Origin of the sequence: Paenibacillus marchantiophytorum, assembly GCF_014640555.1 — a bacterium.
Taxonomy (GTDB): Bacteria; Bacillota; Bacilli; order Paenibacillales; family NBRC-103111; genus Paenibacillus_E; species Paenibacillus_E marchantiophytorum.
On record NZ_BMHE01000008.1, the window covers coordinates 120,581 to 178,251 of the forward strand.

35 protein-coding genes and 5 pseudogenes (2 of these 40 running past the window's edge) are annotated in these 57,671 nt (G+C 48.4%); 4 read left to right on the top strand and 36 right to left on the bottom strand.

Going from position 1 to position 57,671, the window contains the following annotated elements; translation table 11 throughout:
- The 10 genes and pseudogenes from IEY34_RS10615 to IEY34_RS10655 all read right to left on the bottom strand — a co-directional run.
- A protein-coding gene (locus IEY34_RS10615; RefSeq protein WP_189011166.1) for an S-layer homology domain-containing protein crosses the window boundary here: on the bottom strand, nt 1-1,507 show its 5' portion. The gene continues 116 nt to the left of window position 1, outside the view; only the first 1,507 of its 1,623 coding nucleotides appear in the window; the start codon lies at nt 1,505-1,507; its stop codon lies beyond the left edge, outside the window.
- Nucleotides 1,508-1,573: 66 nt separating this feature from the next.
- Nucleotides 1,574-2,209 (bottom strand): annotated as a pseudogene (locus IEY34_RS37785) (immunoglobulin-like domain-containing protein); the annotation flags it as partial.
- 32 nt (nt 2,210-2,241) lie between these two features.
- Nucleotides 2,242-11,028, bottom strand: coding sequence for an Ig-like domain-containing protein (locus IEY34_RS10620; protein ID WP_189011168.1), 8,787 nt, complete (start codon nt 11,026-11,028; stop codon nt 2,242-2,244).
- 329 nt (nt 11,029-11,357) lie between these two features.
- A pseudogene (locus IEY34_RS37790) lies at nt 11,358-11,612 on the bottom strand (DDE-type integrase/transposase/recombinase); the annotation flags it as partial.
- An 18-nt stretch (nt 11,613-11,630) separates the two neighbouring features.
- Nucleotides 11,631-11,786: a DeoR family transcriptional regulator gene (locus IEY34_RS37520; RefSeq protein WP_189011172.1), complete on the bottom strand. Its 156-nt coding sequence runs from the start codon at nt 11,784-11,786 to the stop codon at nt 11,631-11,633.
- On the bottom strand, nt 11,743-12,279 hold the full coding sequence (locus IEY34_RS10635; RefSeq protein WP_189011174.1) for a D-lyxose/D-mannose family sugar isomerase: 537 nt from the start codon (nt 12,277-12,279) through the stop codon (nt 11,743-11,745). The genes IEY34_RS37520 and IEY34_RS10635 overlap by 44 nt, the downstream gene beginning before the upstream one ends.
- 100 nt (nt 12,280-12,379) lie before the next feature.
- Nucleotides 12,380-13,456, bottom strand: coding sequence for a Gfo/Idh/MocA family oxidoreductase (locus tag IEY34_RS10640; protein WP_189011176.1), 1,077 nt, complete (start codon nt 13,454-13,456; stop codon nt 12,380-12,382).
- 60 nt (nt 13,457-13,516) lie between these two features.
- Nucleotides 13,517-20,005: an OmpL47-type beta-barrel domain-containing protein gene (locus tag IEY34_RS10645; RefSeq protein ID WP_189011178.1), complete on the bottom strand. Its 6,489-nt coding sequence runs from the start codon at nt 20,003-20,005 to the stop codon at nt 13,517-13,519.
- A 59-nt stretch (nt 20,006-20,064) separates the two neighbouring features.
- Nucleotides 20,065-20,346: a DUF3502 domain-containing protein gene (locus tag IEY34_RS10650; protein WP_189011180.1), complete on the bottom strand. Its 282-nt coding sequence runs from the start codon at nt 20,344-20,346 to the stop codon at nt 20,065-20,067.
- 349 nt (nt 20,347-20,695) lie between these two features.
- A pseudogene (locus IEY34_RS10655) lies at nt 20,696-20,791 on the bottom strand (sugar ABC transporter permease); the annotation flags it as partial.
- A gap of 399 nt (nt 20,792-21,190) precedes the next feature.
- On the opposite strand from IEY34_RS10655, the gene IEY34_RS10660 reads away from it, so the two are divergent.
- Nucleotides 21,191-21,355: a hypothetical protein gene (locus IEY34_RS10660; RefSeq protein WP_189011182.1), complete on the top strand. Its 165-nt coding sequence runs from the start codon at nt 21,191-21,193 to the stop codon at nt 21,353-21,355.
- A 741-nt stretch (nt 21,356-22,096) separates the two neighbouring features.
- On the opposite strand, the pseudogene IEY34_RS38115 reads toward IEY34_RS10660, so the two are convergent.
- The 25 genes and pseudogenes from IEY34_RS38115 to isdC all read right to left on the bottom strand — a co-directional run.
- Nucleotides 22,097-22,314 (bottom strand): annotated as a pseudogene (locus IEY34_RS38115) (IS5/IS1182 family transposase); the annotation flags it as partial.
- Between the two features lie 64 nt (nt 22,315-22,378).
- Nucleotides 22,379-24,529, bottom strand: coding sequence for a hypothetical protein (locus tag IEY34_RS10665; protein ID WP_189011184.1), 2,151 nt, complete (start codon nt 24,527-24,529; stop codon nt 22,379-22,381).
- A gap of 31 nt (nt 24,530-24,560) precedes the next feature.
- Entirely contained in the window at nt 24,561-25,730 is a 1,170-nt protein-coding gene (locus IEY34_RS10670; protein WP_189011186.1) for an ABC transporter permease, read from the bottom strand.
- On the bottom strand, nt 25,727-26,428 hold the full coding sequence (locus tag IEY34_RS10675) for an ABC transporter ATP-binding protein (RefSeq protein ID WP_189011188.1): 702 nt from the start codon (nt 26,426-26,428) through the stop codon (nt 25,727-25,729). The genes IEY34_RS10670 and IEY34_RS10675 overlap by 4 nt, the downstream gene beginning before the upstream one ends.
- A gap of 4 nt (nt 26,429-26,432) precedes the next feature.
- Nucleotides 26,433-27,527: an efflux RND transporter periplasmic adaptor subunit gene (locus tag IEY34_RS10680; protein WP_189011190.1), complete on the bottom strand. Its 1,095-nt coding sequence runs from the start codon at nt 27,525-27,527 to the stop codon at nt 26,433-26,435.
- A 240-nt stretch (nt 27,528-27,767) separates the two neighbouring features.
- The gene (locus IEY34_RS10685; protein WP_229757570.1) at nt 27,768-28,673 is read right to left on the bottom strand and encodes a sensor histidine kinase; all 906 of its coding nucleotides are present in this window, start codon (nt 28,671-28,673) and stop codon (nt 27,768-27,770) included.
- 23 nt (nt 28,674-28,696) lie between these two features.
- Nucleotides 28,697-29,461: an ABC transporter permease gene (locus tag IEY34_RS10690; RefSeq protein WP_189011192.1), complete on the bottom strand. Its 765-nt coding sequence runs from the start codon at nt 29,459-29,461 to the stop codon at nt 28,697-28,699.
- Nucleotides 29,454-30,374 carry an ABC transporter ATP-binding protein gene (locus IEY34_RS10695; protein ID WP_189011194.1) on the bottom strand — a complete coding sequence of 307 codons (921 nt, stop codon included), beginning with the start codon at nt 30,372-30,374 and terminating at the stop codon, nt 29,454-29,456. Before IEY34_RS10695 ends, IEY34_RS10690 begins: the two co-directional genes overlap by 8 nt.
- Nucleotides 30,375-30,467: 93 nt before the next feature.
- Nucleotides 30,468-31,157 (bottom strand): response regulator transcription factor, encoded by a 690-nt coding sequence (locus IEY34_RS10700; protein ID WP_189011336.1) that lies wholly within the window; start codon nt 31,155-31,157, stop codon nt 30,468-30,470.
- Nucleotides 31,158-31,956: 799 nt separating this feature from the next.
- Nucleotides 31,957-33,159 carry an alpha/beta fold hydrolase gene (locus IEY34_RS10705; RefSeq protein WP_189011196.1) on the bottom strand — a complete coding sequence of 401 codons (1,203 nt, stop codon included), beginning with the start codon at nt 33,157-33,159 and terminating at the stop codon, nt 31,957-31,959.
- A 415-nt stretch (nt 33,160-33,574) separates the two neighbouring features.
- Nucleotides 33,575-34,126 (bottom strand): 2'-5' RNA ligase family protein, encoded by a 552-nt coding sequence (locus tag IEY34_RS10710; protein WP_189011198.1) that lies wholly within the window; start codon nt 34,124-34,126, stop codon nt 33,575-33,577.
- A gap of 301 nt (nt 34,127-34,427) precedes the next feature.
- Entirely contained in the window at nt 34,428-35,111 is a 684-nt protein-coding gene (locus IEY34_RS10715; RefSeq protein WP_308422997.1) for an ABC transporter ATP-binding protein, read from the bottom strand.
- A 27-nt stretch (nt 35,112-35,138) separates the two neighbouring features.
- On the bottom strand, nt 35,139-36,641 hold the full coding sequence (locus IEY34_RS10720; protein WP_189011200.1) for a sulfatase-like hydrolase/transferase: 1,503 nt from the start codon (nt 36,639-36,641) through the stop codon (nt 35,139-35,141).
- A 49-nt stretch (nt 36,642-36,690) separates the two neighbouring features.
- Nucleotides 36,691-37,554 (bottom strand): carbohydrate ABC transporter permease, encoded by an 864-nt coding sequence (locus IEY34_RS10725; protein WP_189011202.1) that lies wholly within the window; start codon nt 37,552-37,554, stop codon nt 36,691-36,693.
- The gene (locus IEY34_RS10730; RefSeq protein WP_229757571.1) at nt 37,554-38,459 is read right to left on the bottom strand and encodes an ABC transporter permease; all 906 of its coding nucleotides are present in this window, start codon (nt 38,457-38,459) and stop codon (nt 37,554-37,556) included. Before IEY34_RS10730 ends, IEY34_RS10725 begins: the two co-directional genes overlap by 1 nt.
- A gap of 81 nt (nt 38,460-38,540) precedes the next feature.
- A complete protein-coding gene (locus IEY34_RS10735) occupies nt 38,541-40,067 on the bottom strand; it encodes an extracellular solute-binding protein (protein ID WP_189011213.1) in 1,527 nt (508 codons plus the stop codon).
- Between the two features lie 132 nt (nt 40,068-40,199).
- Nucleotides 40,200-41,993: a sensor histidine kinase gene (locus tag IEY34_RS10740; RefSeq protein WP_189011215.1), complete on the bottom strand. Its 1,794-nt coding sequence runs from the start codon at nt 41,991-41,993 to the stop codon at nt 40,200-40,202.
- 1 nt (nt 41,994) lies between these two features.
- Complete coding sequence (locus tag IEY34_RS10745) at nt 41,995-43,017, bottom strand: response regulator transcription factor (protein ID WP_189011217.1); 1,023 nt, start codon at nt 43,015-43,017, stop codon at nt 41,995-41,997.
- Between the two features lie 117 nt (nt 43,018-43,134).
- Complete coding sequence (locus IEY34_RS10750; protein ID WP_189011219.1) at nt 43,135-43,809, bottom strand: IS6 family transposase; 675 nt, start codon at nt 43,807-43,809, stop codon at nt 43,135-43,137.
- Between the two features lie 136 nt (nt 43,810-43,945).
- The gene (gene srtB, locus IEY34_RS10755; RefSeq protein ID WP_189011221.1) at nt 43,946-44,728 is read right to left on the bottom strand and encodes a class B sortase; all 783 of its coding nucleotides are present in this window, start codon (nt 44,726-44,728) and stop codon (nt 43,946-43,948) included.
- Nucleotides 44,729-44,813: 85 nt separating this feature from the next.
- Nucleotides 44,814-49,331: an NEAT domain-containing protein gene (locus IEY34_RS10760; protein WP_189011223.1), complete on the bottom strand. Its 4,518-nt coding sequence runs from the start codon at nt 49,329-49,331 to the stop codon at nt 44,814-44,816.
- Nucleotides 49,332-49,452: 121 nt separating this feature from the next.
- Nucleotides 49,453-49,854 (bottom strand): hypothetical protein, encoded by a 402-nt coding sequence (locus IEY34_RS10765; RefSeq protein WP_189011225.1) that lies wholly within the window; start codon nt 49,852-49,854, stop codon nt 49,453-49,455.
- A gap of 364 nt (nt 49,855-50,218) precedes the next feature.
- Nucleotides 50,219-51,202: a FecCD family ABC transporter permease gene (locus IEY34_RS10770; protein ID WP_189011227.1), complete on the bottom strand. Its 984-nt coding sequence runs from the start codon at nt 51,200-51,202 to the stop codon at nt 50,219-50,221.
- A gap of 47 nt (nt 51,203-51,249) precedes the next feature.
- Entirely contained in the window at nt 51,250-52,170 is a 921-nt protein-coding gene (gene isdE, locus IEY34_RS10775) for a heme ABC transporter substrate-binding protein IsdE (RefSeq protein WP_229757572.1), read from the bottom strand.
- 10 nt (nt 52,171-52,180) lie between these two features.
- Nucleotides 52,181-53,998: a heme uptake protein IsdC gene (gene isdC, locus IEY34_RS10780; RefSeq protein WP_189011229.1), complete on the bottom strand. Its 1,818-nt coding sequence runs from the start codon at nt 53,996-53,998 to the stop codon at nt 52,181-52,183.
- Nucleotides 53,999-54,431: 433 nt separating this feature from the next.
- On the opposite strand from isdC, the gene IEY34_RS10785 reads away from it, so the two are divergent.
- The 3 genes from IEY34_RS10785 to isdG are packed head-to-tail and all read left to right on the top strand — an operon-like array spanning nt 54,432 to nt 57,502.
- Nucleotides 54,432-55,370: an ABC transporter substrate-binding protein gene (locus tag IEY34_RS10785; RefSeq protein ID WP_189011349.1), complete on the top strand. Its 939-nt coding sequence runs from the start codon at nt 54,432-54,434 to the stop codon at nt 55,368-55,370.
- A 3-nt stretch (nt 55,371-55,373) separates the two neighbouring features.
- Nucleotides 55,374-56,372, top strand: coding sequence for a FecCD family ABC transporter permease (locus IEY34_RS10790; RefSeq protein WP_189011231.1), 999 nt, complete (start codon nt 55,374-55,376; stop codon nt 56,370-56,372).
- Nucleotides 56,369-57,502, top strand: coding sequence for a heme oxygenase (gene isdG / locus IEY34_RS37525; protein ID WP_189011232.1), 1,134 nt, complete (start codon nt 56,369-56,371; stop codon nt 57,500-57,502). The genes IEY34_RS10790 and isdG overlap by 4 nt, the downstream gene beginning before the upstream one ends.
- 139 nt (nt 57,503-57,641) lie before the next feature.
- On the opposite strand, the pseudogene IEY34_RS10800 reads toward isdG, so the two are convergent.
- A pseudogene (locus IEY34_RS10800) lies at nt 57,642-57,671 on the bottom strand (IS6 family transposase); its annotated part runs 303 nt beyond the window's last position; the annotation flags it as partial.

Genomic DNA, 57,671 nt, shown 5'->3' on the forward strand with positions numbered 1-57,671 from the left:
ACGATACGCCGGATAGCGGTCCCCGCTGAAGCAGACGATCGATGATCGTAACAGCTTCGGCTCTGGACAGCTCCCGATCCGGCTGGAACGTTCTATCCGGATAGCCGTTCATCACGCCTGCCGCCATGACCCGGGCGATCGTCTGCACGCCCCAGTGGCCTTGCGTATCCGAAGCGCTTGCCGCCGCTGTTTCGTTCAGCCCTTTCCAGACAGCGATAATTGATGCCATTTCGGCTCTCGTTATCGACTGTGAAGGCCGGAACGTTCCGTCCGGGTACCCCCTCATGAGGCCGGTTCGTGCCGCATCGGCAATATATTCATTCGCCCAATGATCCTGCTTCATGTCAGAATAGACGGTCCCGGTTCCTTTCGGTCCTTCATAAACACGCGAGAGGAGGGCAGCCATCTCGGCTCGGCTGATCGCGTTCTCCGGTTTGAAGGTACCGTCCGGGTAACCGAATACGAATCCGGAATGCTTACCGCGCTGCGCCGCCAGCCCGCTGAACAGCTTTTTGCGCATGGCGCCGTCGCTTGTTGCATCCCCAGCATACGTCACCTCTACACGCTGGCCTTCCTTAGCGGGGGGTTCAAGGATAAGCTTGATCCGCCCTTGGTCGAGGACGACCTCAACGATCCGAACCGGCTTGCCGTCTACCGTCACCTTGAAGCCGTCTTTGTCGAGTCCTTCGTTCCCGCCGTCATGATCAATGACGATGTGGCCTTCATCGACCGACAGTTCCGCTTTGGTCAAAGCAGGCGTGACCTTCACCGGTTTCGATCCGTCAGACGACGTCCCGGTCGAAGACCCGTCTCCCGAAGGCGTACCCAGCTTAACAAGGGTGAACGTACTGAACTTGTCGATCTCGATTTGGATCCCGTAAGGCGCTCCGTCCCTGTTGACGATCGTTCCCGTCACCAGCTTTTTCTCGCCGTCGCTATGTTCGATGAATACCCTCAAGGAATTGAGGAAATCAGCCTGATTCGTCGGCGGTACAATGCCGTTGAAAGGAATCGTCAGCTTCGTTCGGAAGCTGCTGTAGTTCGTTTCGATCTTTTGCGGCGTGCCGACGATTGTTGCTTGTGCGCCCCCCGGCGCCTGCCGCACTGCCTGCTCCTGCAACACCCGATTAGCCAGTGTCTGCCGCTTCAGCTCGTCGCGAACCGGCACGATGCGGAAGTACACATCCATCGCCTGATTCATCATTTGACGCAAAATGGCGTTATCCAGCGTCAAATTCGCCGTTTCGCTTTCAACGCGCAGGGTAAGTCCGCGGCCGGCCAGCGCTGAAACACCACCTGCCACGATCTCTACAGCAAATTCATCGGGAACATCGCCAGCCGGCGCATCCATCAGGATGCGGGCGGTCTGTTCCCCCGTCTCTCGGCTGCGATCTAGAATTCGGTCAGCCGAAGCCTCATCCAAAATCGTTTTGTCGATCCGGGTCAGATCGGACAAAACCGTTCGCGTAATGTCAAGAGGACTGGAGTAGCCCCCGTTCTCACCCACAACCTTGATGGTGCGCGTGCGCTCCGTAACGGATTGCTTGGAGATCGTGCCGCTCTTGACGATCAGGAGGAACGGCCGCGTTGCGGATCGTCCGTTCTTCGAGACGGTGGCCGTCACGATGACGCTCTGCTCCTCCGGTTGGCGGTTAACCCGGCCCATAATTTCATTCCCCTGAAGCTCTCCAATAGCGATCACCCCAGGCTTGTTTGACATCCAGACGACGTTCGTTTCGTGCTTACCTACGGCAAGCAAGTAAAGCAACGAGGTGACGCTCTCCCATGTATCGCCATTGCTAAAACCGATACTCAGATGCTTGAGCGCGTCCTCCAACTCGGAATCCGTATTGTCGCCTCCGTTCCGCTTCAACACAAGGAACGAAGAACGCGCCACATCGGAGCCGTATCCGGCCAGTACCATGTACCGGCCGAGCGCGGCGTCCGCCGCTAGATGGAACGAGGTCTCAAAATGCCCGTTCCGAACCGGCAGCGACCGAAAATAATAAACATCGTCCTGCGGATCAAAAACTTTTAAAATAACCTCCTGGGTGTCGGCAGCGCCGCCGATCGTAACGCTGTCACCCTGATACTTGTCGGCGATTCCCGCAATGACCGGAGCCGCCTGAGCGGCCGTTACGGGTACGCCTTGGCCGATCAGTAGCGATAAAAGCATGACAAGCTGTAGGACAATTCTTGTTGATTTCATAATTTTCAAGCGAACCTGCCTCCCGAAATTCGTTATTCGCCTCTTGCCGTCACAACATCCGTCCGCTCTTCGGACAAGCTGTGTCCGACATCGCTGCGGTTGTATTCCGGACGGGTGACGACGACCGCATACACCAGATCGCCGATTTCCGCGCGGTCGATATGCAGCGTGAACGGCTGCGGAGCGCGGCCGTCAATCGATTGCCCGACCACGAAGACAGGCGTGTCGTTCCGCATTCCTTGCAACACGACGTACGCCTTGCCCGCGTAGGGCTCTGCTCCCGGCTTCAGCGTAACCGTGACGGTGACATCCTTATCTTTCCATGCCGTTATCACATCGTATTTCGGCTTGTTCGGAATAATCACGTTTGTCGGATTGCTCTCCTTGTGTCCCGGCTCCTTGGCTGTCACACGGATGATGTCCCCGTTATCCAGCCCCGGGATATCGATTTCGACCGGCCCTTCGCCCGGGCCCGGATTTTCGCCTTCGCCCAGCTTATTGCCATCCTCGTCATAGATCGTGATCTTCGTGCCAGGCGGTACTTTATCCACTTTAACCTTGTTCCGATCCGGATCGACAGTGACATTGCGCGGATCAATCGGCTTGCTTGGTTCCTTGGTCACCGTATTGTCCGTCTTCGTACTTTCTTTCTTGCCCGGCTCGGTGTTTGTTAATTTAATGACGTCGCCTTCCTTCAGGCCAGGTATCGTGATCACAACAGGTCCTTTGCCAGGGCCCGGATTTGTACCGGTCCCGATGACCTTGCCGTCCTTGTCGTACACGTTGACCGTCGCTCCCGGCTCCACATCTTTCACGGTCACTTTACCTGTATCCGGATCGGCAGCGACATTGCTTGGATCAATCGGCTTGCTCGGCTCCTTGGTCACCGTCTTGTCCGTCTTCGTACTTTCTTTCTTGCCCGGATCGGTGTTTGTTAATTTAATGACGTCGCCTTCCTTCAGGCCAGGTATCGTGATCACAACAGGTCCTTTGCCAGGGCCCGGATTTGTACCGGTGCCGATGACGTTGCCTTCCTTGTCGTATACGTTGACCGTCGCTCCAGGCTCCACATCTTTCACGGTCACTTTACCCGTATCCGGATCGGCAGCGACATTGCTCGGATTAATCGGCTTGCTCGGCTCCTTGGTCACCGTCTTGTCCGTCTTCGTACTTTCTTTCTTGCCCGGCTCGCTGTTTGTTAGCTTGATCACGTCGCCTTCCTTCAGGCCAGGTATCGTGATAATGACCGGTCCTTTGCCAGGGCCCGGATTTGTCCCCGTGCCGATCACATTGCCGTCCTTGTCGTAGATTTTAACCGTCGCTCCAGGCTCCACATCTTTCACGGTCACTTTCCCCGTGTCCGGATCGGTGGTGACATTGTTCGGATCGATCGGCTTGCTGATTTCACCGGGCGACTGGAATGTCACCTCGGCGCGCTGACCGATTTTGACATTCCCTGTAACTTCCTTGGCTTCATACGAGACTTTCTCCACAATTTTATCTGTTACCGTAAAGATCGCATTTCCATCGGTATCGCTTATTTTTTGTACCGGCTTGATTACCGAGGAACCGCCGAGGGCTGTCAGATTCACGGTTTTACCGCTTAGAGGCTGGCCACTCACATTCTTCAGCGTCACGGTAATCGTAGAAAATGCCGTGCCGTCAGCATCGACCGTCGTCGGAGAAGCGATAACCGTGGACCGGGCCACGCTGGTCGTTTGATCACCTGTTCCCGGTGTGGTCTGGAACGTAACGTCCGCCTTTGCCGCAATGTTGACCTGATCCGTTTCGTCTTTGGCGCTGTAGAAAATTTTCTCCGCATAGCTGTTTGTTACGGTGAATACTGCTTGGCCTTGCATATCGCTCACACCTTGCACTGTTGTGATGACCGATTGGCCGCTGTCGGCTTTCAGGCTAACCGTTTTGCCGCTCACTGCTTGACCGTTCTTGTCTAAGAGCGTCACGGTGATCGTGGACATCGTCTTACCGTTCGCCGCTACCGCTACCGGTGCTGCTGTAATCGTAGAACGCGCTACACTGGCCGGCAAAGCGCCTGTCCCACGGGGCACTTGAAACGTCACCGTTGCTTGCTCGGCAATGGTGACACCGCTCGTCAAATCCGTGGCGCGGTATATTACTTGTTCCGCAACGCTGTTAGTAACGGTGAAAATCGCTTGACCTTGCCCATTGCTCGTTCCATGCACGGCGGTAATGGCGGAACTGCTGCCCCCTGCCGTCAAGATCACCGTCTTCCCGCTGACGGGATCGTTATTCGCATCCTTCAGCGTCACGGTGATCGTCGATTTGTCCGTTCCGTCCGCTGCCACCGTGGACGGCGTTGCCTTCACCGTAGAGTTCACGACGCTAGACTTCTTTGTGCCCATGCCAGGGGCAGATTGGAACGTTACTGTCGCTTGTTCGGCGATGCTCACCTGACTCGTTTCATCTTTGGCGGTGTAAGTCACTTGTTCGGCAGCTATGTCCGTGACCGTGAATATCGCTTCGCCTTGCGCATTGCTTGTTCCGGTTCCGTCAACAGCGGTAATGACCGAGCTACCGCCGGTAGCCTTCAAACTGACCTTCTTGCCGCTGACCGGCTGGTTATTTGCATCCTTCAAAGTCACCGTTACCATAGACGTATCTATGCCGTTCGCCGCTACTTGTGCCGGGGTTGCCTTCACCGTGGAAAGCTCGACACTGGATTTTGGCGTTCCCGGTCCTGACGCTTTAAAGAACGTCACGACCGCTAGTTCGGCGATGCTTACATGATCCGTTTCGTCTTTGGCGCTGTAAGTTATTTCTTCCGCGACCGTATTCGTTACGGTAAATGTCACTTCTCCTTGCGGATTGCTCGTACCATAAACAGAGTTAATGACCGAACTACCGCCGCTGGCCGACAGGCTCACCAACTTATTGCTCACCGGCTGGTTGTTCGCATCCCTCAGCGTCACGATGATCGTCGATTTGTCCGTTCCGTTCGCTTCAACGATCACTGGCGTTGCCGTGACGATCGATGCTGACACGCTCGATTTCGAGCCGGGTCCTCCGGCCGACAGGGTTTCAAAAGTTACGACCGCTTGTTGCGCTAGCGTTACGCCGTCGGTCAAATCCTTGGCCGTATATGTCACTTGCTCTTCCTTCGAATTCGTTACGTTAAAAGTCGCCTGCCCTTGGGCATCGCTCGTTCCATAAACCAGATCAATGACCGTAGTACCGCTGTTTGGTGTCAGGTGCACCTGTTTGCCGCTAACCGGCTGGCCGCCTGCGGTTTTCAGCGTCACCGTGATCGTCGATACCCCGCCGTTCGCTTGTACCTTCACCGGGGACGCGACAACTGTTGATTGTGTCACACTGGACTTCGATCCGCCGCCCGCCGTTTTTTCAAAGATCACCGTCGGACGCTGCGCCAAGATGATGCCGCTCGTTTCATCTTTGGCTGTATACGTTACTTTCTCCGCTGATGCATTCGTTACCTTGAACACCGCGGTGCCATCCGTTCCGACCGCTTGCGTATCGCTTGCCCCATAAAGGGATTTGATGACGGAGCTGCCGCTGTTTACGGTTAACCGCACCGTCTTGCCGCTGACCGGTTGACCGTCAGCCGCCTTCAGTGTCACCGTGATCGTTGACGGCGTTATGCCGTCCGCTTCCACTTGCAGAGGGGAAGCCGTGACCGTTGAAACCGTCATGCTCGTTGCCGGTCCCCCCGAACCCCCTGCCGGAGCTTCGAAGGTGACCTTGGCACGCTGCGCAATCGTTACGTTATCGCTCTCATCTTTGGCCGTGTACGTCACTTGCTCCGCCACCGTGTTCGTCACCGTGAAAACGGCCGTACCATCGGGCCCGCTGTCGACTTGTGCCGGCGTAATTACCGAGCTGCCGCCGGCTGCCGTCAGGCGCACCGTTTTACCTGCAATCGGCTGTTTGTTCACATCGTTCAACGTTACCGTAATCGTTGAAGCTGCCACCCCGTTGGCTTCTACTTTCGCAGGGGACGCCACCACTTTCGACTCCGCCACGCTGGACTTCGGAGCACCCGCTCCGCCAGCCGTTTTTTCAAAGGTTACGGTTGCACGCTCCGCGACCGACACCCCATCTGTCTCGTCTTTGGCCGTATACGTCACTTGTTCCGCTGTCCTGTTCGTGACCGTGAACACCGCTGTGCCATCCGCTCCGCTAAAGACATAGGACGGTGCCATTTGCGAACTGCCGCCATCGGCTGTCAATCGCACCATTTTGCCACTTACCGGCTGGCCGCCTGTCGCCTTGAGCGTTACCGTAATGGTCGAGGCTGCTATTCCATTAGCATCTACTTTCTCCGGAGAAGCAACGACGGTTGAATCAATAACGCTCGTTACCGGACCCGCCGTACCGACAGCCGGAGCTTCGAAGGTCACTTTCGTGCGCTGCGCAAGCGTCACGCCGTCTGTTTCATCTTTCGCCGTATACGTGACCTGCTCGGCCTTCAAATTCGTTACCGTAAATACTGCGGTGCCCTCGGGTCCGCTTTTGACTTGCTGCGCCGGCGAAATCACCGAACTGCCGCCTAACGCTGTCAAGCTCACCATTTTATCGCTGACCGCTTGACCGCCGGCCGTTTTCAACGTCACCGTAATCGTCGAGGCCGCACTGCCATTCGCTTCTACTTTCTCTGGGGATGCGTTCACCGTCGACTCCGTCACGCTCGACTTCGGCTCACCCGCTCCGCCAGCTGGAGCTTCAAAAGTAATGGTTGCACGCTGCGACAAAATCACGCCATCGGCCGCATCTTTGGCCGTATACGTCACTTGTTCCGCAGCCGTATCCGTTACCGTAAACACGGCGGTACCATCCGCACCGCTGACGACTTGCTGCGACGGCAAAATTTTCGAACTGCCGCCGTCGGCCGTCAAGCTCACCGGTTTACCGCTAATCGCTTGGCCCCCGGCCGTCTTCAGCGTCACCGTGATCTTTGATGCCGTACTGCCGTTTGCTTCTACTTTCTCTGGGGAGGCAACGACCGTCGATTTCCCATCGCTTGTTGCCGGCCCACCGGAACTTACGGCAGGGGCTTCAAAGGTCACCACTGCGCGCTGCGCCACCGTCACGCCGTCCGTCTCGTCCTTCGCCGCATAGGTCACCTGTTCTGCCACCGTATTCGTTACCGTAAACACCGCCGTACCGTCGGGCCCGCTGCTGACGGGTTCCCCCGGCGTTATCACCGAGCTGCCGCCATCGGCTGTCAGACGCACCTTGTTGCCGCTGACTGGCTGACCGCCGGCTGTTTTCAACGTGACAGTAATCGTCGAGGCCGCGCTGCCGTTCGCGTCAACCGTTGACGGGGAAGCAAACACCGTCGATTCGACCACGCTGGACTTCGTACTGCCCGGTCCCGCTGCCGAGTTTTCAAAGGTGACCGTCTCGCGCTGAGCCAGTGTAATGCCATCCGTCTCATCCTTCGCCGTATAAGTCACCTGTTCCGCCGCCGTGTTCGTCACCGTGAACACCGCCGTGCCGTCGGAGCCGCTGACGGCTTCCGCCGGCGCAATCACCGAGCTGCCGCCAGCCGCTTTCAGGCTTACCTTCTTGCCGCTGACCGGCTCGCCGCCCACCGTCTTCAGCGTCACGGTGATCGCCGATGAATTGGTTCCGTTTGCCTCAACTTGGGTCGGCGATGCCAGCACCGTCGACTCCGTCACGCTCGGCTTCCCTGTGACGGCAACAACCGGCGAACTTTCAAAAATGACCGTCGCTTGCTGCGCCAATGTGACATGGCCCGTTTCATCTTTGGCTGTGTACGTCACCGGCTCCGCCGCCGTATTCGTCACTGTAAATACAGCTTGACCCTTGGCATCGCTAATGCCCCGAACCGTCGTAATGACCGAGCTCCCCCCGCTAGCTGCAAGGCTCACCGTCTTGCCGCTAAGGGCTTGACCGCTGCCGTCTTTAAGCGTCACCGTAATCGTGGACGGCTGCGTCCCGTTCGCCTCGACCGCTTCCGGCGACGCCGTCACCGTCGATGCCAGCACGCTGGACTTCGGCCCGCCCGGACCCGCCGCCGGGGATTCAAACGTAACTGTCGGACGCTGCGCCAGCGTCACGCCGCCGGTGTCCTCCTTCGCCGTGTAGGTCACCTGCTCCGCCACTGTATTCGTCACCGTGAACACTGCGCTGCCGTCTGCCCCGCTCACGACTTGAGCCGGCGCAATCGCTGAGCTGCCGCCGCCAGCCGACAAATTCACCGTCTTCCCGGCGACCGGCTGGCCGGTATATGTTTTCAGCTTGACGGTAATCGTCGAGACCGCACTTCCGTCTGCCTCCACCTTTAACGGAGACGCCGTGACCGTCGATTGCAGCACACTGACGGCATTCGGGATTAGATAGGAAGCTTCAAAGGTAACTTTTGCCTGTTTGGCGATAGTGACCCCATCGGTCACATCTTTCGCTGTATAAGTCACTTGCTCAGCGACCGCATTTTTCACCTTGAAAACGGCTTGTCCTGCCGCATCGCTCACGACTTGGGCCGGAGCAATCTCCGAGCTGCCGCCATCCGCCGATAATTTCACCGTCTTCCCGACAACCGGTTTGCCGCTTGCATCCTTCAGGCTCACCGTAATCGTCGACTCCTGCGTTCCGTCGGCCTGCACCGTTTCCGGAATTGCACTAACGGTCGAATTGATGACGCTGGACTTGGACGCCGGCCCGCCAGGTCCGCCGCCGTCAGGCACCGCTTCAAAGCTAACGGTCGCACGTTGCGTCATCGTCACGATGCCTGTACTTGCCGTGTACGCCACCTGCTCCGCCGCCGTATTTGTCACGGCAAAAACCGCCTGACCGTTCTCATCGCTGACGTTTTTCACCGGACTAATTTTCGAGTTGCCTCCGTCAGCCTTCAAGTTGACGGATCTCCAGGAAACGGGATGTCCGCTTGCATCCTGCAGCTTGACAATCACCATCGCCGCTGTCTTTCCATCCGCCGGAACACTTGTCGGCACAGCCGTAACCGTCGACTTCCCGGAATCCGGCTCGCCCGCCGTAAAAGAAACGGTCGCTTTTCCGTTGATCGCGGTCTTGCCGATTTTTGCCGTATAATCAACCTGTTCGATGACACGGTCCGTCACCTTGAACGTCGCTCGTCCCGATGCATCGGTTGCGGGTTGAATTGGGGTAATGACCGAACTGCCCCGGTTGGCGGTCAGTTCCACCGTTTTGCCCTCAATCGGACGATTCTGCGAATCCTTCACTGTAACCGTGATGGTAGAAAAAGTCGTGCCATCAGCCACCGTCATCTGGGGCGAGGCGGCAATCGTCGATTTCGCGGCATCCGCGATCGTTTCCGTCGTAAACGTCCATGTCGAGTTGTTGTTGATTCCTGCATACGGGTTATCCGACAAATCCCTGAACGCGCCGGCGTCAACATTCACATAATAGGCCGTACCCGAAGCCAGCGGGTTTCTCGGCTTGATTGTCACCTTGTTGCCCGATACCGTTACTTGCGTTGTATCGTTTACTTGAAAGTACATGGCCGTGCTATTGTCGGAAACTTTAATATATTTACTTGTTCCCGCTACCACATCCTTGTCAAACGTCATCGTCAGATCCGTATCGACCGCGACCTGCTTCGCTCCGTTTTCCGGCGTAAGTGCGGTAACTTTGGGCGGTGTCATATCGGGTACCGGTATCCTTTTGACCATTGCGTTCCGCGTTAGCCCATCCGTATAAGCCGCGTACAAATATCCGTTAGAAACAGCCAAAGACGTTCTGCTTGTTACTTTCGCGAGACTTCCAGACCCATCCCCTTGCGAAAAATTAGGCGTACCTACGACAGACCAAGATTCTCCGTTAAATCTCTTTACTGTGATTTTTCCGCCATATCGATCAATATAAGATACAAAGGGCGTACCATTGATTACTTTCATATCGGTATCCAACACAATACTATTGAAGAAGCTTCCGCCCAAAGTGGCCCAATAATCCGTGTTCATGCCGGATTTCGATAATTTTTTTACAGTAGCGCTAGAACTATAGTACACATTGCCATTTTCCACATACACAACATGAGCGTTCGCCGCGACGCTTGTGTCCTTCACCCCAACGAGCTGCCACTCATTCCCGCTATACTTTTTGACAACAAAACCTTGATATTCGTTATATCCCATATACATAGTACCTTGCTCGTCAAGAAAAAGCGTGCTATGCCCCGAAGAGGCATTTACGTCTGTGAATACTTCCTGCCATTTCCCGGTTGCTTCGGTGTAGTTCTGGACAACAGCTTTGAAGATCGTCCTATGCGAAGCATCCTGATACTGGTAGAGATACGTCACATACGGAACGCCATTCTTTACAACAAGCGTCCCGTGAGGATTCATATCGACATTTTCCCCGAAACCTCTGTCGCCTACGAATTCCCATTTATCGCTCGTCTCGTTAAATTTAGCGAGAGACATTTTCTTATTTTTCTCCGCATCGAGAAATAATAAATAGGAAACTCCATTGTCAACAAAAAGGGCAATCCGACTTTGGTTGTCTACTTTCAATGCATCGGTGTTGCCGATGCCAACCCAGTCGTTATTTTCATACTTCATAACTACGACCTTGTAGGTAATCTTGCCCCCTACAAATCTCTGATCAATAAAGGCCATGTATGGAATGCCCTGATCCACTTGAAGGTTTAACAAATCTTCCGAACCGTAGAACGGCGAAGGCGTGCGAGCGCCTACCTCTTCCCAATCCGCTTGCTGCGCAGCCGTACCGACCCCGGTTCCCGCCGGAAATATGCCGGATAAAAACAGCACTGCTACTAGAATCAGCGAAATGATCTGCTTCATTAGTAATTTCATCGTCTCATGTTTCCTCCTCAACCACTCTGTTAGATGAACACGACCGAAACCCTTTGAATTTCAGGCTTTTATGTCGATAATTATTCATACTATCAAACCGGTCTCACAAAATTATCACAAAACTCCCTCATCCCTCCCAAATCGACAATTTTCTACAATATTTATTCTGAAATTCGAAAGTACTTTCTCTGAAACAAGAAAAAGGGCTCAAATCTTTGGTAGGGTTGTGGTGCAAGAATTAAAAAAAACAGTAAATACCCAACAAATTGCAAATTAAACTTTGCAACTATACCAAATATTTTATTGAGCCATTCAACAGCAGAAAGGACAGACGAATTATTATTCGCCTGTCCTTTACTTATCATATGCATGGCCTCGATTCCCTTCAACGTCTGTTCTGCAGTGGGAAACGATTTGAAACCAAGCATCGGTTTTGTGATTTTCTTTATGAATCGATGATCTTGTTCAACAATGTTGCTTAGATACTTAGTTTGTCTAACCAATGTTTCTTTTGGTAGGACTTTTTCATTTATTAATTCTTGTATGGCTGGTGGATATGCCGGGTTTTTGTCCAAAGTAATCACACATGGAAATTGATTATGTCACCCCGGTGTGTCGTTGCCTATGAGGATAGCGCCGCCAAATGTACGGCTCAGCAACCCTGCCAACCCCAGCTTCTCCAAGTCCCTGCGCAGCGCCATTTCGTGTGTAGCTTTATAAATTTGCCATTCGGGCGATCCGAGGGTCGGTAAAAACATCTAATTCATCCCGGCTCAGGCTGGAAAACTCGGAGACGATAGCCCCCGCGTCGCCTGCCTGAAACCAATGCTTGATGCCAGGCATGATGGTATACTGCTCACCCGGGCGAAGCGCGACTTCATGGAATACCGTGTAGTGCGCCTCGCTGCCAGACGGCACTTGACCGGCGATTGCCGGTGTCGCCTTACCTTGGACGTACAGATACACAATTCCTGCACGGCAGTGGAACGTTTCCATTTTGCCCGGTTCATCACCGACAGGTGGATGTAAGTGCTCGGGACAGGTTTGGCGCGGAAATAACACGAGCTCTTTGGCGCAATAGCGGTCCGTATTCACATAAGTTATAATTTCCAGACCTTGAAGCTCTAGTTCGCCTAGTCCAAAATCAGCCACTTCCACGTTCGCTTGTTCCGCATCGGTCAACTGAATACCGGCAGCAGCCAGTTCCTTCACCGTGCGCCGGCGAGCGGCCAGGATTTGCTCATTTTTCATGTCCCTACACACCCTTTTCCAAATGTTGATGATGAGGCCCGGTCCTCATGCCGTCGCAGCTCTGTTGCCAGCAAAGTAGTTTCATCGTCTTCACACCTTACTATTCATGCTGAATAGCGTCCATCATCATTTGAAAGATAACGAGATCCTGCAAGTAATCCTCTGGTGTCGTCTTGGGCGGCATCCCCTTCGTGACGACTTCATGGAAATATTCCAGTTCATACACATAAGCATCCTTGTAGGTCGTTCGAGCCGTTGATTGATTGAAATTGTCCCCAATCGTCTCGCTGATATGCAGTGTCGTTGGCAGTTGCCTGATATACGGGGTATCGTACTGGATAAGGACGGACTTGTTCTCGCCATACACCTCGATATGAGCATCAAATCTGCCTTGTTGATCTATCCCCGTCTCAAAAGTCACGTTAAAACCTTCATATTCAAAGATGGCATTCTTGAATCTTCCGTCCAGCCAAGAGGAGGCTGCTTTCACCCCGATCGGCATCCCGATTAACTCTCTCATCGCCGAAATATCGTGGCTGTTCAGTCCGAGCAACAAGCCATAGGCTACATACATCTCATCTGGCAATTCGCCAATTGCCTCTCTCATTAGTCTGGCGGTCCGCTCCTTGCGATCCTGTACTGCTAAAGAAGGGATATCATCGAAACGATAGACCGGGCTGGATTGACGCGTGAAGAACTGATTAGGGCCGATGATATCCCGCACTCGGGCATAGATAATCGGTCCCAGTGACTTGACCTCTTCGATTGCCCGAAGATAGGCGGGAGCAAACCGTCTCATATAACCTACCATGACATGTGCACTTGAAGCGTCACGCGCTTGAATAATCTCATTAACCTCACGTTGGGTACAGCACATCGGTTTCTCTACAAATACGTGTATATGCTTGTTTAATGCCGCAATCGTACATTCCGTATGATAATCCATATGATTCAGCACAAAAACAGCATCAAGATCGGACTGTTCAAGCATCTCATTATAGTTTAGAAATAATTGCTTAACCCGGTATTTCTCACCGATCTTGGCTAACAGCTTCGGTGAAATATCACAAAATGCCACCATCTCATAAAGCTCAGACAAGGACTCCAGAATCGGCAAATGAACCATTTGCGCGACTTCCCCTAAACCGATAATGCCTACTTTTATCTTGGTCAACATACAATCTCCTTTGTTCGTATGATGTGCCTCCCCATAAAGGGGAGGCTTTCAATCTTCCTTTTACAATTGAAATACAACCGTTGGATCTGTGGATATGTCTCTGACGATCTCTCTGTAAGTCCCATTGTAAGCCATGCCTAAGGTATAAGAACCAGGCAATAATTCCTTGCTGACTCCTCCGCTTGTTGTAGCGCCAATCGTCTGCCAACTTCCCGCGTAGTAGGATGCCACACCACCGTCTAACAGATTCCCTTGGCTGTCCTTCAGCTGTACCGTGACCTTGACCGTCTGAAATACGACTACGGGGTCTGTACCTGTATTCTGTACAATCTCCTTATATCTTCCCCCATAAGTCATGCCAAAGGTATAGGAGCTAGGCAGTACCTCCTTGCTGATCTCGCCTCCGATTGTATTGCCGAGGGTCCGCCAGCTTCCGGCATAATACTTTACCGTACCACTGTCCAACGGGTTCCCCAGACTATCCTTTAACTGTACCTTGGCCTTGACGGTCTGAAATGCGACTACCGCGTCCGTTCCTGTATTTTGTACAATCTCCTTATACGTTCCCTCATACGTGATGCCAAAGGTATAGCTTTTATCCTGTAAAGACTTGCTTACATTTCCCATGGCATCCGTTACGCCAAAATCTTTCCATCCTCCGTCATAGTATTTGACCACTCCGCCGTTGAACGGATTTCCGGTACTGTCCTTGAGCCGAACCTTCACCGTTGTAGCGGCGAGATTGAAGCTTATGCTCTTGGCTGTCTCGCTATTGCCGGCTAAGTCAGTCGCTCGGTATAGGAGTGTATATACCCCCTGCTTATCAAAGGTGAGCGCAGCTGTATAAGGCGTCCATGTCGCTCCGTTATTCACGCTATAGACGACCTGCCCAACGCCAGACACGTTATCAGAAGCGCTTAATGTGACCGTAACAGGGCTGACGTAGGTACCGCTTGATCCGTCCGGCGCTAATGGGACAATGACGGACGTTGTTATTGGAACCGTTCCGTCGATACGGACAGTTACGGTTTGCGTCGCTTCCTGATTACCAGCCAAATCCTTGCTGTAGTAGTTCAGTGTATGCACGCCTTCCCCTGCAATTGAAACGACATTCCCTGTTGCGTAAGCCCCAGAATCCAGGCTATAGAACGTACCTGCCAAGCCGCTTTCTAAGTCGCTGGCCGTCAAATGAACGACTTGATTCGTCGTCTGCCAACTGGATGGCGCATCACTGACCGTAACGGGAGGCACATCATCTACATACACGGTAACTGATTGCTGATAACCGCCGTCTGCCGTTGTAGCCGTTACCGTTGACACCCCATAGGTAACGCCTGTAACCGTGCCGCTGGCGCTAACTGTCGCCACAGTCGGCGAACTTGAAACCCAACTGATCCCTTTGTTAGTTGCATTCGTTGGCAACACACTGGGCACAATCGTTTCGAACTGCCCCTTGGATAACTTTAGTGTGCTTTTATTCAAACTCAATCCCGTTGCAGCAATCGTTAGCGGTCTGACTTCAACATCATCGACATAAAAAGGATTGCCGGTACCTGGAATTTCCGTGTATAAAAACATGGTTGTCTCTGTCACAACCCCGGTTTCATTGATGATAAAGCTCCCTTGAACTTGTTTCCATGCGGTAGCACTGAGCGGTTGACTGATGAACAAAATATACTGGTTAGGCGTAGGATTACCGTCTACCTTATATTGCAAGCCGATCCTGATCGTCTCGGTTGTGGTAGAACCAGATGCTAGTTTCGCCCAGGCTGAATAGTAATAGGGTTTCCCCTTTACAAGTGGGACAGGAAATTTAACACCTCCGTATCGATCTGTTTTCGTCAACAGTAAGGACTGCTGGCCCGAATGATGTTCCGCCGAAGTCAGCGAAGGCACGGCCTGATAAACGTAGTTAGGAGCCGCTAACGTACTTCCTTCCATGCCCGAATCTACGATAAGATTGGTGGCTCTTACCGCATTCGTCGGCTCTGTTACGGTAACCGTTGCGATGGCCCCAATGCCCGAATCATCCGAGGTTGCTTTAATTTGCGTCGTCCCCGTACCCAGTCCTGTAACCGTTCCATCGGCAGCGACGACAGCCACAATCGGATTCACGGATTCCCATTTGATCAGCTTATTCGTTGCGTTTGCCGGGGTAACGTTCGTTACGATCGTTTGCTTAGTGCCCAGAGTCAAGCTGAGTGTGGTTGGCGTTAGCGACAGACCCGTAACCGCAACCGTTGCATCCACGGTGACGAGCACTGATGCCGCTTTCCCTCCGTCTACCGTTGTTGCCGTTACGGTTGCTGTGCCCAAGCTGGCACCATACACCATTCCGTTCACATCCACGGTTGCAACACTCGGATTGCTCGAACGCCATATTAACTCTTTGTTGCTTACATTCGCTGGTGTGAACCCAGGAACCAATGCCTTGATTTTATCAACACCTACCGTGAGTGACGTCACACCTAAACTTATATTTGATGGATGAACCCAAACCGGGCTTCCCGAATATGTTATTGGCTTAACCGCAACGTCATCGACATAGTAAACGCCGCCTGGATTGTCAATCTCCGTATAGAGATACATCAGAACATTCGATACGACTCCTGATTCCTGAATGGTGTAAGTACCTTCGATCTGTGTCCAATCTCCCGCTTTCAGGCCAGGGCTTGTGAACATAATGAGTTGCTTGGTAACCCCGTCCAAGTTATATTGGATTCCCACCCTCAAGGGTTCATTGGTCGTCTTACCTGCAGCCAACTTTGCCCAAGCTGAGTACGTATACGGCTTGCCTTTTTCCACATTCAATGGAAAATTAATACTGCCGTAACGTGTCGTTTTCGTGATCTTGATGGACTGATGGCCGCTATGAGATTGTGTCGTATCCTTTACAGCAGTCGCATTCTGCAGCCCATATTGTGAAGTTTTACTTCCTTCAAATCCCGGATCTTCAATGAGATTATCTCCTTTTAGCGCAACTGTTGGCGTTATTTCCAATTGAACGGAATCCAGACTGAAGTCTCCGGAAGCCGTAGTTGGCACCACTTGGAGCTGTTTAATGGTTCCCGTCCAAGCAGCTAAGCTTGACGTATCAAACACATATTCCCGATAGACGGAATCGTTCGGGAGGATATAGGAAGAGATCATTTTCACCTCATTCCAACTGGTATCCCCGGTCGTTGTAAAGTAAATCTTCGCCTCGTCGCCGCTTGTCATATTGTTCATTCGGACGCGAATCCGCTTAATATCAGAAGCTGCAACTTGCAAATCATCCGGTGAAAGAATCGCAGGCTGGATACTTCCCGAAGTCCCATTTGAAGTTCCGCTGAAGACACCATTCGCAACGACGGGATTCGCGATCTGACTGTTGGCCGTCCAACCGTTGCTCGTCGTAAAATCCCATGTGATCGCTGTCGGATACACACGGACGGTTTGCGAAGGCGCATCCCAATTGGCAATCGCGCCAAAAGCTTGACGAAGATAGCTGAGCGGCGCCATCACCGTTCCGTTCGCAAGCTTGACAGGCGCATGCTCTAACGTAATCGCCTGACTTCCCTTGTAAGCGATGCCATCGCCAACCTTCAACTTATAAACGACATTATCTTTAACAGCCAACAGAGTACTCGTCACAGGGTCCCATTCCGGCTTTGCGCCTATTTGCAGGTACATCTCTTTCATTGGAAGCATGACGATGCCATCTTGTAGAAGCGCAGGTTGGCTGAATGGTTTGTAAGTGCCGTCCACGTAAGCCCGAATACCGGGCTGTGGAGAATAGATCGTTCGAATATAATCAATACTGATCGGTCCTACAGCGGAGATCGGATCGATCCGCATTTGCCGGATAGTCCCCGTCCAGTTCTTGTTTCTCCATGCCTCGACAATGTATTCTGTATAACCACTATCCAACGGATTTACATAGAAGCCGACAGCTTTAGCCTCATTCCACGTTCCATCTGCCTCCGTCGTAAAGAAGAAGCGGCCGTCAATATCATTCGCACTGTTCTTCATGCGAATAACAATATAAGGAATATCCTCTGCCTTGATCCCAAGGTGATCCGAGGAACGAATGCCAGGATCGGTATTATTCGTTACCCCCGAATAACTGCCGTCCTGTACGGTCACGCCCACAATCTGCTTCTCTACCGTCCAGCCCTCGGCGTCACCCGGAGTATTGAATTCCCACCTGTTCCCGTAGACATTAGTCATCACTGGCTGCGCCTGGTTTAAATTAGAAACCACTCTCCCAGCTGGATACAGGGTATTGATCCGTTCTTTCTGGGTCTGCGTTGGCACGCTGTCCGTATGCGGTGCGCTGCTTGCAAACACATTGCGAATGGCATCCACATAACCGAAACCAGCTAACCCAGCCGGCATGATGAAGTGACCTTCTCCGAACTCATTCCAGTTGTCAAGCATCACTAGTCTTTTACCAAGATTGCCTGCAGGAAGCGATGGCATATAGCTATCCTTCGTCCACTGCGCCAAGGACTGGAATTCCGACGGCGTGGCATAATAACCGAAGTTCAAGCCCCAGGCCGTATCATCTCTCCCCATGCTTAAACCGGGGATAATATCGATGGCACCTGCATCTTTCTCTTGCGTCATCTTAAGCTTTTGAAAATCTGGATGGCCGCCGAAGGAGCCCCAGGAATAGGCATACACCGCATCAAAGCCGACCGCTTTGCGGTTCAACAACTGCTGTGGATCCGTCCCGTTATACACGTTCAGCAGGATAATATCCGCAAACCCCGCTTTTTTCACTTCACTTCGCAAATAGTCAAGTTCCGCCTTAGCGGTCGTTATACTGTTGCCAAAAGCTTTTATCATCTCCTCATAATTGTAGATCGTAAAGACGGGTTTATTATCAATGGTCAAATAACGCGGATCTTTAAAGTAATATTCAATCCAGTAAGGAACTAAGTTCGTTCGGAAATCTGTTGCGTCTTTGACTTTAGAGTTTAGATTTTCAAACATAATTGCAAATTTAATCTGGTCACTGTATTTAGCATTAAAGTAACCGTTATCCAGCGCATGAGATAAATACGAATCTTTAATCGGCATCCGATTGGTGTCTCCGCCAATTGGCCTGAACCAGCAGGACATCTGGAAATTGATGCCGTGCTCTATCAGCCATTTCGTCTCCCAATCCGCCGTTTCCGGGCTGCCTTCGTCGTAGAACCCTAGAAGAGGCGTCCGATCCGGGTAAGGCTGAATCATATCCCACCCCAGATGATGGCCTTCCCGCCACATCGGGCAGCTTTGGACACCAACAATCTGATCGCCCGTACTCACTGCAACAGGTGCGGGCACATAATCGGCTGGCAGCGGCACCATTTTATACAAGAGAATATCATCCAGCCACATCTCTCCCCGATACGAAGCGGGGGTTGTAAATTTTATACTGTCAACAGCTGTCACGCCTGAAGCGAGCGCCACCCCTTGCGCCTGAAGCTTATCATTGATATAAATATCTGCTGACGATGCTGCCCAGTTCACTTTGATTTGAATATGCGTCCACAGATTTGCCAGATAATCGTACAGTGGAACAGGCTGCCCGCTTCCATTGACATATGACAGTTTTCCATCAGCTGTCGTTAGTTTGATGACGCTCGTCGTTCCGCTTTTTAGCTCAGCTTCCAATCCATCCGCTTTCTGCTTGTATAGAACCTTGAAGTCGTAGGTAAAATTATCCGACATTGGCGATATCGCTTTCGACAGACTCATACTGCCGGTGCTACTAGCCGCACTCAACTTCATGCTGTTGATATCCGGTTGCGAGGAACTAAGCATGCTGCTGACGGTGATTGCGCCGCCTGACGTAACCGCAGTCCAATCCTGCGGAATTGCGCCACCGTCAACGACCGAAATGAGCCTCTCATTGACGGCGTACCCTTTATACAATTTCAAAGGACCAAAGTAGAACTCCCCCATGGAGGCATCGCCTGTTTGCACTTGAAACCGGTTCAGTGTCGTTACCGCATTTTTGAACGTAGCTCCATTGGCCTTCTTCACGCCATTGATGTACACATCCGTTGTGTGCGCGTTCAGGTTCATAACGACCTTGATCCCATATTCCGTATTTGCAGCATAGGCTTGCAAGGGAACTATGGTGTTTGCGGAGGTCTCCAGACTAAGCATATTGTTTTGTGTAATTAAGCTAACGCCTACGACCTCATCGCTGAGCAACTGCCATTTCAAGCCGTCAATGACAGACAAAGGCTTAATTCGAAATTCCATGGTCAGATTACCAGCGCTTTGCGAAACAAACTTCTTATTCATAGAAACGGGCAGTACCGTGCTCGTATCGCTGATTTTGAAATTCGTGTTATACAGGCTGACCAGCGCCCCTCCTGCAGCGCGAACATCCCACCCGGACGGCTGGCTATTCCCTGGCGTCAAGGCTGACAAGAACGAGAAATCCTCGTCAATCAAATAACCCACCTCCGGATTGGCGGCGTCCGCTCTAACCTGCGTTGGCTGGAACGCGAAAATGATAGCGCATACAAATAAGCATGTAACGATCATGCCCAACAGCTTTTTACTCATCATCAAACTCCCTTTCCTTCTGAATATGATTAGAAACATTGTAGTCACAAGCCTAAACTTTATTTATTCTCTGCCTTCCAAGCATCATATTGCTTCTGAATCTCAGCCATCACTTTGTCGATGCCAGCGTCCACCAGTTTCTTCTTCGTTTCCTCAACATACTTCGGATAATCCGGCATGGATCCCGTCGTAAAGATCGGATTCGCCTCTGCCAGATAATCCGTTTTGATCGCCGCGTCTTTGGCAACACTCGTACTTGCCCCCGTACTTGCTGCGGGACTGGCGCTTTCTTTCGCACCATCGCAGTTGCAAGCAAGACGGATGTTCCTGATCCAAATCATTTTGCCGCTTTTGTTTTTTGACCTTTCACGTGGATTACCTCCTTATATTGTCTTTATATAATTTACAGATGCCGTGTGATTTTCCAGCACCTGAAACTATAAAACTTTGACATAAAATACAGTTATCACCTTCATAAAGCACTTCTGAAACAGTGGGAAAACAAGCAACATCCGCCCTGCAGTCAAAATACACATCGCCATGCGAGCACTTTAGGTTCGTGCAGGATCACCTTGTAGGCATCTAACGTAAAGTTCTTCATTTGATAATGTCATGATGAGTTACGAATTTACCCGTCGTGAATGCAGGCTTTAACCGAATTGTTCTTGGAGGATTCATAGTCGATGCTCCTTAGAAAAGTGAATTTTCCGGGTTGATTCTTCTCACGATATAATTGGTGCATAGAACCAGGCAAAACCCGACGATCGATTGAAAAAAGCCCGCTGCCAGCAACCATCCAGGAAATAAAGTAAGGAATGAACAAAATCGTTTGATAGACCTTTACAAATTTTCGACTCAGCTCATATCCCGTGATTGTATTTGTAATTCTTATTTTCTTGAAAATTCTTACCATCCATCCAACACATCCTAAGCTTTGAAATCTTGACTGCCATCTTTGTCGATAACCCAACTTTAGGTGATGCCCTGGGAATTGTACATTATAAACTAGGTAATTTCCTCCAAAAATGTGCAGGTTAGCCCCTTATCAACGGGGATCGCAAACTCCAAATTAAGTGAGTTCCTCTAACCTTGGTAAGCACGTGAGAGAAACTGCATTGCAGCCCCCACTGCTAGACGATCAGCATTGTATACTACACATAGGAGCAGATGGAGAGGAGCATAGACATGCGAAAAGATTTAGTCCCCTATCGGTATATGATTGATGAATTTCTTACTCCGTCGTTTCATTTCAGTATCTCCGAGCATGAGATAAGTCGGTTTCACGATTTGCATGGCCATGAATTTTTTGAGATGGAGATTATTTATCCGGAAAAGGCACACAAGTGCTGAACGGAGAGTCCTCTCGATTCCTCCTCGGCTCGGTTTACCTTCTGACCCCTGTCGATTTCCATACCATTATTCCTCCTGCTCTGGTGGCCAAACGGGTGGGGGGGACATAGAAATTGATCCCCAGACTTACCACTGTAATAATGATTATCGTAAAAAAGACAACAATATTTTTCTGAAAAAGATCGTTTCACATAATCTACTGGCGTCCATATCCATTTGAAAATTTTCAGCAAAACAACGCCTCCATTTTTTTCCAACGTTCAACATTTTCTTTTCATAGTATCGTAGGTGTAAATCTTGTTCTATAGTTAGGGAAAAGTCTCCGCTTGTCTTCTCGATTACTTAAAAAAACAAAAAGCCTCACGATTTCTCGTAAGGCAAGTATCAATTTGCTATATTTCCAATCTCATTTTTATGCACCAACCGCCCATCCCGAAACCTTACTACTCTTTTCGCCTGCTCCGCAACCTGCATATCATGCGTAATCACAATAATCGTCCGCCCCTGCTCGTTCAACCGCTTGAATATATCCATGACCCATAGGATGGGCACCTTTTATCAAAGTGTCCATCTACGGGCCAGAAGGATTAAACCCTTTTTATAGATGTGCGGCTGCTACAGCATTTGTAATCAGAATGAAATCTGGTTTTTAACTGGCGTTGATGAATCAAGTCTAAAATAGAAATTGACCCTCTTTAAAATAGAAATTTAGACCCACATCGCGTTGATGTGGGTCTCTTTCTGCGTGCTGAGTTCTACGCTTCGGGTCAATCTTTTGATGAGGTCTTTCATCGTAGGAATTCGCTCCATCACGCGGACGAACAAAGCAACTAACATGGCAGCATAATTTAGTTGCGTGAGTTTTCCGTTTTAGCTCCTTTTGGATACCACTTTTAAAAAAGGCATGATGTACAGAGTCTCAACAACCAGGGCATATTATCTCTGGGTGGTATTCCCAATAACTGTTGTAAGGAGAATAGTTCTTATTAGTGAAGGCGGCAGGTCTTCGCTTCAATGCATGTTTTAGTCCGTAGTGATAAACCAATCCGCTTTCTGTGATGCAAGCAGTTTTCTCTGCCCTTGGAACTCGTCGTACACACTGAGTGTATATTTCTCTAGAAATTTCGTGTTATAAATGAGACCGGGATCCGGGATTGAAATTTTGAAATTCTCTCTCTTACCAAGACGAATCTTCGTATCTTCATCTGCTGTGGAATCACCGTTAAAAACGTCAAAGTCCTTGAAATCGAACTTTTTCTCAAAGCGTTTAACACCACCACCATCCTCAAAAACAAGCAATAAGTTATGGCCTTCGGTATTAATTTCGGTTAACTTCTCTTTCGTTAATTCGTAGTTGAACTTAAGCGTAAAGACACGATCCGCAATACTCGTCCCGATATGATCAATTGAAATGATATAAGGAAATAAGTCCACATTTTTAAGTAAGGTTAACACTTTTTTACTCTCACTAGGAAGCCAATAGGCAACCGGGTTCACATAAGCATTTGCGACGGCCTTGTCACCTTCCGAAAGTTTACCGTCGGTGACGGCTTCACCAATAAGTAAGTTCAAATTTTCGATAGAGAAACCTTTCGGCACAGGAGCCCATACATTAAGCAGCGCTTTTCCCGATGGGCTGATCTTATTCTTAACTTCCGCAACAGAAGCCGGGAATACCGTCCCGTCTGGTAAACGGAAATTCGCGACTAGTTTGGCAGCGTTTGTGAATCGTTTCTCTAGATTGGTTATTTCAACCATAGCTGAATACATAATACTCGTCTTGTCCTCGTAGGTCGAAACATTCCGAATCGCATATTTAGCTTTCCGTCCAACATCATTGGACGAATAGGACTCGCCAAGCCTAATAATAGGAATCGATTGAAGCTCCGCTTGTGTCGAGAACTCCAGCACATCCGTAGCTGCGGAGCTATTGTTCTCTGTACCAGCAGCAGGTGCTTCTTCCTCATTTTCTTGGAGTACCAGCTTCACATGTGAGAACTCATATGTATACGGCAATTTGCCCGCGAGCTGCAGGTTGACGCTTGCGCCTGTTCCAAGTCCAATCACTTTAGCTGTTTGGATGAGCTTAGTATCAATTTTGACCGCATCATCCAACAGGAAATAGCCAGATAATTTCGGAATCGGCAGCGATTCATCTCCTTTGTTACTTAGGACCAAATCGGCCGTCAATAAATCTTGATCCTCCCAAGGCAATCGATGAAGACCACCAAGCTGAGCGCTGTAAACACCCGACTTATTGGTGAAGGAATACTCTTTGCCAATTGATCCGCCATCCTGTGGCGTAACGGCCGGCAGTTGGAAATTAGCAACAGAAACATTAAGCTTCAGATCCGCGATGGTTTCCGCAACAGATAGCTGCCAAGCGTCTGCGGCTACCTCTACCGGAATGGAACCGGAGAGCTGAATTTCCTTGCTCTCTTTTGGATTAATCTTTAAATTTCTCAGCCCCTTAGCTTCAAGCGGATACAGAAGCCCCTCCTGGGTCCTTATCGAGAATAAGTACGCAGGGATAATGACTGTTTGACTACCTGCATTCTCTAGTTTCAGATAAACAGTAGGAACATGATATTTCTCATTCTTGTTTTTGACAAACTTTTTAACAGATGCTTGGACGCTGACTCCACCAACAGAAATGGTTGCAGTTCCATCCGAAGACGTGACATCTGTATAGTCATCCGGTACAGCTACTTCTCCTAGCACCCGTTCAAAATTAGCTTGGCTAAACTCCCATTTGATAAATTGGACAACAAGATCCTGTAGGTTCGTACTTGAGTTCACCGTCGCATAGAACGTTAACTCGGTAGTTGAACCGGGAGCTAACCGGTTCTTATCCTTATCAGCAGGCAGCAACCGCGCTGTGAATTGATTGCCTGATTTGCTTTTTAACTTAACCCAGTAATCAATAAATTGCAGCTCACTGCTGCCTCCATTGTGAATGGTAATCGTGAAAGTCGAGATTTTCCCGCTTTGATCGGGTAATACGTGAATTTGCTTTAATTCAAAATAACTGCTGCTTGTAATCAAGACCTTACCTATCGCCACCGTAGTTCCGACTGGACTTCCGTTTGCCCAAACGGGGGTTATGGCGCCGAACGCCATGGTGAGAGACAAGGCAATAATGGCCATATATTTGTAGCTGAACTTGATGTTCATGTTGTTGAATACCTCCTTCGTAGTTTAGCTGCTATTGCGACTTTAACGCGTCAATCGGTTTCATCTTGGCAGCTTTGTTCGCTGGGAACCAGCCGAAGAAAACGCCGATGCCCAGCGAGAATCCAAACGCCAGCAAGATGATCTTTATCGATGGAAATGCCTCGATGTTCATTATCTTGCTGGCGAGCATCGCGATGCCGATGCCGGTACCGATGCCGATTATGCCGCCAATGCCGCCGAGCACCATCGATTCAATCAAGAATTGAAAGACGATATCTCGCCTTCGGGCTCCGATCGCTTTGCGGATACCGATTTCGCGAGTCCGCTCACTAACCGTCACGAGCATAATGTTCATAACACCAATGCCCCCGACGAGCAGAGAGATGCCTGCGATGCCACCCAACGCTAGCGTCATCGTTCCCGTAATGCTGTCCACCGACTTCAGCATTTCCTTTTGGCTGACTACACTGAAGCTTTCAATTCCCTCTTTGCTGGGCTTGAACGTTTTCCGTAAATCAGTTTCGAGTTCCGTCTTCAATCCGTCGATCTCTCCCGGAGAATTCGCTTGAATATAAACCGTCGAGACCCTTTTTGACTTAAGCAAACGTTCAGCTGACGCAATCGGAATCATGATTTTGTCATCGTTCGAACCCGTACTGCCCTTTTCCTGCAACAACCCTACGATTTTGAATCGGCTGCCGTCGATAAGCACGCTTTTACCTACCGGATCCGCCGTGCCAAATAAATGGCGGGCCGTCTTGGAGCCAATGAGCGCGACTTTCTGCCTGTACCTGGTATCGATCGGAACAATAAAGCGTCCGGTCTCGATGCTGTAATTTTGCACCGCCGCATATTCTGGCGTAATGCCTGTAATCGGGACATCTTTGTTTTTCGTCCCATACTTCACTGTTGCTCTGCCTTCGAGAACAGGAGCAATGGCGAATACACCATTTTTCTTTCCGAGTTTGTCCACATCTTCAAGCGTTATTCCCAGATCCGATCCGAACACGTTGACCGTCAGCAATTTTGCCCCCATGCCCTTGATCTGTTTCGTTACCTCCCCCACCGCTCCCTGACCGATAGTTATGAGCGCGATAATTGAGCCCACGCCGATAATAATCCCGAGCATGGTGAGGAATGATCGCAGTTTGCTCGTGCTGATACTTTTCCAAGCCATCTTCAACCCTTGGGCTAGATTCATGTCGCACCTCCCCGGTCACTGACGATCTCCCCATCTTGAACACGGATGACCCGCTTCGCCTGATCCGCGATATACAGATCATGCGTAATCAAAATGACGGTATACCCCTGTTCGCTCACTTCTCGCATCAATTGCAGAATTTCTTTGCTGGTCGTCGAATCGAGTGCCCCGGTTGGTTCATCCGCAAGGAGGATCTGCGGATTACAGGCAAGCGCCCGAGCGACAGCGACCCGCTGCTGCTGCCCGCCCGACAATTCTGTCGGCCGATGATGCATGCGGCTCTCAAGCCCCACTTTGGCCAGCGCCTCCTGGACCATTACGCGCCTTTGTTTCTGTGCAATGCCCTTGTAAATCAAGGGCAGCTCCACATTTTCAAATGCTGAGAGTTTCGGCAATAAGTTGAAACCCTGAAAAATAAATCCAAGCTTCTCATTTCGGATTCTGGTAAGACCGTTGTCAGATAACTTTCCTACCTCTTGCCCATCAAGGAAATATGTCCCTTCATCGGGTGTATCCAGACAGCCGATCATGTTCATAAGCGTCGATTTACCAGAGCCGGACGGGCCAATAATGGCGACGAATTCCCCATGCTGAATCGTAAAGGTCACCTGACGAAGCGCATTTACGGTCTCGCCACCCATTTTGTACCATCTGGAAAGACCGTTAATTTGGATTAGAGGCGTTTGTTCTTGTTTCATCGGTCTACCCTCCCCTTGGAGTGACCGTTGGCAGTATGATTTGGTCCCCTTCCTGCAGTCCGCTCTTAATTTCTATCAAGCTTTCGGTATGGATGCCGACTTCGACGGGCTTTGGCTCGCCGCCTATACCCCTTGCAGGATCAGCTCCCGCTCCTTGTCTGCCCTCTACGCTGGCAGGCCCCGCGCTTGGCACGAGCACCATTTTCGCCCCCGCCCCAAACTCCTGAACGGCTTCGATCGGCACGATGAGAACGTCTTTCTTCTCTTCCGCCACAATGTTAGCCTGCGCCGTCATCCCCGCCAGGACGCTTTGGGCTTGGTCGAAACCAACCGTCACTTCGAACGTCGAGACGCCATTCTGAGCCTTGCCTTCCTTCGCGATCTTCGTCACTTTGCCTGTAAACGTCTGGCCAGGCAGCGCATCGACTGTAATTGCGGCGAATAGCCCTGTCTTCATCTTCGGTATCTCAAGCTCGTCAACTGTAATGACGACCTGCATGTTTTGGTAATCAACGATTTCAGCGATATTGGTGCCTGCCGCAACTTGATCGCCCTCAACCGCGTACAGCTTCACGATTTCGCCGTTGGTCTGCGCAATAAGCGGACTCGGCGCTTTTTGCTCCTTTTTCAAAGAACTGATTTTCCAACGCGCCGTCTCGATATTGAGATTCATTTTGCTTATACTTGACTTCAGCTCCTCGGCGTCCCCTTCCCTCAACTGTTCCTTCATCTTGCGTTGAAGATCTTCCAAATCTTGAAGGCGAAGTTGTAAATTAATTTCTTCCAATTTAATTTCTTCCGTCATGTCCTTGCTTTCGTAAGTGGCAAGTTCTTGGCCTTTCTTCACGATGTCGCCTTCCTTCACGAGGAACGTTTTTATTTTCCCCGCATCCGCCGACTTGGCTGTTACTTTTGACGCCGGAGCGACCGCGCCGGAACCAGCAACGTTGACTACGATGCTCCCTTTCGTCACTTTCGCGGTCACCCTATCCGTGCTAGGCTGCTTTTCTCCTCCGTTTAAGAAAAGGAAGGCGCTTGCTCCTGCAGAAATTAATACAATTGCGACGATACTAATGATGACGATTCGCTTTTTTTTCATGCCGTGTATTCCCCCTCTGTTGATAGCTTTATTATGGGATGCAATACATAAGCGATCATAAAGTGATTATTAAGAATACCTTAAGTTGTTATTTGAGAAGCACCCCCTAATGTTGTGTCCTTAACGCAAAAAAAGCCGATCAAGGTGTGTTCATACACCAACCGGCAACCAGTGACTGCATCTTTTCGTACTTCACTCTCCGCTTTTCCACTACTATGCGATACGGTTCAGCCCTTCGCTCTAACCGCGATCCAACCTCCACACGCATTTCATGACAAGTTGATTTTCGAGCAACTCTGCAGTCAGTTCTCCATTCATTTTGACCATTAGACTTCTTGCAATGAATAACCCCAGTCCTGTTCCTGTGTCTGATCGAGATCGGTCTTCGGTATAAAACCGATCGAACAAGATGTTCAGATCACTTGCCTTCAAATGTTTAGCTTCGTTACTTATGGACAATGCTACCGTCAAATCAAGACTCTCCATGCTGATCCAGATAGGTCCATCGGAATAATGAATCGCATTCGTCACCAGATTTTCGACAACACGCTTTATGGCAGATTCATTCCCAATCAAGTCTATTTTTTCATCGGGAAGTTGAATGATCGCTTCTCTATTTCTTTCGTTCATCCTGTCGTAGAATCCAAATAAGATATCAGGGACCAAGGCGGACATATCCACCATCTCCCTCTTTAACTCATAATCCATAGATTCGATAACGGATAACTCGAAAAAATCATTCAGCAACACCTGCAGCCTTTTCGCTCGGATTTTGGCAATCGACACATATTCTCGCTTCTCCTCTTCGGACAATTGATCTGATTCCAGAAGTTGAATATACCCGAGAATGGATGTTAATGGCGTCCGCAAATCATGCGAAATGTTGGAAATACTCTGTTTAAGTTCATACTCCGTCCGTCTTCTGAGAGCTTTCGCATCTGAAACAAAATCCATAAGGTTGTTAATTTCAGCGGCTAATTGTTCGAGGTTGCGATCCGAAAAAACAAGATCGATCTTTTTCCCAGTTAGTCCCTGATTGTAGGCGTGAAGCTGAGCATGAATTCGCTTCATTTCATTCTTTATCAGATATAAGTGGATGAGAGCAACTGCTGCTATGGCGATAGTAGCCAAAAAGAAAGATGTCAACCTGTTCTCACCTGCTTCCCAAGTTACTTAATTTCTTTGCGGCAATACACCCAAGCGCCAACAATACTGAAGCAAACAAATGTAATGACCGGGATAAATATCATCCACATTAGTAGGTAGTCATCAAGCGTAACCTTTCCCACATCATTCAGTAACTTGAACACCGTATAATCGTAAATCTTTTGAACGAAGGGAATATATTGCCCTACTAAACTAAAAAAGATTTCTATAACCAAAAAGAAAACCAGCGTGATAGCAATTGTTTTACCGCTTTCCGCCATAAGCGTAGCAAACAATAAAACGATCGAAGCATAGGCCGCAGCGTAGAGCACTGTTAATCCAAGTGTTCGGAATACATATATATATATTACTTCATTCGGCAGTTCCCCAAAACCGGATAGCACTGTCGCGACCGCAAAATTGATTACAGGAAATAGTAGAGCAAGAATAGTCCCCCCTAGAGCGTAAACGAATAGTTTTGCCCTAAAGATGCTTCCTCTTCTATTGCCACTTGAAGCCATACTTTTCATAACACCGATCGAGTACTCACTGGAAATAAAGGAGCCAGCTAATATGCACAGCCCAATGATTAAAAAAAATTTATTGCCCGAGAATGCACTCATCCATACCTCTACCCCTATTGCCTGAGGCTTCTCAGAAGCATTCATCTCGAAGCAATACTGAATAATTGAAATAGTTAAAGATAGAGCTGAGTAAACTAGAATGAGCATTCGGAAAGACCGGTCCATACGCAGCTTATACCATTCTGACTTGATGAGATTATTCATTCCGCTCACCTGCAATACGCTTAGTAAAGTACGCTTCCAAATCTTCACCCATAGGCATAAATTGTTCAATGATCAGTCCTGCTGCTGTCAGTGCCATAGAAACTTTTCCAGGATTGTCTAAGAACTGGTATAGTTTAATCGCCCCATCTGGCATCACTTCAAATTCAGAAGTTGCCAACTTCTCTTCGATAACGATAGCCGCCATGCCGACATCGTTTACCTTAATATGCAGATAGTGCTGACACACTTTATTCAACTCATTAGTAGACAACTGTTCTAGCAGCTTCCCTTGATGAATGAAGCCATAGTGAGTAGCAAGCAAATGAACCTCGCTTAATATATGACTTGAGATTACAATAGTGATCCCTTGTTCGCGATTGAGTTTTTTTAAGAGTTCTCTCATTTCAACAACCCCCATCGGCTCTAAGCCATTCGTCGGTTCGTCTAGAATGAGGAGCTCTGGATCTCCAAGCAGGGCGATAGCGAGTCCCAATCGCTGCTTCATCCCTAATGAGAAGTTTTTCGCTTTCTTGCTACCCGTATCCTGAAGTCCGACTAATGCCAATGTTTTATCGATGCAGGCTTTTCCTGGAATTCCTTTTAGAAGTCTGTGCGTCTCTAAATTTTCGCTTGCTGTCATATGCGGGAATAACGCCGGACTTTCAATGCTCGAACCGATTCGTTTTCTAGCCTCGCACAGCTGTTCTTCCCTCTTGCCAAACAATTCAATAGAACCGTCTGTCGGAAAAGCAAGTCCAGTGACGATTCGGAACAAAGTCGATTTACCGGCACCATTCTGTCCAAGAAAACCATAAATCGCACCTTTTTTGACGGACATATTCACGCGATTAAGCGCAAATTCTGTCTTGTAGATCTTAGTTAAATTCCTAGACTGTAACACATATTCACTCATGCTCTCACGGCCTCTCTGTTTGATAGCTTCATTATGGGAGGCAAGATAATAAGCGAACGTAAAGGGACTATTAAGAATACCTAAAGTTAGTAGTTATTTGAGCCGGTACCCCATCCCCCACAACGTTTCTATATAATCCATTTCGGGGTTTGCTTTGGAAAGCTTGTTTCTTAAATTGCTGATATGTACGTTGATTGTGTTATCACCGCCTACAAAAGTTTCCCCCCATACACTTTCGAACAAATTCGCTTTAGAGAACACTTTTTTCGGATAGGATATGAACAACTCAAGAATGGCAAATTCTATTGCTGTCAGTATCACTTCTATTTGGTTGATGGTTACTAACTTCGTATCCTTGTCCAAACTAATATTCTTGTACTTGACTAGATGGCTAGGAACAATGCTAGCCAACCGGCTGTACCTTCTTAAATGGGAGTCAATTCTAGCCGATACTTCTTCGATATCAAATGGCTTCGTTATATAATCATCTGCACCGATACGAAGGGTTGCAACTTTCGTCTGTTTCTCCTCTTTGGCTGAGATTACGATAACTGGAATCGAGCTTTGCTCGTTTATTTTCATAAGAAGTTCTTCCCCTGACAGCCCGGGAAGCATCAAATCAAGCAGCACCATGTCCCATTCCTGTCTTTCCAAATAAATCATTGCTTCCGTTCCGGAATATGCAGCTTGAGGAGAATAGCCACTTTTCTTTAATATTTTGCATAGCAGTTGATTGATGTCATTGTCATCTTCAACCACTAATATGCGAATGATTTTATCCATCATTTACATCTTCTTTCTGTGTGCTTTCTTCGCCCTAATTAAAGTATTCCAAGAAATACCACACACTTATTCTGGTTCTAGTGCAAGGATTAGAAAAGTTCGCAGTTTCACAACAAACTATACTTTGTCTATGCTACTAAAGTAAATACTCGTTTAAAATATGTTCTTCACCTTTATTTAAATTATTTGCTGAAAAATGAAGATGTTGTTTTTATGGTTGTGGTGCAAAGCTCTAATCCATGATAACGTAATTGATAATGAAGTCATGGGATGGTTTGCTGCATAGTATGTCGGGTAACTGAAAACTTTTTTAATCCTTGCACCAGAACCGATTTGAGTGATGTGCTCAGCATAAATAAAATAAACCAGAACCCCCTATTTTCCCTGGAGTCCCGGTCTTACAAGTACTAACTATCTTTCTGTAACCGCCCATCCCGAAACCTAACTATCCGCTTCGCCTGCTCCGCAACCTGCCGATCATGCGTAATCACAATAATCGTCCTACCCTGCTCGTTCAACCGCCTGAAAATATCCATAATCTCCATACCCGTCTTCAGACGGAAAGTGCTTCCTACGATCCAGTAAATCCACCGCTTCCAACGCCTGCAAAACAAGCGGCTCTCGCTGTTTTCTCGAAAATCCGCGATCTATGGCAATTCCACATTAGCGACAAATTCGCCTTGGGCGATACGTCTTTACGTGTTTTCTTCAAGGAGCGCAGATGCTACCCGTTAGCGGAATGACCAATAAAGTCCATTGCCATTTTAGCTTTAAGGAAAAGGCACTTAGTCCATAATGCTTATACTATACAGCTTTTTAGTTTTGTTAAGCAGAACTCATGAAACACATTTGGCTCTTCAAAGTTAGGCGAATGGGCTGAATGTTCAAACCAGATGATTTCCTTATAGGGGGCACTCAGCTTTCCCAAATATTCGACAGCAAGCTCAAATGGAACATTATAGTCCCGGCGACCACAGCAAAAGAAAACTGGAACTTTTATCTCACGAACTTCCCGAAAGAGATCCACAGAGTTCGCTTGTTCTTCCAGACTTTTCAGAGAAAATGCAGCGCCTTTGACAAAACTAATTAACCCAAACAGGCCAAGGTCGCGGGCGGTTATATTCTTGATGACCATACCGATTGTCGTTCCGTTCACTGTCTGACCGCCGAATTTTCCAAGCCATTTTCGTTGTATACCGCTAGCTTTCAGATTTGCATAAGGAGGTTCACCTATGCTTTCCAATTCTCGGACAGCCTTGTTATTGCCGATACGCCTTGCTTCGTCTATTGTGAATTTATAGGACAACAATTCTCCACGTGCCATATCCGCAACTTGTCCGATACCAACATACGCCCACAACAAATCAGGTCGTTTGGCCGCAAGATGCGCGCCGATGATGCTACCCCATGAATGGCCTACAAGAAAAAGTCGTTTTTGCTTGAATCGTTTTAATAAGCTTTCCACAAGCTCCTCTGCGTCTAAAACGAACCGTTCAATTACCATATCATCTTTTTTTATTTTGGATGAATATGACCTACCTGCTCCGCGCTGATCCCAGTTTACAACAATAAAGTCTTTTTCCAGCGTGTGCTGTGCTTTTCGGGAAAAAGCTATCTGCGCCGTACCGGGGCCCCCGTGTAAAAACAGTATAATTGGATTGGAAGTGCTTTCTGACCTTAAAGCAATCCATTGTTGAGTGCCACCAATTTCGATTGCTTCAATAGTATCAATATGGCAGGGAATATTCTCTGAAACCCTATTAAGCTTGTTATCCGTCTTGTGCATTCTTTGCTCCCTCCAGTTACTAAGTCTTTTGTTACCAATATCTAAGCCATCAATATGTATAGGACCAGCATCCGCATCTAACGCGTCACAGAGCATCTTTATCGTTATTGTTTTCCCAGCACGATTGAGCCCTAATAAACCGATAACCTCTCGTACTTCAATAATTTTCCCAACTTCATAATCATCCTCTCCCGTACGATACAAAGAGCGATTCAATTAATATATTAATTCTATTGTAGTATCTCAATTTATTTAACTGGCTTCGGAAGGATACTTTCTCCGTCTGAGGAATGAGATCTGTGTATTGGGTGCATGTGTACAAGTAACACGAAAAGACATATCTTCTCACGCTCTTTACTAAAAAATTCGTACTAATTGTGATACGGTTCTCTGTAAATCAGTGTAAACCCTAACTGAGGTACCGACTATTTAGACGCATTTGTTGCGTTATTCTGCCCGTTACTTTAATCATGAAATGAAATAAAGAGCTGCTTAGCTGCTTCAATGCAGCTCTTGCGCTATAGTTCACCGTTTGTTGAACGTAGAGTGGAGCGGTTACCTGTCTGCAAACTACTCCAAGACTAAATTATCGCATTTAAGTGAGCTTCTGTTATAATTCTGTCTTTGGATGTCACCTTAAAACCTTTGTGTGTATTGATGGTGCTTTAATGCACTTATTATTTTCATATATAGCTTTTATTACTGATATTTCAACGATTGCAGTTGTTAATGGTTCGATTCTTTTAGTGCAATATACAATCGCCTCTTTTAACTTCGCTTCGTTCAGTCTGTTAGCTATTGTGCAGTGAGGTATCCAATTATTCGGAAGATATTGAATTTCAGCACTCGCTTGATATATTTGAAAGTAATGATGATGATTATCGTGGAATTCTAAGAACTCTTTGGAAGGAACAGGAGCAAGGTATAATGCTCCTGAGTTTAAGAAAGTCCCTAATGAACTCAGCGTAATTGAAATCTGTTTTTTTGATTCATAGAAGCTGTCAAATTCAGCGATAAATCGTTCAATATTCAGGCCAGAATCATACCCCGCTATCGTAATATGTGGTCGTCTATCTTGTACTTCCTCAGAATATTTGGATACAGCTTTATCACTCAACTCTTTCCAAATCTGCTTTATATAGAGTTCCGTATTCGAGTCAAAATGAGCAACAACTCCGTACATTTTATCCCCCTCCGTAAAATACCAATAGGCTACTGCTTCGGATATTATTCGACTGTATCATTCAACAATCCTGCCCGTTACTTCAACAGGCTGCCGATCATTCTGGCAGCCTGTTGTTATTGTGCTATCGTGTCCCGTTAGCGAAGTAGTAAGTTGAACAGTTATAATACATTCATGCCATATATACCGATGACAAAAAAGAAATAAAAACTGAATAGTAAAAGAATAACACCAGTTTCCCCGACATAAAAAACAGAACCCCACATATATCCCATGGAGTCCCCGTCTTCACCATCTTATTCTAAACACTCTCTAACAACCGCCCATCCCGAAACCTCACAACCCGCTTCGCCTGCTGCGCTATCGCATGGTCATGCGTAATCAAAATTATCGTCCTACCCTGCTCATTCAACCTCTTAAATATATCCATAATCTCAATCCCCGTCTTCGAATCCAGTGCTCCAGTCGGTTCATCCGCCAAAATAATTGCAGGATCTCCTGCCAGCGTTCGTGCGATCGCCACTCGCTGCTGCTGCCCGCCAGACAACTCCGATGGCAGATGCTTCCTGCGATCCACCAAATCGACGGCTTCCAAAGCTTTCAAAGCAAGTGGCTCTCGTTCTTTCCGCGTCATCCCCCGATAAATTAAAGGCAACTCCACGTTCTCATATGAACTTAATCGGGGTAGTAAATTAAAGTTTTGAAACACGAATCCAATTTTCCGATTCCGTATCTCGGCCAGCTGCCAATCCTTCATCTGGTTAATCGCTTTGCCGTCAAGAACGTACGATCCCGTGTCAGACACATCCAAACACCCTATAATGTTCATCAGTGTCGACTTCCCCGAACCTGATGGCCCCATATTCGCGACAAATTCTCCTTGTTCAATTACTAATGACACATCATCCAACGCGCGGATCGTTTCCCCACCCATCACATATTGCTTACAGACATGATCAATCTGGGGCAGCTTATGATGTTCCATGTTTTTTCCTCCGATATTCCCTAAGATCTATGCGATATCTCGCATCCGCTTAAATATTTTTAAAGCGCCGTCTTTATGCTCAACCATCCAATCCGCCAGCTTAGCTCGAAGGAAGTTCAGCTTATCGGCATAGTCCAAATGATCGATCAGATTGTTCATTTCGTAGGGATCCGTACTTAAATCGTACAGCTCATCCAAATCGCCGCAATTGAACACATACTTCATCGTTTCATATCGAATCATTCGTTGGGTGTACATTACGCTCTCTAATCCCGAACATTCCGTAACGACGCAGTCCGGCCAAGACGCCAATGGCTCCTCGCGCAGCATCGGCGCAAACGAACGTCCATCCCGTTTCTCCGCTTGCTCTCTTGCTGCGCCTGCCAGCTCCAGAATCGTAGCATAAAGATCACACGAACCGACAAACCTGCTCTCTTCGCGATGACCTGAAACGCCTGCCGGCTTTACAAGTAAAGGGATGCGGCACGTTTCTTCATACATGAAGAACGCCTTATCGCTTAATCCCCCGTGGATGCCAAGCGACTCGCCATGGTCGGCGGAGAAAATAATCGTCGTATTTTCGTACAGATCATGCTCCTTCAAATAGCAGAGTAAGCGGCCGATTTGCTCATCAATGGAGCTCATAAAGCCGTAATAATGCTTCACATAAGGAGCAAAGGCGTCCCATTCTTTCGAATTTGCGCTCTTCGCTTTATGAATGGACGGTTTCTTATTCCCATCGTCATAGAAATTAGGCCAAGGCTCCAAGGTCATATCGCGATACCGGTCGAGATGCTTGGTTGGCGCCATATAAGGCTCATGCGGGCCCCAATAGTTGAGCGCAAAAAAGAAAGGCTTCGAACGTTTACGAAAGCGGTCGATATAATGAATCGCGCGTTCCGTCAAATAGTACTCTACGGTCGATTCGATCGGTGAGATGACCTCTGCCGCCATATGCGCCTCGAAATTCCCGGATAACGTATTCTTCGTCTCAAAGGTTAAACCATTTTCCTCCAAATAGTCTTTGAACTGTTTATAGCCATAGCCGCCAACACCATGACCTGGGAAATCATCGGCTTCATAACCAACATCAGAAGGGAGCGAGCGAATATCATACTGATATTCTGGGAATTGAATGGCATGCTCGGCGTGAGCGCGGTAATTCTTTGTTTCCTCAGACTCATTGCCTTGGCCAAGGTGCCATTTGCCGGTATAACCCACGCTATAATTTTGCTTTTGCAATTGCCTGCTGAGCAGATCCGGATGATCCGGCAGCTCCCTGATTAAACAATGCGAGCCATACGAATTGGACTGCATGCCGACGTTAAACGGGTAATATCCCGTTTGCAAAGAAGATCTTGCTGGCGTACAAATCGGGCAGCTTGTATAAGCGTTCGTAAATACAATACTATCTTCCGACAATTGATCCAGATTTGGCGTTTGGCACACCTTCCCGCCATAGGCTTTTAACGTATCCACCCGTTGCTGATCGGTCAAGATTAATAAAATATTCTGCTCTTGATTCTTCATTCCATCTTCCACTCCCAACAGTCATGATTCATGTTATGACAATACGCATTCAGCCTTTGACGGATCCTAACATCATTCCTTTGTTAAAATGCTTCTGCATAAAGGGGTATATGAGCAGCATCGGAGCCGCAGTGATGACAACAGCTGCCATTTTGACCGGTGGTCCGTACTCAAAGCCTTCGACGATCAGCATCATGGAGGAATCGGTGGATTCGATCAGTATTTGTCTTAAATACACTTGAAGCGGCCACATTTGCGTATCGTTCAAATACAACAGCGCCGAGAAATACGTATTCCAGTTTTGCACCAAATAAAATAAGGTAAACGTCGCCACAGCCGGCATAGAGAGCGGCAAGACGATTCTCCAGAACAAGCGAAGCTCGCCGCAGCCGTCTATGCGCGATGACTCCTCCAGCTCTGCCGGGAAGTTTTGGAAAAAGCTCCTCATGACAATCAAATGGAACGGTGCAATCGCTCCTGACAACCAGAGAGAGCTATAGCTGTTCAACAACCCGAACGCTTTGACAATCAGATAAGTCGGAATAATCCCACCGCTGAACAACATCGTAACAAGCACTAAAAAATTGATGACTTTGCGTCCGGGCAGCCATACCTTTGACAAGCCGTACGCCATCAAGCTGGTCAACGTAATATTAATCGTCGTGCCAATGAGAGTAATGATGAGAGAATTTTTGAAAGCCGTTGTAAAATTGCGTTCGCGAAGCAAAAACTGATAGGAATTAAGCGTCCATTCTTTCGGAAACAAGAAGAAACCTCTTGAAAGCACCTCATGCTTCGTAGCAAATGATACGACGACGACATAGATGAAAGGCACAATGACGAGCAGCGACACAAGCGTCAGCAACGCATACACAATCCAGACAAACAGCCGGTCTGTCCCTTTGGCAGCCATCAATATACCCCCTCTTCCCCAAATCGCTTCGCCAGCGTATTTGCCGCAATGACAAGCACAAGGCCAACGACCGACTTAAATAACCCGACAGCCGTCGTAAAGCTGAATTGTGCGGAGAGGATCCCTGTCCGGTAAACATACGTATCGAATATGTCCGACACGTCCATATTGAGCGGATTTTGCATCAGCAGGACATGCTCAAAGCCGATATCCAACACTTGGCCAAGACGCAGGATGAACATGATGAAGATAACAGATTTGAGTGCCGGAAGACTAATATGGAGCATCTGCTTCCATCGGCTCGCTCCGTCTACAACAGCGGCCTCAAATAAAGTTGGATCCACGGAGGCAAGGGCAGCCAGGAAAATAATCGCGCTCCAGCCCGTTTCTTTCCAAATGTTCTGAAGCAAGTATAACGTGCGGAAATAATCAGGATTCATCAGCAGATCAAAGCGTTCCCAGCCCCATGAAATCAGCAATTTATTTAGCGCCCCGTCCTGCGTAGAGAACATAATTACGGTCATACTGACAACCACAACCCAGGACAGAAAGTGCGGCAAATACGTGATCGTTTGTACCGATTTGCGATAAGCCTTTACCCTGACTTCGTTCAACAACAAGGCCAGAATGATCGGAGCAGGAAAAAAGAGGAACAGATTTAAGCAACTCATAGCCAGCGTGTTACGCATCAAAATCCAAAAGTCCTGCTCGCTAAAAAGTCTTCGAAAATGCTCTAGGCCAACCCAGTCACTGTGCAGAAAGCCGTCAAAAGGATCATAATTTTGAAACGCGATAGCGATACCGAACATCGGCAAGTAACGAAAAATAAGGAAAAAGAGCACGCCCGGTGCAATCATCGCATAAAGCGGTATGCCTCGGCGAAGCAATTTCTTCGTTGTTGTCATGTCGCTCCCCCTTTCCATAGAATAAGTCTGCGCATGATGAGGAAGGAAACCACGAAAACCGTGGTTTCCCCTGCCGACCGACTACTTCATTTTGGCATAAATGTCATTGATCTCTTTCGCAACGTCATCTCCGCCGCCGGACTTCCATTGCTCGACCGCTTTATCAATCGAATCGACAGGCTCTTGCCCCACGATGACTTTGATAATCGCGTTCGTAAATTTTTTATTCAGGTCAGTGCCGACCTTCGTCAGCGTATCCGATACCAGACCGGCTCCAGGATTATCATAGCGGTAGGGTTCTGTATTCTTGAACCAAGCAAGCACCTTGTCCCCATACGATTTATCGTCCCATAGACGAATTTGGATACCCGGATCAAAACGACGGAAAAACCATGTAGACAAAATTTGCGGACGATTCGTCGTGAAGGCTGGCAGCATCGTTACCTTATCGCCCTCTTTCTTGTAGTCCACACCTTCAATCCCGTTCTTGATCAGCGTATAACCCTCGTCAGATAACATGTAGTCAAGCAACTTCATAATGCGCTGCTGCTTTTTCGGATCCGTTTTGGCGTTGACGACAATCTTCGCCGTGCTGATTACCGTATTCGCAAATTGTAAGCCTGTTGGTCCTTTTGGAGGTGTCAGCTGTACAATCTCCGCCTTTGGATCCAGCTTCTGAAGGGTAGGAAGGGAAGTAGTATATACTTCATTCGGGTTCACTTCCGCTATGCCATTCGTATTCGCCTCCAGTTTGTTCCACGGATCGCGCTCTTTGTTCACGGGGAAGTCTTTGTCCAGCACACCCTCCGTATAGGCTTTACGCAGGAAAGTGGCAAAATCCTTCCACTCCTTCGCTTGCGTTTGCATCGGCACGAGCTTGCCATCCACCAGTTTCCAATTATTTGAAATACCAAAAGCGCCCTTCAAATAATCAATATTGTTGATTGTGCCATTTGCACTGATGTTCATGCTGAAGCCGATCGTATCTTTCTTCCCGTTTCCGTCCGGATCTTTCTCAGCGAATGCCTTGGCCACGTCGTAAAACTCATCTACCGTTGTTGGCATCTTCAAGTTCAATTTATCCAGCCAGTCTTTCCGAATAGACAGATTGCTGCGGAAGCTCGGTGCGTACAATGGCAATCCATAGATATAATCCTTCGGATTCATCATTTGCAAGTCACGCTGCGGGATCTCCTTCGTTAAGTTCGCATATTGGGGGAGCAATGGTTTTAAATCTAGAAAGACACCTTTCTCCTGCCATTTATTGTATGAGTTCGGATTCGTAGCATGGAAGACATCCGGAAATGTATTCGACGCTGCCATGACATTCAGTTTCTCTTCATAGTTGTCGCCAGGCACCCATTGAAACTTCAGGTTGATGTTCAGCTTTTCATTCAGCTTCTGAATCATCGGGTGATTCTCAGGCCAGCCGCCGCCAGCCGCCGTGCTGACGAGCATTGAGATATCCATTTTCTCCTTGCCATCATCTACATTTGCCTTCTGATTGGCTGTTGGCTGCGCAGTTTCCTTCTTATCGCCCGTGCCGCTGTTACTGCTGCAGCCTGCAAGTACGACTGCCGAGATTGAAAGCGTTAACACTTTCTTCATTGCATGTTCCCCCTCATATCTGCTAAGTAAGTTGCGTTGCTACAATCTCAGTATAAAGCAGATGAGAAAAAGACTCCTTCTCCGTTTTCACGATTTCTTATCTAATTTCACGAAGAATCTGTCGCATCCATCCTATTTTCGGAAGGGTAACCGTATAGAAACGACCGTTCCTTGTCCAGGAAACGAGTCCACTCGAATCCCATAATGTTGGCCATAGCGCAGGACGATCCGTGCATGTACGTTAGAGAGACCCAGCGAACCGTTGGCAGACGGAATGCCGTTGGGGTTCTCGGTCTCCTTTTGCAGCATCGCTTGGATGTCCTCCAGTTGCGCCACAGGAATCCCCTTCCCGTTATCCGCAATTTCCAGGATCAAATCCCCGCCTTCTTCGAAGGCGTTGACGATGATCGCCCCCTCACCGCCGTTGGGCTCTATCGCATATTTGACAGCGTTCTCTACGATGGGCTGCAAGGTAAGCTTCATGCACAGGCAACCGTGAAATTTTTCATTCACCGATATGGTACGAAGGAAGGACATTGGAAACCGCAGCTTGACGATCTCCAAATATTTTGCCATGATTTCGAGTTCTTCATGCAGCGTGACTTCCTCATTCTCAAACCTCGCCGTATACCGATAAACGTCGGCCAAGTTGCGCGAGATCGTCTCAATGCGCGGCACATTTTCCAGAAAAGCCATGCTTTTAATGATCCCCAGCGTATTGTAGAGCAAATGAGGATTGATTTGATTTTGCAGCGCACGAATTAATGCTTCCTTCTGGCGAAGCTCCAGCTTCATCTCTTTCATTTGAAGATCAGTAACCGTTGTCATGAGCTGATCCAGCCTCGACACCATCTGATTAAAGCCCAGATTCAGCGTTTGTATTTCATCTTGCTGTTTGGTTAGATGCGCCCGGACAGTCAGATCGCCGGTTGACACCTTCGCCATCAAATTCCTTAAGGTCAGGACAGGCTTGACGAAGCGACTGGTCATGAGCGGAATAATGGTCACAATGATGATCGCCACAGCAAGAAATGCCATGATGATCGACCGCTCGACCACTCTTGCCCCGACTTCCAGTTCGGACTGAGGAACGATGGAAACGACGTTCCAATTCATCCGATTCGTTTTATTGACCGAGATCAGCCAGTTTTGATTATTCCACTTCTGAATAAAGGTTCCCGTCCCTTTCTTCAGCTCGAGATTGGCTAGCGGCGTATTCGCTCTCGGAAGGCCCAGCCACTCATCATTCGGATGATAGATGATCGTATCGTCCTCTGAAATAACAAAAAAATACCCCGTTTCTCCAATCCGAATGTCGCCGAAGGAAGCACTGATGCTTTTCGGCAGCACATCAATCACGAGACGGCCAATAATATCCAGCGTAGCTGTATCGTAAACGGGCAGGACAAGTGAAAAAACTGCATATTTAGGCTGTTGGGGATAATTGGTCAGATGGGTTGGAATGATTTGAATATCCTGGTCAAAAGGAAGCGAGATCCACGGCTCCTGCCAATAGTAGGCTGACTTGGAATAATAAAAACTATTCATCGAAACCATTTCAATATTCGTGGACATCAGGAACATCCCGACGACCTCCGGGTGATTCATCGATGTGAATTTACGCATTTCCTTCTCAATGGCATCCGTTTGTTCCGGCAATGATTGCTGGCCGCGAAGAAACTCTTGAAACTGCGCGTTCGCAACCATTGGTGCGGATGTCTGTATGATTTGCTCGATATAATCGTTCATCCGAAAGCTGAAACGTGACGCCGCATCATTAGAAACGTTGACAAAATCACGGGCGATGACCTTATGAAACATCTGGTTAGAAATCAGCAGGACAACGAGTAAAGACAATAGATTGATCAATAAAAAACCAAGCGTCATCCGTGTTTTGATGGAGTGAAACCTCGTTTTTAGCTGCACGTTACAACCCCATTCCTTTGCGAAAATCGTTCGGTGTCATGTCCGTGAGTGATTTGAACACGCGATTGAAATAGGGCAGCGAAATAAAGCCTACCATCTCGGCTGCCTCATAGACCTTGATATCATCCTCCATCAGGAGCGCTTTCGCTTTCTGGATGCGGACACCGTTCAGATAGTTGACGAACGATTGCCCCGTGTGCTGCTTGAACAAATAGCCGAAGTAGGACGGGCTCAAATTCGCAAGCTGAGCCATCTTGACCAGCGTGAGTTGCTGCATGTATTGCCTCTCGATATATTCCGTCGCTTTGCGGATAACCGAACGGATTTCAGCGCTGGTCGATTGCTTGGATTGCAGCGTCAAGGTCTCCAGCAAGCTTTGAAAGTACCGCACAATCTCGTCATGATTGTCCCAAGCAGGCCTGATCGGCAGCTCGACGCTTTCGCTTTCCTTATTTCCCTTGATGAGCTCCGTTAATTTCCCCGCAAAAATCTCCAATACCGTTCTGCGTGTTCCCGGACGAGCAGATTGAAGTATACGGATCTCGCTCAGAATACCGGTCAGCTTCGAAAGCCGTTTCTTCGCCTCCCATTCGTGCAATTGCTCGAGAAAGCTCACGATTTGCTTCAAGCAACCTTGCATCTCCTTAAACATGGACATCCGGTTCAAGGATCGATGGAGCGCTTCTTTGAGCTCATCCTTACTGAGCGGCTTAAGTAAATATTCCGAAACACCGTACCGGACTGCCTGCTGGGCATATGAAAAATCATCGTATCCGCTGACAATGATGGAGACGATAGGAAGCCCAGCCTCTTCAATATCACGAATAAGCTCTAAACCGCCCCGCCTAGGCATGCGGATATCTGTAACGAGAATCGAAGGCCACAGCTCGTGAATCATATTCCATGCATCCTCGCCATCCACGGCTTCACCTGCGATCTCAAAGCCTTCACCGATTTGCTCGATCATCTCAACCAGTTCACTACGCAACCATAACTCATCTTCAGCAACGACGATTTGTACCATTGTCGGGTTCCTCACTTTACTTGATGTCGACTTGCTCGTTTTTGTCCAATTCTCCCACATTGTGCTTAAGTGCACAAGAAAAAGAAATGAAACACACGTGATTACCTCGTACGGATTTTAAAATAAAATCGTTTGTGGTGCAAGAATTAAAAAGGACAGTAAATACCCAACATGCATGGCCTCGATTCCCTTCAACGTCTGTTCTGCAGTGTGAAACGATCTGAAACCAAGCATCGGTTTTGTGATTTTCTTTATGAATCGATGATCTTGTTCAACAATGTTGTTTAGATACTTAGTTTGTCTAACCAATGTTTCTTTTGGTAGGACTTTTTCATTTATTAATTCTTGTATGGCTGGTGGATATGCCGGGTTTTTGTCCAAAGTAATCACACGTGGAAATTGATTATGTGGTGAGGTCAATGCTTTTGTAAAGAAACGCTTAACTGCCGGCATATCTCGATTTTCAGATAGCATAAAATCAATTGTATTCCCCATAGAATCAACTGCTCTATATAAATACTTCCATTGGCCTTTGACTTTAATGTACGTTTCGTCCGTTCTGTACGAATCATTTGTGGGTTTTAAATAGGGGCGGATTCGTTTGTCTATTTCGGGCCCAAATTCATGGACCCATCTCATGATCGTCGTATGGGAAATCTCTAATCCCCGCTCGCTCATTATTTCTACGATATCTCGATAGCTTAAACTATATTTTAAATACCATCTCACGGTTAGTAAAATAATTGCTGATTCATACTGCTTCCATTTAAATAAATTCAATTTGGTTTCCATAGTAACTTGCTCCATCCCATGACTTCATTCAGATACGTTATCATGAATTAGAGGTTTGCATCATAACCGCATTTTATAGTAGAGAAGGGCTTATAATTCACCCTTCTCCCATTATCATTATTAATGTGGAAATCATTCAGTCCAATCGCTTCAAACGGGCATGGATGACAAAGCGGCCGTTCACTGGATCCAGAAGATAGTCACAAGTTGACAATGTCAGGATACGATCTTTGGAAGTCAATGTCATGTCGCTGGCGAATAGAGATTTCCCCTGAATTTTCTTCAAAAAACGACGGAATGCCTCTTCATCGGCAAAATCCGTCTCGATATAATTAAAATCCGTCGTCGTATCATAAGCCGAAAACACTTCGGCCGCATAGGAAGCCGTCAATGTGTCAAAGCGAAATTGACGATGCGTCAGATAATAGGACTCATCCACAAAATGCTTTAAATCGCCAAACATCGTGCCATCTTTCATCCGATGTCCATAGAGAATAAGATGCCGCTGCTCCGAATCCGGTTCATTGCGGTAATCCATAAAAATGCTGCCGGCGCGGGAAGATTCTCCCTTCGCATTGCGGTTTAGATACGTCTTGTTATCGTTCCCCTGCATAACGGGATAATCGATATGGCTGCCTTTCAACTTAATCCAGCCTGTGAAATCGGGATTCAGCTTCAACAATGCTTCGAATCCTACACGAACTTGCTGAACGGTCTCATGATCTTTGCCGTAGACACTTTCCGTTGCAGACTGGGCACGACCCGCTTCCTGAGATTGAGCCTCCTTATATACATCGCGTATTTCCGCTAAAACTTCTCGGTTTTCGTAGTATCCCCAACCGATCGCGGTCAATCGTAAAACAGCATACAGACAAACGGCTGCGGCTGCCGCTATCCAAGCTATGCGCAGCACATGCATTCAACAACGACTTCCTTTGCTGTCCGGTTTCATCGGAAAACGAGGATACCTTTTCAGCATCCCCGTTTCTGATCAAGAAACCTTATTATTCATGATATAAAGCTAGAATTAACGAGACGGCTTCTGCACGTGTGGCACTTTCATTCGGTGCGAACACATTGTTGCCCCTCCCGCTGAGTATGCCCTGCTCATGTGCTGCCGCCACTTCGGCTTGCGCCCATGCTGGAATGCTCTCCACATCTGTGAAGTTCGGCTTCGCGTTCGCATCTACTTTCAACTTGAGCGCCCGTGTTACGATCACAGCCAGTTCCGCACGGCTAATATTCCGGTCCGCCCGGAAGGTACCGTCTTCATAACCGTTCATTATACCGGCATTAATAATAGAAGCAAGCTGCGGTTTCACCCACGTCGGTATATCGGATGCATCCGTGAAGCTTAACGGCTCTTTACCCGCTTCCAGCTTCAATACTCTGCTTAGCAGCACTGCAAACTCAGCGCGTGTAATCCGCTTGTCAGGGCGGAAGGTTTGGTCTTCATACCCGCTTACCAATCCCAACTTAATGGCGCGCTCAATAAGCGCTTTGGCCCAATGTTTCTCCACATCGCTGAATACGTTAGTAACAACGACCGGCGGCTTGACCACGACTACGTCCTTCGGCTGCTCTTTATATGGCTTAATACTGGAACTGTACCAGACGAATTCCACATTGTAATAGCCTGAATATTGGCCTTGGGTCGTGATTTGCGCCATGATTTTGGTGTCGGTATCCGTAATCGGGAACTGTAGCGTCTTTTCATTGTCTTTCGCGTTCGTCGATACGATCTCAGCTTCCGTCAACGATCCTTTATTATCGATCTTCAGCGACTTCACTTCCTGGTTGGCTACCGTCACTTGCAGATAGCTCTTGCCGTCTTTGACGACGAACTTCGCGGGATGTTTCATATAAACATCCACTTCCGCCTTGTTGGCAGAACCACGAACGTTGAATGCATAATCCAGCACATATTCACCAGAGGTATACCGATCGGCCAAGAGTTTCTCCCCGCCTATAACTCCTCCGGCACCACCGCCTGCCATAGCTTTTAAAGTCGATCTGTCAAAAGCCAGATGCACATCATAATTATGCACATAATTCATTGCCGGCCAATTCACATCGACCCATCCATGGAGTTTCTCATCTAAATTGGCGACCTTGAATCTATACGTTCTGGTGTTGTTCTTCTCATCCGTTGAAGATACTTCCGGTGCAGACAAGCCGCCGCCGTTGTCGATTTGGAAATCAGGAATTTCTTTACTGTTTTTAAGCGTGAACTCAAAATACATTGAGCTGCTGCTCACCGTGAGTTTTCCCGGTGTAACGACGTAATCATGCATAACAGAAGTGGACGAAGCATTGTATTTTAAAAACTTATACGAAATGCTATATGTTCCGTCCGAAATCCCGTGCACATTCACCGGTGTGACCGGCCCAGGTCCTCCCGTTCCGGGATTTACTTTCGTCGGTTCCAGCTCTGCAAAAGCGATTTCGAACACCCGATCCATCTGATCAGCACCAACCAGTGTCAGCAAATAATTAGCCGTGCGATCCACATCGAAGCTGAATGAAGAGGAGCGGCCGGATACGCTCAGAATCGCAACCTCGTTCTTCTGTTTAGCCGCAGCCGCAACTTGTGAAAGCACATCTTCCAGGCTGCCGTCAGCTTTTTTCTTTTGAATCTTTTTCAAGATTACTCCGTCTTTTAAATTAAATGTCGCTACCTGCTTGCCACCGCTCACCTTTAATTTGGTCTCGGATGACACATAGTTGCTGATAGGCGCACCGGTGCCGTCTTTAATCGCAGTCGGCAGTGTAATCAAATAGTCTGCTTCTTCAAGAATGATAGAAGCTCGAAATACTTGAATCCCTTTTTGCAAGGATGAGACAGCTGCATCCACCGCCTGCTGGGAAGCAGTCGCACTTAAGGCTGAAGCTTTGGCTGCCTCGATGGCTGCCTGCAAAGCTGCTTTGGCCAGTACGGGATATTTACCTGCCTCCGTTCCTTCTACAGCCGCATCAAACTTGCTTTGTGCCGAAGCAATAAGCGCGTTCAAGGCAGTTTTGTCCGTTGGGGACAGTTTCAAACGGATTTTATGGTCCATTTCGTAAGGCTGACCGTTAAAGCTCGTCGAAACGTGCACTTGTGCGTTTAACAGCGTTGTCAGGTCGGCCGTCTCGAATTGAACTACACGCGTATTCGCTGCCGTATCCGTGCTGATCACTTTGGTTTCTGTCAAAACGCCGTTCTGCTCGACTTTAAAGCTCGGGACGACCGTACTGTCTTTCAGAGTCAGGGTGACTTTAACCTTCCCGCTCCCCACGCTGTACCTGCCCGGCTTTGCGAAATATTTATCCATCGAAGAGAATTCATCTTTCGTCGCATGAAGGACACTGAAGTTCAGCTCATGCTGATCTTCGGGAATAACCGGCTGATCGAATCCCAGCTCCACTTCATATTCGTGATCATAGACATTAATAGGGGGCGGGAGTATCCAATAAATTTTGACCCAGCCGTTCAAGCGTGCGCCAAGATCGCTGACTGGAAAACGAATTACGCGCGTATTGGCAGTCTTATCTTCGCTAATTTTGTCAGTTTCCACCAATGCGCCTTTTCTCTCCGTCTTGAATGAGAGAATTTCTGCATTCTGCTTTAAGGTAAATGAGACGTATTGGTTACCGCCTTCCACAATCAGTTTCCCGCTGCTCGCCACGGCGTAGTCGTACATGACCGACGGTTCGCTGGTTCCCTTTTTGTAAATATGGAATCCGATTGGATAGACACCGTCAGCAGGCGGTCCACCGCCGGGACCCGGAACAGCTATGACGGACGTGGCTTTAAAATCATCCAGCGCCTGTGCCAATGCTGCGCTGGCTGCGGCGATTTGCGTCCGGGGCGCCGCCAAATTGGCCGTCGTTGCTTTGGCTGCGGCCAGCTTCGCTTGCAGTGCGGACTTGGCAGCCGCATAAGTTTGCTCGGCATTAGCCAGCGCTACCGCTGCATCGACATACTTTTGTGCGTCCCCAATCACTTTGTTCAAACCATCGAGTTGATTGCCATTGTAGCTGATATAAACTTCTTTCGTTACACCATTCAGCTTATAACGAAGATAAGAGCGGCCTTCCCATTTCGCATTGTCAACGGCTGCTCCGCGAACGAGCACTTGATATACGTTCTTTTGCGCATTGGAGCTTTTGGCAAGCAGCAGCGCCCGGTTGGCTTCATTTGCATAATCCAATCCATCTTTAATGAAGCCCGCGCCATTATTCTGGCTCCATCCCTCAGGCGTAGACTGAACCACCTCGGAAGGCGCTGCTCCATTGAACGTGAGATTAGCTCTTACATATTCGCTGTTATTATCTCTTGGTTGAATGAGATCAGCTGTACCGGCAATCTCCGGAGCTTTCTGCGACGGTGCCGATGTCGGATTCAGCGAATCGAGGACGATCAGCTTAACGGGTTCGGAGGCAACGTACTCATTGCTTTTATAACCTTTAAGCTGATTGATCGCCTTGGTCACATTAGCTGCTGTCGCGTAAACGTTCAACAGCACAGTTTGCGCTTTTCCCAAATAAAGCTGTGTACTCTCCTTGGAACCTTTGGTATATTCGCCTGGTGTGACGGGAGGATAGTTATAACCCTCTTTACACTCCGCGTACCCTGCTTCATGCATACTCGCCTGATCTTTCAAAGTCGTATGAACGAGCGAGCGGAGATCGGTTTTATCGACTTTTGAAACAACCTCATACTGAAATGTGTTCAATGCCGCCGTAAGTGAAGTAAAGACGGCTTTCACCAGCTCAGGCGCCGTGCTCCCCATAGCGACAAAGTTATCCGCGAGTACAATGTTCGTATACAACGGCTGCTTGGAGCCTGCCGGATAATTTCCATAATCGGTTCCTTCGTACGTGCTTGCATAGACGGACTTGGAAACAGTAATCAAATCTTGCAGTTGGGGTAAGGTAATGGGCTGCTCTGCATAGACGCAATTCCCAGGGTAGTTATTGCCCGGCAAACCGCTTGTATCGAGTTCCAACTGAACGTTGTACCAGTTATCGTATACAAATCCGGGGGGATACTCAGGATCATCTTTGATAACGACATGCATAAGCACATCCGGCTTCTTGACAATATCCTCCATTGGGATTGTCGTAATCCAGTTGCCCGAACCGTCGGCAGAAGCCCGGACCGGGTAATTCTGATAACCGTCCAAACCTATAATTTGCTGTGTGTCGGGATTAATCACCGCCTTGGCGGATCCTGCTTTGCGAAAACCGAGGTATTTGAAATAGCTGTAATATTTTTGTGTAATTTGATGCTCGAACTTCAAGCTCCCATCCTTCACAATAAGCTTGCCCGAGCCTGGTACGGACAAATAAATATTGGCAGCGGACGAATCGGTCGTCCCGTCTTTTAAATATCTGTATGTAACTGCGTAATTGTTGTCCGGGATCACACCTGCCGCCTTTGCCGTCCCGGTATCGATAGACAAGGCAGACAGAAGCGAGGACAGGAACAAGGCCAGCGAAACCCATATGGCCATGATTTGTTTCAAATGGCTCTTCAACTTTATGTACACTCCTTCTTATTCGGTCTTGGAGCAAAGGCAAGCGCCAAAGCGAAAGCGATCAGGATGGATCACGTTTCACCTCGGCGCATTGACTTTTCAGCGTCTCTTGGACACAGTATTAATTCCAGTGAATAGTAAGATTATAAGTTTGCGAATGAGGTCCAGCATTTACGTAAAGCTGAGTATCAATATCTTCCGTTGGGTCGGAATTAGTGAAAGTGAACACCGAGTTGCCGCTGCCATTAATGGATTTGGACGCAGTAACAAAAGTGCCGGAACCGTTGTCCGCTTTTAAATCGCCATAGCTATTGCCTGTCAGCGTGACAGTAACCGTTGTTCCTGTTACGTCCGCGGAACCGACAATAAATCCGCTAACATGAGAGTTGTAAGGGGAAGTGGCACTCCCGTTGTAGTAGAATTGATAGGATTTGCTTGCGGCGAAAGCAGGAACTGCAAAAGCAAGAACCAGGACAAATACCAACATCATCATCGAGAAAGATTTTTTGATAGACAAATTCATTTAGAAACACTCCTTCATCATTTTTATTTTTTCATTTCTAACGGATCAATTTGGTGCAAACCGGACTTTCAAGCCTTTGAAGCAGCGCTGTTACGCAAGCCTCCTTTCTACCAAAGACTCGTGAACGCCACGAAAATATCCGATATGTGCAGATAATGATAATCATTATCAATCATGCTGTAAAAAAAAAGCTTCTGGCTTCGACACGTTGATCAGGCCAATAATCTGTGTCTCTTCACGGTGATCTCGTCGAAGATGTGTGCACCATCTATCGACAACCCTATCTTAGCTATGTGCCTCAAAATTTGTCAACCCTTTTTTTATCATTTCTTCTAAAAATTTCTTGCATCGGAAGTTTGGCTGCTCAACGTCCATAAACGCGATCGCTTTTTCTAAGCAAAAATATGAGAAAGGGACCTCCGATAACGGTCATAATAATGGACGCAGGAATTTCCGCAGGTGCAAGGACCGTTCGGCCCAGCGTGTCCGCAGACAAAATAAGCAGCGCTCCGGCAAGCGCCGAGAACGGAATCAATACTTTATGATTGGAACCGACCAGCAAACGGGCAATATGAGGCACCAGCAACCCGACGAACACAATCAAGCCTCCGATGGCCGTAGCAACCGCTGCCAAGAGAACGGCAATCATTGAAATCAACAGACGCGCTCTGGATACATGGAGTCCCACACTTTGGGCGGATTTATCCTGCAAAGCCAGCAAATTGCACCATGGACTCGTGAGCCAAGCCAGCACGAAACCAACCACACCGTAGATCAGCATGATCCAGACATCTCCCCAATTTTTCATCGTAAAGATCGAGGTTACAGCCTGATTGATGCTGGTTACGGCGTAGCTGCCCCGGTAATTAAACGACTGCCCCAAGCCGCTGAAAGTGGCATTGATAGCAATGCCTACTAGAAGAATACGGATGGGATTCAAGCCTGATTTCCACGCAAAAGAATAAACGAGAAAGCAAGCCAAAGCTCCCCCCACGCACGCCAATAGCGGCATCCAGAAAAATAGATTGGGAAAAATCGAGACGACGAGAATGGAAACAAAGCCCGCTCCCGAAGAAATACCGATCACGCCTGCGTCCGCCAATGAACTGCGCATGACAGCTTGCAGCAGAACGCCGGAGACGGCTAACGCCGCCCCAACAAGCGAAGATACAATGATGCGGGGCAGCCTCAAATCTCTGATGACTTCTACCTGCTTGTTTGTTCCTGTAAATAATCCTTGAATAAGTTCGATCCAGCTAACCTTAATGCTCCCCGTACAGACCGAGTAAATAAAAACGGCAATGAGAAGAACGATAACGCCCCAGATACTCCATATTTTTTTATTCATAACAAGCAGCTTCCTTCGCAAGTTGTTCGCACTCTTTCATGCTCTGTTTAAGGGAACAGCATCTTAACCGTAGCATCGAGAGCTTCTCCTACAGCTAGATTCCCCGTCGTCGGAAATAAGTCTTCCGGCAAATCATACACCCTATCACTCTGCACCGCAGAAAAATGCTTCCATATGTCATTCTTCTTGAATTCCTTTTCGAACATCTTCACGACTTCTTCCGGCATGCCGTGGGCTGCGCGCAGAATCACATCGGGATTGGACTTCTGCAAATATTCGGTGTTGGAAGCCAAGTACTCCACCTTCTCGCCTTCCACGATATTTTTGCCGCCTGCCAGTCTGACCAGATCGCCGATATAGGAATTTTCCGTCGCCACCAGATAACTCCCTGGGACGCCAAGCAGTATAAGCACTTTCGGCTGCTTCTTTCCTGCAATTTGCTTCTGGATTTGTTCAACCTTGGCGTTGTTGCCATTCACCAGTGCGGCGGCCTGCTTCTCTTTCCCAAACCTGCTGCCAATATCCAGAATCGCCTTATTCATATGCTCCAGACTCGTAAAATCGAGAAAGCGGGCTGTGAGATTGGCATTCTTAAAAACCGGAGCAAGATCGTATTCCAGCGTTGTCACCGACAACACATCCGTCGGCTCGAGCGACTTGACGATCTCCATATTCGGCGTCATCGGATTGCCCACTTTCGTTACACCATCATAGCGCTTGGGCAAAGTCTTAACACTCGTGGGAACCCCGACTAGATCGAGATCGAGGGCGTCCATGAACTGCGTAACCGCCACCGTTGTCGAGACGATTCGTGGAGATTTGCTCTCCATCGGTACTGACGTCTGAGTCGCCGTACCGCCGGAACCGGTATCCGTCGTGAGATTCCTCGCCGCATCGTTGCCGGAACAGCCTGACGCCAGAATGGCTATCGCTACTACGGAAACATTGAACCATCTAATCATGCGCATGCGAAAGAGATCACTCCTTACTCTTCTTTTGAACCAGTTTCATTACGAGGCTAACAGCTTCAGCTCTTGTCGCGCTTGCCTCGGGAGCGAACTCGTTGTGATTACGTCCGCTAATCATGCCCGATTCTGAGGCGGCGGCGACTTCAGCCTGTGCCCACTCGGGTATGAGCGCTGCATCAGAAAATAACGGCTTCGCATTGGCATCTGTTTTTAATTGCAGCGCTCGCACAACGATAACGGCTAATTCCGCACGTGTAATCGTGCGATTGGCACGAAAAGTCCCGTCTTCGTAACCGCCAAGCAACCCGGATTCCGTGGCGGAGCCCAGATCGGGCTTTGCCCATTCCGGAATGTTCTGGCTATCGGTAAAACTTAGCGGCTTGGACGCCGCTTTAAGCTTCAAGGCCCGGTTCAGGAGCACGGCAAACTCCGCACGGTTGATTTCACCATCAGGATGAAACGTGCCGTCTTCGTACCCTTTCACGATTTCAAGATTGACAGCCTGCTCCACAGCAGCTTTAGCCCAATGATTCGTCATATCTTTCAGGCCGGAAAAAACCTTCTCATCCTGGACAGGCACAGGCCGGGGTTCCCCCGGAATAGCTTTGAGCGTTGCTGGATCCAAAATCAGTTCCACATCATACTCGTGGTCATAAAGAAATGAGGAGCTGACCTGCCAATAAATCTTCACCCATCCCTGTACTTTAGCCTTCAGATCTGGGACTTCAAACTGCACGGTACGCGTATTGTTGAGCTCATCTGCTGCGATGATTTCCGGTGACGACAGATTGCCGGTTGTTCCCAGCTTGATGGCCGTAATCTCCTTGCTCTGCTTCAGCGTAATCTGTACAACCATTTTGCCGTTCTTCACCAGCAGCCTGCCCGGGTTTATCACATAATCCTGCATGACGGAAACTTGTTCCGTATTGAACTTATGAAATTCGTAAGCCACGCTGTAGGTTCCGTCGGCAATCCCCTGAGGGTTCGTGGATACGGCTGATGCATGGATTGCCTTGCTGCTCCCTGTATCAGGCTCTAGTGCATAAACCGCCTGGTTTTGAACGGAGGCAAGCAAAGCGACCATCAGCACCGATGCGCTTGACGTGATTTTGATTGGTTTTCTATGACGCCGTTTGCCTCTTATCAAGTATATGATCGTTACGCCGGATAAAAGGAATAAGCCGGCGAGCATAGCGATCGGGGCATCATCGCCGGTTTGCGGATTTACGACCGTCTTCTGCTGTCCGGTATTTACGGTCATTTGGGTTATGCTGGAAGAAGGCTTAGCTAACGGGCTTGTACCTGCTGAACCCACTGCTGCAGTGCTGCCCCCAGCTTCTTGCGCCTTCCCGGCCCCCTGGACGCCTCCCGTTGGTTTAAGCGACTTAAGATCAAACAGAAACCGGATCGTGTAATCGTGATCATAGTCGATATCCGGTACAGTGACATGAATTTTGGCTAGCAGCGGTTTATTCAGATTCTCGATCTGGAAACGAGTTACGCGAGTATCCTCCGTTTTGTCGCTTGCAACGACTTCCGCACTTGGAAAATCACTACCGATTGCGGTTTTGAAAATTGTGATCCACTTGCTGTGATTCATTTGAAGCTCAGCCGTCACCGCCCCGTTTTTAACTTGCAAGACAGCGGGCTTTTCAAAATAATCGTTCGCCATTGAAGCTGAATCGTTCTCCGCTTTCGTGATCAGATAATCGATCTTGTAGGTACCATCTGACAAATCGGATGCAGCAAGGATCTTCGCTGGACTAAATAATTGCAGCTGACCTAACAAGGCTAGCGCAACAACGGGCAATACGAACTTTATCTTCATGGTTGGGCATTTCCTCCTTTGAATGTTTCAACAAAAAAAGACAATGATTATCATTCTCAATTAAAATTGAAAAAAAATGATGAATTCTCATCCTGTAACAACCCGCTTTTAGGTATTTCCCCCTTCGATTCCTCCTTCGATTGGGAAATATTTATATTTTACTGTTGAATTTTACCAATGCGTTGATAATAGCTTACTATTTTGAAAGATGTCAACCCTATTTTTCGAGACTGTCGTACAAAGCGAATAAATCTCAATAAAAATGAATGTCTCTGTCATCTGGTTAATTCTCCCAAAATAAGTATTGACAATGAGATTGATTCTCAATTAAAGTTAATAGTCAGAATGAGAATCATTATCTTAATTTGCTCAAGATTGGCTCTCACATTATCCCGTTGTACTTTGTACGAATTACTGGAGAAGGAGCATCATGATGAAAAAGGCGTTTTTATGGCCCTTAGCAGCACTTCTACTGCTGGCTGGATGCAGCCAACCCGCAGGTCAATCCATTTCGACGACTGCCTCGCAGACTGGGAGTATCCAAGACTTTGCCGGAAGAAACATCGTCTTTTCCAAAGTCCCTCAACGAATCGCCACGCTGAGCAACGGTGAATTGGATATCGTCTATGCCTTGGGGAGCGAAGTTGTCGGCAGACCAACATCCACCTCGCCCGTATGGGTGAAGGAAGCCGAAAAAGCTTTGCAGATCGGATCCGCCCATGGCATTGATTTGGAGAAGATCGCTCTCCTCAGCCCGGATGTTATCTTCGGCAACCAGCCGCTGAACAGCAAGGATATTCCTTCCCTCGAGGCTCTTGGCAGCAAAGTTGTCCTGTCTTCCGCCAATTCCATCGAAGACATTAAGAAACAAATCCAGCTTGTCGGCCAGGTTTTGCAAAAACAAGCGAAAGCTGCGGAACTTGTCAGCACGCTTAACGAGAAGCTGCGATCCTATACATCCGATGGCGGCACTTCCAAACCGAGAGTACTGCTCGTTTACGGTGCCCCCGGGACCTATATGGCTGCGCTCAACAATTCACTAAGTGGGGACATTCTGACTAAAGCTGGCGGAGAAAACATTGCCGCCGATTATCCGAAGTTGGAAAGCTACCCGCAATACGCACAGTTAAACACGGAGAAAATTGTGAAATCCGATCCCCAGCTTATTTTGCTGATGAGCCATACAAGCCCGGATCAAGTGAAGGATGGCTTTATGAAAGAAATGTCGCAAAACAGTGCCTGGAGCTCGTTGGATGCCGTGAAGCAAAACCGGGTGGAAGTGCTTCCCGCCGACCTTTTCGGTTCTAATCCGGGCACGCGCGTAACCGAGTCGCTGGATATCCTGCATAAGCTCCTGCTTGCGGTGAAGTAGCCTATGAACTTGCAGCAGCGCAGCTTTCGCCGAAAATGGGGATACGTTCTTGCTCCCTTTCTCCTGCTTGCCGTTACGTTCTATGGCTTGACCAGCGGCTCGGTCCCCCTAACACTCCATGACATCTGGCAGGTATTCACCTCTACCGGCGAGCCGCTTCATCATAAAATCGTGATGAACCTTCGGCTTCCCAGGGTTCTGATCGGGCTGTTGGTCGGTGCCTGCTTGGCAGCCTCGGGCGCTCTTCTGCAAGGCGTTATGAAAAATCCGTTGGCTGATCCCGGCATCATCGGCGTATCCGCCGGCGGCGGACTGGCGGCCATTCTGTCGATGATCGTGTTTCCACAGTTCAGTTTCCTTCTGCCGGTACTGGCTTTTGCCGGTTCTTTCATTACTTCGGTTTGCATCTATTTCCTGGCTTGGAGCAAAGGCTCTTCACCGCTCAAAATTGTGCTGGCTGGCGTCGCCATCAATGCCTTGATCGGTGCTGCGACCAATGGATTCATGGTCATTTACAGCGATAGAGTGCAGGCTGTCCTCCCGTGGCTCTCCGGCGGGCTCAGCGGCAGAAGCTGGTATCACTTATCGTTCATGGCGCCTTACGCCCTGACAGGGCTGGTTCTGACCTTTTTTGCGATCAAACCCGCCAATCTGCTCATGCTGGGAGAGCATACGTCCAAACTTCTCGGACAGAAAGTCGAGCTGCAGCGCTTCCTCCTGATTCTGCTCTCCTCCTTATTAGCGGGAGCCGCCGTCAGCGTCGCCGGTTTGGTCGGCTTTGTCGGACTGGTGGTCCCGCACGCCGTACGGCTGATGGTCGGAGACGATTACCGCTTTCTATTGCCGTTATCCATTGCGGGCGGAGCAGTGCTCGTCGTCTTCGCCGACACCATAGCGCGCTCCGCTTTCGATCCGATCGAGCTTCCTGTCGGTATTTTGCTCGCTGCGCTAGGTGCGCCATTCTTTTTATACTTGCTCAAGAAAAGGAGGATGGCAGGATGAGTGCTATCGAAGCGAACCACATCGAGCTGAGCCTGGGAGCCTTTGGTCTGCACGACCTGTCTGTTTCGTTTCCGCCTGGCGTCATGACAGCCATCGTCGGCCCGAACGGTTCGGGCAAGTCGACGCTGCTGAGCATCATCGCCCGCTTGCAGCAGCCCGACGGCGGTAGCGTCACCGTGTCTGGACGACCGGTCGAATCCTACAGCGCCTCTCAGTTCGCCCAAACCTTAGCTATGCTGATCCAGTCCAAAGATCAACTTCCCGAGCTAACTGTCCGAGAACTCGTTACTTATGGACGCGCACCCTACAAACGAATATTTGACCGTCTGAGTGCAGATGATCATGACACCGTAAACTGGGCGCTGCAAATGACGGGGACTTCCAGACATAGTGACCGGATGTTTCATACTTTATCAGGAGGTGAGCAGCAAAAAGTACGCATTGCCATGGCCTTAGCGCAAAAAACATCGATTCTCCTGCTGGATGAGCCGACGACTTACCTCGATATTGCCCATCAGCTGGAAGTGATGGATATGCTGCAGGCCATCAACCAGGAGTATCGACTCACGATTGTCATGGTGCTTCACGATCTACAGCAAGCAGCCGCATACTGTCATCATATGATTGCCATGAAGCGTGGCCAAGTCGTTGCATCCGGTCAACCAAAATCATTATTAACAGACCGGTTTTTACAAGACGTATATCACATTGAGGCCAAGGTCAGATTCGAAGACGACTACCCTGTCATTATCCCAATGAAGGCTACATACAAACCTAAGGAGGATTTATCCATGATTATTGTAACGAACACTTCGCACATCACCAAAGGCGAGGCCCACAAACTGATCGAGCGCTTTGATAAAATCGGTAAAGTCGAATATATGGAAGGCTTTCTCGGACTGGAGGTCCATTTGACGGAAAATATCAAAGAGTATGATGAAGTGAGTGTGGTAACCCGTTGGCGTTCCAAAGAAGATTTCAACGCGTGGACCAAAAGCGAGGCTTTCCGTGAATCCCATGCCCATGGAGGGACACCATCGTATATCATCTCGAACAAAATATCCTTCTATGATGTGAAAATTGTTCGTCAGCCTCTTCAAGCGGAAGATGCGTCGGCAACCGCAAGTTAATGCTACCCTTGCATGAATAAATATAGGAGTTAAGCCGCGTTGCTTGCGGTTTAACTTTTTTTCAAATTAATCCGAATAAGAGCTTTGTTGCAGCACCATATGTTAATTGAGTTACAGATGAGTTTGTAGGCGTTAGTAAAAAGCATTTATCCAGTGCCGTCATATCACG

Bases quoted from the DNA above. Each gene is read 5' to 3' on its own strand.
- IEY34_RS10620 (WP_189011168.1), bottom strand. From the start codon at position 11,028: ATGAAATTACTAATGAAGCAGATCATTTCGCTGATTCTAGTAGCAGTG.
- IEY34_RS37520 (WP_189011172.1), bottom strand. From the start codon at position 11,786: ATGTTTTTACCGACCCTCGGATCGCCCGAATGGCAAATTTATAAAGCT.
- IEY34_RS10635 (WP_189011174.1), bottom strand. From the start codon at position 12,279: ATGAAAAATGAGCAAATCCTGGCCGCTCGCCGGCGCACGGTGAAGGAA.
- IEY34_RS10640 (WP_189011176.1), bottom strand. From the start codon at position 13,456: ATGTTGACCAAGATAAAAGTAGGCATTATCGGTTTAGGGGAAGTCGCG.
- IEY34_RS10645 (WP_189011178.1), bottom strand. From the start codon at position 20,005: ATGAGTAAAAAGCTGTTGGGCATGATCGTTACATGCTTATTTGTATGC.
- IEY34_RS10650 (WP_189011180.1), bottom strand. From the start codon at position 20,346: ATGATTTGGATCAGGAACATCCGTCTTGCTTGCAACTGCGATGGTGCG.
- IEY34_RS10660 (WP_189011182.1), top strand. From the start codon at position 21,191: ATGCGAAAAGATTTAGTCCCCTATCGGTATATGATTGATGAATTTCTT.
- IEY34_RS10665 (WP_189011184.1), bottom strand. From the start codon at position 24,529: ATGAACATCAAGTTCAGCTACAAATATATGGCCATTATTGCCTTGTCT.
- IEY34_RS10670 (WP_189011186.1), bottom strand. From the start codon at position 25,730: ATGAATCTAGCCCAAGGGTTGAAGATGGCTTGGAAAAGTATCAGCACG.
- IEY34_RS10675 (WP_189011188.1), bottom strand. From the start codon at position 26,428: ATGAAACAAGAACAAACGCCTCTAATCCAAATTAACGGTCTTTCCAGA.
- IEY34_RS10680 (WP_189011190.1), bottom strand. From the start codon at position 27,527: ATGAAAAAAAAGCGAATCGTCATCATTAGTATCGTCGCAATTGTATTA.
- IEY34_RS10690 (WP_189011192.1), bottom strand. From the start codon at position 29,461: ATGAATAATCTCATCAAGTCAGAATGGTATAAGCTGCGTATGGACCGG.
- IEY34_RS10695 (WP_189011194.1), bottom strand. From the start codon at position 30,374: ATGAGTGAATATGTGTTACAGTCTAGGAATTTAACTAAGATCTACAAG.
- IEY34_RS10700 (WP_189011336.1), bottom strand. From the start codon at position 31,157: ATGGATAAAATCATTCGCATATTAGTGGTTGAAGATGACAATGACATC.
- IEY34_RS10710 (WP_189011198.1), bottom strand. From the start codon at position 34,126: ATGTACGGAGTTGTTGCTCATTTTGACTCGAATACGGAACTCTATATA.
- IEY34_RS10715 (WP_308422997.1), bottom strand. From the start codon at position 35,111: ATGGAACATCATAAGCTGCCCCAGATTGATCATGTCTGTAAGCAATAT.
- IEY34_RS10720 (WP_189011200.1), bottom strand. From the start codon at position 36,641: ATGAAGAATCAAGAGCAGAATATTTTATTAATCTTGACCGATCAGCAA.
- IEY34_RS10725 (WP_189011202.1), bottom strand. From the start codon at position 37,554: ATGGCTGCCAAAGGGACAGACCGGCTGTTTGTCTGGATTGTGTATGCG.
- IEY34_RS10730 (WP_229757571.1), bottom strand. From the start codon at position 38,459: ATGACAACAACGAAGAAATTGCTTCGCCGAGGCATACCGCTTTATGCG.
- IEY34_RS10735 (WP_189011213.1), bottom strand. From the start codon at position 40,067: ATGAAGAAAGTGTTAACGCTTTCAATCTCGGCAGTCGTACTTGCAGGC.
- IEY34_RS10745 (WP_189011217.1), bottom strand. From the start codon at position 43,017: ATGGTACAAATCGTCGTTGCTGAAGATGAGTTATGGTTGCGTAGTGAA.
- IEY34_RS10750 (WP_189011219.1), bottom strand. From the start codon at position 43,809: ATGGAAACCAAATTGAATTTATTTAAATGGAAGCAGTATGAATCAGCA.
- srtB (WP_189011221.1), bottom strand. From the start codon at position 44,728: ATGCATGTGCTGCGCATAGCTTGGATAGCGGCAGCCGCAGCCGTTTGT.
- IEY34_RS10765 (WP_189011225.1), bottom strand. From the start codon at position 49,854: ATGAATTTGTCTATCAAAAAATCTTTCTCGATGATGATGTTGGTATTT.
- IEY34_RS10770 (WP_189011227.1), bottom strand. From the start codon at position 51,202: ATGAATAAAAAAATATGGAGTATCTGGGGCGTTATCGTTCTTCTCATT.
- isdE (WP_229757572.1), bottom strand. From the start codon at position 52,170: ATGCGCATGATTAGATGGTTCAATGTTTCCGTAGTAGCGATAGCCATT.
- isdC (WP_189011229.1), bottom strand. From the start codon at position 53,998: ATGAAGATAAAGTTCGTATTGCCCGTTGTTGCGCTAGCCTTGTTAGGT.
- IEY34_RS10785 (WP_189011349.1), top strand. From the start codon at position 54,432: ATGAAAAAGGCGTTTTTATGGCCCTTAGCAGCACTTCTACTGCTGGCT.
- IEY34_RS10790 (WP_189011231.1), top strand. From the start codon at position 55,374: ATGAACTTGCAGCAGCGCAGCTTTCGCCGAAAATGGGGATACGTTCTT.
- isdG (WP_189011232.1), top strand. From the start codon at position 56,369: ATGAGTGCTATCGAAGCGAACCACATCGAGCTGAGCCTGGGAGCCTTT.